Genomic DNA, 57,671 nt, shown 5'->3' with positions numbered 1-57,671 from the left:
GCCACAAAACGATGAAGAACGCGAGCGTTGCCGCCAAATGGGACTTGATGATCCTGAGCAGCTCCTGAAAATTAATGATTTGGTTTCTGGTGATGATGCCATTTTTGCCGCAACTGGAGTTTCAGACGGTGAACTATTGCAAGGGGTTAAGTTTCTAAGCAATAATATAGCTAAGACTCATTCCCTAGTCATGAGAGCAAAGACTAGAACGATTCGATTCGTAGAGGCTAGACACAGTCTAGATCATAAACCAAACTTAGTATGGAAGTAGGGTAATATAATGTCCCACGAGCCTTTCTATCTGTATGATGAAACGGAAGAAACAACGACTCGATTTGTCAGTTTTATGGGCGATTCCACACGTTTTGATCTGGCAATTATCAAAACAAGTCGTTTTTATGGCAAAAAGTTGGTTGTCAATATTCAGAACGGCCGCAGTGCGATTATCGGTCCAGATGACTTAGAAGAAGAAGGATACCTGGAGTATGCCTATCAAATCACTGAGGCAGAAGCGGAAGAATTAAAAGAGTTTTTAGTTCGAGTCATTGGGTAACAATACTGAGTCCTCTGCATTGCCAGAGGGCTTTTTTTTTTGCCTTTGGCGCCCATTTTACACACGGACATACGCCAAATGCCTATTTTCCTCGTATACTGCTTCCATAAATAGAAACTAGAAAATGTGAGGAGTGTATCGTCGATTATGGAAAGTCAATTCGAAAACCAACCAATCCAAGGTCATAGTCCCCAACAGCCTGAGCCCAGCGATCAGATTCAACATACAGAGTACAGTGTAGAAAATGCTTACAACTATGCAGATAGTTACCCTCATTATTATTCCCCAGCCAACACACCCTATGTGATTCCTGAGTATTCGCCTTATCAATACGTTCCTGTACAAAGACGCGATTGGCGTCACGATAGTTCCCATTATCATCATAGACATCACCACCACCCGCATTATTTCAGCCCATATCCATCCATTTATCCGCCCTTTTACCCACCCTTTTTTTCACCATTTTTCTACCGTAGTGTGGATGGACCAGTATATGGGGAAGAAGAACATGGATATGAGTCCGTATAACTAATCAAAAAAACACCTGCTGAGAATCCTTTTTTGTCTCATCAGGTGTTTTTTGTATCGTTATTTCTCCGTTTGAATTACTTTTTTAGTAGGTGGAGCCGCTGGTTTGACCCGTGGTCCTTTTGGAGCTTGATTGTTAGCACGCTTCTCTTTGCTTATTTGTTCGGTGCGATTGGCTTTCGGATTCCCTCGATCCTTCCCATCTTTCCCCTCTTTATTCGGACGCTCCCGATCTTGTCGAGGAAAACGAGACGGCTTATCATTCTTGTCCGATCGACGTTTAAAGGGACGTTCATAATTTCGAGGTCGGGTAGGAGTTTGGGTCGCTTGAGAAGATGATTCTTTATCTAGGCTTTCCAAATCAATCAGGGTTTGGTCTGTTTCGTCTTCTAGCTCAGATTCATTCAAACGTTTGGTGCGTTTGAGAACAAAATAAGCACAGCCGAAATTGCAATATTCCTGAAGATACTCATCTAAGGCAGCAATTTTTTGCTCAAAAGGCACTTTACGATTTGTATTTTCAAAGAATCCGCGTAAACGAAGCTGGCCATAGCCCCAGTCACCTACGATGTAATCGTATTTATCCAATACATCGCTGTAGCGTTCTTTGCAGACCTCCAGATTCCAGCCATCACGATTTTCTTCCAATAATTCATACACACCTGCTTGCAAGCGAATCAAGAGTACTTCCTCCTCTTCTTAAACCTCAAACATGACCATCTTCTCCAATCTTACCACATTTTTTACGGAAAAACATATCCTTAAAGAGGGCAATCTATTCTCAGGAGGTGTCCATCTATGCAAAAGAAATGGATTTTTGCTACTGTAGCCAGCTTAGCATTACTTACATCTGCTTGTGGAACCAACCCTGGTGGCGGAACAGCTCAAACAAAATCCTATACCAGCTCTGCATACACAAACCGTAATTATGGTACAAGCATCAATAACTATGATTACGAAGGGTTTGGTTATCGTAACAATGTTGGACGTCCATCTTTTTTCTATGGCAGTGAGCCTAATTACAATGATTACCTAAGAAATGGCGGAACCTCTGCGTATCGAACAACCCCATATGGTACAGCTACTCCGAATTCTATGTATAGAGCAAACACCTATAACAGGAGTGGTTACCCCTATTCTGGACAAACTTTGACTAAAGGAGCCAGCCTATACTCCAATGAAAGCTATGGACAAAGCTATCGGATGAATGGGGTAGGAATCTACAATGCATATGGCAGCACTAACAGTACGCATTCTTATCCGTATTACAATGCAATGAATGGAACAGGTGCACCAAGCATATATAGCACCTATAACACCTCCTATGGCCAAAATGCAAATACAACAGGATATGCTGTTGTACATCGCAATCAATTGCGCGGGTACGAAAAAACATCGCGCGTCTATATTGACCGTGATGCATTGGCACAAGCAGTAGGTCAAGTTGTTTGTAGTGTTCCAGGAATTGATAATGCTACCGTTCTAGTGACGGATGAAGAAATTTTTGTCGGTGTCAAAACATCTGATAAAGATGATCGCTCTGCTACCGTAAAGGCTCGGAATAGCGCTTTGTCCATTGCGCCACGGTATTACAAGGTGTATTTAACCGATGATCCAAATATGACTAAGGAATTGTCTCATGTAGCGAATTCCTCGGCAAAAACAGCAAGTACGCAAAGCACGACGGGGACAGCTCATACTCAAACAGTCGATCGTCTTGTGAAAAGCTTTGGGGGCATGACTGATTCCGAAAAAACCAAAAGCATGATGAACAAGACACCAAGCATGACTCGCTAAACGACAACAAAGCACCCTTTGCCATAAAGCTTATGGTATGAGGGTGCTTTTCCCATTAAAATGATAGGTTTGTAGGAAAACGTATTATTGCTTATCTAATCTATTGTCAATTATGCGTTAGCAGCCGCAATGGTACCCTTTGCTGCATTCGCTTGCTCGTGCGCGTGATAAGAGCTTCGTACCAACGGACCTGATTCTACGTGACTAAAACCACGCTTCATTCCTTCTTCTTTCATCATACGGAATTCGTCCGGATGGTAATACTTGGTTACAGCAATGTGTTTTTTCGTTGGTTGCAGGTATTGTCCTATTGTCATGATATTAACGTCAACCGCACGCAAGTCATCCATGGTTTCCAAAATATCCTCAATTTCTTCACCCACACCAATCATCAGACTTGATTTGGTTGGAATGGTTGGTTGCATCTCTTTTGCACGACGCAATAACTCCAACGTACGATCATATTTAGCACGAGCACGTACACGATCGGATAAGCGGCGCACTGCTTCAATATTATGATTCAATACATCAGGGCGCGCATCCATAACTAATTTCAATGCATCCCAGTTCCCCATAAAGTCAGGGATAAGAACCTCGATCGTAGCAAGAGGAAGTCGTTTGCGAATTGCCTTGATCGTAGCTGCAAAGATACTTGCTCCCCCATCAGCTAAATCGTCACGAGCTACAGAAGTTACAACAACATGCTTCAAGCCCATTTGTTCAGATGCTTCTGCTACACGTTCTGGCTCTGCCAAATCCAACTCGGTTGGAAGACCTGTTTTTATTGCACAAAAACGACAAGCACGTGTGCAAATATCGCCTAAAATCATAAAAGTGGCGGTTCGATTCACCCAGCATTCATGTATATTGGGACATTTTGCTTCCTCGCAAACCGTATGCAGGGTTTTCCCACGCATCATCTGCTTAATTTCACGGAAGTTGTCCAAATCTTGTCCAGATGCGAGATTTATTTTTAGCCAATCTGGTTTGCGTTGTGCCATCTACCGTCACACTCCTAACATTTTTCAGTGTCTCAATTATAATTAGAATGATTATTATCTGCAACCTATTAGGTGTTACTGTTTGCTTCTTTATTGTACCAGTTATGAAGCTGATGACGCGGATGATTTTTAATTTGTTCACTTAATAATAACATTTCTCGCTGTTGACAAGAAAATAAAAAAATTTGATGGGTCTGGGCTAATGTAAGTAAGTATGCTAATGTACTTTGCAAACGTTGTTCATCGTAATGGACAAAATGATCGTCTAAAAAAATGGGAAGCGGCTCCTTGGCCTTACTAATTTGTAAAATGAAGGCGATTCGTTGGGCAAAGTATAACTGATCCTGCATGCCATTTGACAGCTTCTCCTGAGGAAGAACTTTGTGAAAATTAGGTTCTATTACTTTTATCGAAAATTGATTGGTAGGATCAATTCGCACATCTTGATATCGCCCCTCAGTTATCTGACGGGTCACTTCTGAAGCAATCTGACTAACATCTGGGGAAACCTCTCTATGCCATACCTTCATGGCTTCCTGAAGCGTATCCCTCGCAAGCTGTAAGCTATCTCGTCGTACTTGCACCTCTTCTAATGCTAGCTCAGCTTCCTTAAAAGCCGTCTTGGCTCTGGCCAAAGAGCTTTGATTTTGCTGTCCAAGCTCTCCCCTTGCCCTCGCAATACGCTCCCTTACATGGGCAAGCTGCTGCTCCAGCTTCTTTGCCTCCTCTAGGCCTGTAGCCTGTTCATGCTCCTTTTTCTCTTTAGAGATAAGCATTGCGCTTCGTGTTTTTTCCGCCCAATTCAACAGAAGTGCTTGTCGGTCCTTTTCTTTTTGTTCTATGAATGCTGACTGTTCTGCTCGCAATCTTTCCGCCTGCAATTCTTCCTCTAATCGTTCGATCGCTTGTAATTGTCCTTGATTAGCGGATAACACATGGAGCTTTACCAATAAGGCTTCCCGTGTATCGGTAAATTCTTCCCAATTATCTACCTGATGGACAGAAAAAATAGCTGCGAGCCGCTCACTCTGAATTTGCTCCTGCTCAATTAGCTGCTGTAGTGTTTGTTGCGCTTGCTCGATTTCTTGCTGTAGCTCGCTTATTTCTACATGTAGCTTACTTAGTAGGGTAGCTTGGTCCTCATTCTCCTGCGTAAAAGTCTCCAGCTCCTGCTTGCAACGCTGTAATCTGGCATATTTCTCGCGTAACGTCCGCACTTGCTCTGCCGAGTCAATATTCATCCGAGAAATCCACTGCGAAACAGACTCAGGAATCTGTGACACTTGTGATGTCTGAATGTTGGCTTCTTTTCTTTTTCTGCTTAGCTTGTTTTTATACAGAAAATAAAAAATGAAGCTCAGTAAGCCTGCAATCATAGTTATTCCGCTGCCAATCCTCACTAAATCCCAGCGCTGTTCAATCATCATCCACATACTCCAAATGGCAGTTACCAGTGCGGTCTCACCACTTATCCAGATATGCAGGGGAATTTTGGAAGCTGCTCGTGCTGACTTTTGCTTCGATTGTTCCAGCTTTTGCTTTCTAGTCTTGGCTCTGCGACTACTCATTGAGACAAACAGCTCTACCTCATCCACCTTATTTTGCCGCAGGTAATTTTCTGCTTGCATAGCCGCAACCTCGTCATAATAAGCCAGTTGAGGTGCTTCTTGCAAAAGATGAGTAAGCTCCTTACTTGCCGCATAAACGCTTTTCTTATTTTGTAGCGCGGCCTTTAGTTGAGCCAGCAAGACCTCCTGCTGATAGCGTTGTTGGCGTGTATCCTCAAGATTCTTATTCATCGTGCGTGCTATCTGGTAATCATGGTTTACTTGCTCTAGCTCAGCATCCTTGTGTAACTCATTTTGTTTGTTCCATTCTTCAAGAGGATTTGCTGCTTCCTCTGGCTCTTCCTGTACCCCTGCTTCTTTTGGAGTTTGTCCAATGACATCGCCAGCCTCCGTATGCTGTCCTATCTCCAGTTCTAGCCGAGCAAGCTGCTGCTGAGCCGATTGGTGGCATTCGATCAGCTCTGGCACCTCACTGTAAATGACAGGAAGTGCATGTATAGCTTCGGTTAACCAGCGAGCTACATGGTCACTATGAGTGGTTTCATACGTGTAAGTCCACCAGCGCTGCCAAACCTCCATAAATTGCTGATGCTCGGTAAGCAGTTTAGCTAGCATGTCATAACTTTTCTGGATTTGTTCTTCTTCCTTTTGCCATTCCGTCAAAGATTGGTGGAGATGCTTGTTTACCAGCCAGATTTCTTCTGCTTGTTGAAGAGCCTGACGAGCCTGCTGCCATTGTCGGTTAGCTTTGCCCCACCGTGTGTTCTCAGCATTATCTTTTTTCCCTATCGCACTATACTCCTGTTCCAATGCAGCTAATACACCCTGAACAGCAGGGTCAATCACACCTTCTTGGGCAAGGTTTGGTAATAAATGCTCTGGGGCCTGTAACCCCTCTCTCTTGATCCAGGTTATATCTGTAAATAAACTGCGGTTTAGACCCAGATGCTTCTCGATAAAATTGTATTCCCGCCGACGATCCTCTTTATATAAGGCTAAAGCCTCTGTCAGCTCTGGCTCTAAAAACAACTTCATTTGCTCACGCTCTTTATCAAGAACCCGATGTAAGCGAAATTGTTGATCTGCCAATGTATACCGTACAATGGTTTCATAGGATGAATGGTGCCAAGGATAATAGCGATCGTATTCGTCTACATAACGGGATACTTTGATAAAATCCTTCTTCATCCCATACAAGCTAGCCACTAGTGCCTGTAATAAGGTAGACTTTCCAGCCTCATTTGGGGCATAAAATAGGTTTAAGCCCGGCGCGAAGGTAAAGGTTCGTTCCTGCCATTTACCAAACCCTTTAATATGTATATCCTCAATGATCAACGAAACACACTCCCAATCTGCTGTAAAGCCTCTCGTTTCGCAAGTTGGATTACTGCCTTCTCTCGTTCATTTGTTGCGGCCTGTTCCAGATCATCTAACTTTTCCAGCCATTTTCCTAAAACGCCGCCCTTTTCTTTCACCTGCTGCTCATCTATGTCTGGATAGGTTTGATCTGTAAATTGAATAAAGAAATACTCCTTGCAACGTGATTTGATTATCTCTACGGGAACCTGCAAATGGCTAGCTCGTTCTCCCTCAAACGTCACATAGAGCAGATCCTCCTTATTTACTTGAGAGAGCTCCTGCTCGACTCGCTCTACGATTGCATCAATTTTCTCCAAGCCTTTCAGTGAGATCGTCAGTTTTCTGCTGATTCTGCTTTGTACAGAAATCGGATCTACTGTTACCTCCCCATTGCCAGAAATAGTTCCTAGAATGGCATACCGCTCTCCATTCTCCTTCATTGAAAGCCCTTCAGGAGAACCTGGATATACTGCGAAAACCTGTTGAGTCTGTGGATGAAGAAATTGGATTGGCTTATGGATATGGCCAAGTGCCACATAATTTATCCCTGTATCAGCAAGTCCGCCAATCGTCATCGGGGCATAGACAGAATGCTCGGTATGCTCACCGGTAATCACTGAACCATGAATCACCATGACATGATAACGATAATCAGGTAATGTTCCTGGAAAGGAATCTAGTGGAGATGCAGTAACATGCGCTTGAGGGAACCCCCATCCATATAACACACACGATTTTTCCGGATATTCATAAACGCCCCATTCATCTGTGAAAATATGAACATGCGCAGGCCATTCCATTGTTTGATAAAAGGACCCTTCCTGCCAAGGATCATGATTGCCTGGCGAGATAAATATAGGTATGGGCGCTATGCTATCAAATAACTCTCGTAAAAATAAAGCAGTCGCCCTTGTGCCTCCATGGTATTCTAATAAATCACCAGCGATCAGCCAAAAATCGACTTGATTATCTATTGCTACATCGCGTATTCGGCGCATCGTACGTCGGAAATCTTCCTGTCTGATTTCATAGATGGAAGATAGGTTCGTCAAAGGTGCGTCCAGATGGACATCAGCAGTATGAATAAATCTGATCATGTTCGTCCTCCCCGTCTATGGCTAATTTCTTCATATTACCGCTATGTTCCTGCTAAGATTACGAACGTATCTTCCCTTTGTGAGCATCCATATAAAAAAGCACGCCTTATAAGCGTGCCTTAGCCAGCATCATTGCCTTTTGATAAATTTTCCGCAAAGGGACATCGTGATCTTCCGCTAGCCTGGAGCATATCTCAAAATCAGGAGCAATCTGCACGCAATCCCCGTGATAAAATCCCAGCTTTACTTGTACTTCCCCCCACTTTGTTTTTACATCCAAAATTTGTTCTGTTAAACGATGACAAGCAACGGGAAAATAACGTATGCCAAAGGTAGTCGTCTCCTGAAACATGATGCTTTTCATGATCTCCTGTTGGCTTTCGTAGCACATCACCTGTAGCATGAGACCCGGCCGATTCTTCTTCATCGTGAGGGAAACATAGGAAACATCTTTGGCCCCAGCCGCATACAAGCTTTGCATGGTATATCCCAGCCATTCCTGAGGGGTATCTTCTAAAGTGGCTTGTAAAAGAATCATCGGCTCATTTATATAAGAAGCATGCTTATTTTCCACAGTGTTGTCTTGAGGTTCTTTTATACCTTCCTTTTCAGGGGTGATAAATGCTATATATATGCCCTTACCACTCCACACCCTTTGGATTTTGCCAGGAGGTGGACTTGCTGCTGAAAGCACCCCCATCCTTTGTAGCCAGCTAAGAAATGAGGCGCTACAAGCTTCCCCTTCCTCTTTTTTCCTCCATTTTTTAATATATTGACCTACTGCTAGTTGGAGAAGGGAGTCCTTCATCATCTCCTCCTCAGGAAGAATCAAATGACTTACCATAACCTGACAATTCTCAGGCATTCCTAATTCAAGCAGAGAATCCCATGCCCCTGCTTCCTCTATATTCCATTCACTCGTATCAATGGACGAATCAACTACCTGTGAAAAAAACAGACCTTCCTCTCTGTGAAGCTGCTGCCAAAGTGGCAATAACGTCGTCAATTGATAAGCTCCTTCTCCCCCGATAAAAACGTATGGTTTGGTCATATATAACACCTCCTCTCCTTTTATTTCTAAAGGCTCTAAAGCCATTTTATTTTTCACCCAAAATTTGCAAGCATAGTTTATAAGCGTATGGGTCATTCTACTATAAGGAGACTAATGGCTGGAGGGAGACGTATGCGTTTTCTACGCCTTTATTCATGTTGGATTATCGCTATTATCCTAATGGCTCCATCTCAAGGATTAGCGGCATCAATATCAACTAAGGCACCATCAACTTCCCCTGCTAAGTCAGAGTGGGATGAGCGTATGGAATTATTCATTGAATACGAAGCATTATATGGAATTCCATGGAAATATGTAGCAGCTATTGATCAGTACGAACGAACCATTAAAAAGAAATCAAAAAACAAGGAAGCAGAGTCTGCGAACAAACGACTCACTGCTATCAAGGTTCCTACTGAATTGTGGTGTGGTGTTTTTAATCCTGATTCAGAAGACAATAATCTAACATCCATTACCTTCTTTCATGGAATTGGATTAGATGGTTCCGGAGATGGTGTAGCCGATCAGGATAATGATCGTGACGTATTAACTAGTCTTGTTCGTTTTTTAGGTACCTATGGTTTTAATTCCGATGATTTCAAGATTGGTCTATGGAACTATTATAAGCGTGATTCAGCAGTAAGAACCATCATGCACTTCTCACGAATCTATGAGAAATTCCAAACACTTGCATTAAATGAGCATGCTTTTCCTATTCCCAAACGCTTCTCTTATAGCTATCGCAGTACGTGGGGAGACCCACGTGGCTGGGGAGGACGGCGCATTCATGAAGGAGTCGATATTTTTGCCGGATACTCTACCCCGGTGATGAGCACAGGCTATGGCGTAGTTGAGGTATTAGGCTGGAACCGCTATGGTGGGTGGCGCGTAGGTATCCGCGATATCAACAACATTTATCATTACTTTGCTCATCTGTCCTCCTTTAAAAAGGGATTAAAAGAGGGGGATATCGTCGTCCCTGGTGAAGTAATTGGCTATGTAGGCAGCTCTGGCTATGGAAAGCCTGGCACCTCAGGCAAGTTCCCGCCTCATCTTCATTACGGAACATATCGGGACACCGGAAATAATGAATGGGCATTTGATCCCTATCCACTGTTAAAACGCTGGGAAAATCAGAAAAAGCAGCCTAAGCCTATTTACAAATAACCTTTTGTAACATCTTACGTAAAAAGAAAGCTCCTGCTTTTTGTAACATAAGCAGGAGCTTTTCTTATGGCTATTTCTTTTTCGAATTTCGTCCTAATCGAGTCAGACTTTGACCATTTTTTCCTGTCATATCAGTCCCTTGCTTCTGATCCATATTTTCCAATCGACGTTTTCTTTTCCATGAGCGTATCAGGATAATGAGAACGATCAGAACGGTTATGACAAAAACGATCACTGCCATCATTGCTGTTCTTCCATTGTGCAAGTAATAATCTTCTGCCCCATTTCTGACCGTACAAGGTTTCAAATTGATCATAGTGAACAATCTCAATTAGCATAATGATCAATTGTTCGTCCTGCGGGGTTGTCTCTGGGTCTTGTTCCTTCCAGGTCCCCACGACTAAGCCCGCTCGCTGTCTCCGAATAAAATGACGATATTCTCATTGAATTTCTTCCTCCAAATCAAAGAAAAAGCGTTTTTCCGTAGCTAATCCTGTAATAGGATCTACCATCATCAGTTCATCCATGGACTGCTAAATATGCCGATATTCCTCATACAACTGCGAACTCTTTCCCCTAAAACGCCCCCTGTGTAAGCTGCGAAAGGAAATAACACAAACCAACCTAACTCTAATAAAGAGAAGCTGGTGTTTTCCTTAGACACAAAAAAAAGACCAGATGGAGTGTTCCAAAGGTGAAAATCACACCTAGACTCAGTATTAGACCCAATATCCGATTTTTTATATAACTAATAACTAATAGAAGGACCGTACATCCAAACCAAACATAAGTGGCAGAATCATCAGATTGCACTGCTTTTTTCCTAATGTCACTCGGTGCATCATGATAGGATTGGCTGGATACTTGTAGCTCTTCTAAACGTCTAAGACATTGATTTGCAAGACTCCTTTGATCACTTTCTATGAACAGCATGGCAGCCAAAGCATATACAGCAGGCGATTCGATATCTGCTTTCATGTCCCCGCTTTGTTTATCTACCGCAGCAAATAACCTGCCTGTTTTCTGCAAGCTCTCCGCTAGACGCTTGCGCATATGAATCGTAGAAATACCGGCCTTCTCTGCATATAAAGCCGTAATAAGCTGTTCGCTCATATTAGCGGAGACAGCAGTTGTCTGTAATACAGGATCTTGAACATAGGTACCCTCGTTAGGCAAATACGCGAGTGCATACAGCCCATTTGTTTGCTCAGCTTGCTCCAACAGCTTTTTCATTTGTTCATAAATAGGTACATATTCTAAAATCTCGTCCGCCAGCTTCCTTAAAGCAGGCAAATTAGCATACCGAATTTGCACAGTAGGAGCCGCTTGCCGCCTTTTCTTATCAGCGTAATCAAACAACCATTTCCCGTCACTATTAGTAGCAAGCAGTCCTTTGGCAAGGCGTATCCCTAAATCATAGGCTTGTTCATTGTTAAATAGCTGCGCCCCAACTAGCATAGCCTCTATGATGTGTAAATCATCTACACTGCTATTCACAATGTTATGACCTGTCCGTGGATAGATCCAGACAATGAAATCATCTTCCACGAATCGATGCTGCAAGAGCTTCAGTTGTTGCTCGAATAAAGCTTGATTCCGAGAAGCAACAGCATATTTTAGCAGTAATCCTACTGATTCTGAGATAACAGTATGCCCCTTCGTTTCATCAGAGCTCACTAAATAATTGGTATAGATTCCACCTTCTGGACTTGCCATATGCTTTTGGGTGAGGTAAAACAATTTTTGTTCTGCTACACTGCCAAAAGTCGTGGGCTTATCAAGTATTCCCATACTTTTTCTCGACCACTTTCTGATTTAACCATCCCTTTTTTGTTTATATATGAATCATTCAAATCCACGTTCTTTAATTGAAAAATTTTCCTGGAATTTATCTGTTAAAAACGCTATAAAAACATAACAATCTTACTGTGGGAAAATAGCCTCTGTAAGCGATTTTAACCTATTTGGTTAAGAGTAAATGTTGGTAATAAATTTAGTAAATCAAGGTTATCTAACATACGGGATATACTAGTGGTATCTGTGAGAATAGAAGATCGAGGAGGGGTATACGTTGAAAATCTATTTAATTGAGAATGGAACCATGACACCAGTTGAAGACATAGAAATAACAATACGCCCACCTGCTAACGGTTTCTATTGGATACAAGCAGGTTTATTTGATTTGGACATCTTGCAGCATTTGTTTCATTTGCATCCATTAGCTATTGAGGATTGCATTGATGAAGAGGAACAGCGCCCTAAACTTGAGGTCTACCATGACCATTACTTTATCGTAAGCAATAGCATTCAGTTTCAGAATGAGGATATATTTCTGCGAGAAGTGAATATCTTTCTCGGAGGGCATTATGTCATTACGGTCAGTAAATTTGAAATAGATGAGATTCGTATATTTCCCTCCATTATTCGTGAAGAAGAAATTCATTCGTCCGACTTCTTCCTGTATTTTTTTATGGATCAGCTCATTGAAAGCTACTTTGATGTGATGGAAGAAATTCAAGACCTGATTGAAAATTTAGAGGAGCAGGTTTTACTAAAAGCAAAAAACACTCATCTTTCTCAAATTATTGGGTTACGCCGAGAAATTCTGTATGCCAAAAAGATGATGGCTCCACAGCGCGATCTCATTCATGCGCTTCAAACGAAGGAGCTATCTCTGATTTCTCTTAACCTACGTAAATATTTCATTGATATTCATGAGAATGCCGTGAAGATTGTGGAGAATTTTGAAACATTTCGAGAGCTAATTGGCAACGTCCGCGAAGCCTATCAGTCTTCGGTTTCCAATCGAACCAATGAGATTATGCGCATTTTTACAGCACTGACCACCATTTTCATGCCTTTAACGGTTGTGACAGGCATTTATGGAATGAACTTTGATGTAATGCCAGAACTACATACCAACTACGGCTATTTTATTGTCTTGATTATCATGTTCACATTGGCAACTACAATGTATGTTATTTTTAAAAAAAGGGATTGGTTATGAATGGAAAAAAGTCTATAATTTAGAATAAGAGGTATCTTTAACAAAATATGCTACTTGCATATCTCCTAGTAAATGAAAGGGTTTTCCTTTCTTTTTGACATTTTTTTTCTTCATCTTACTTACGATTGGTAGTCTTTATATGGCTGAAAGGGGAATGGAGATGTCAAATATCCGCAAGTTTTGTGTTGCCATTGTAGGTGGAGGTAGCGCCGGCATTATGGTTGCGGCTCGATTATTGCGCGCACGCCCCTCTCTTCGCGGAAGTATTGCAATCATTGACCCTGCTGATAAACACTACTATCAGCCCTTGTGGACGCTGGTAGGAGCAGGTGTTGTATCAAAGGAAAAAACAGAACGTGAGGAAGCCTCCCTAATTCCTAAGGGAGCGACTTGGATCAAGGAGTCTATCGAATCCTTTTTTCCAGAAATGAATCAAGTCTGTACAGCACAAGGTGAAAAGATTCAATACGACTATTTGGTCGTATCCGCCGGGATTGAGATAGGCTGGGACAAAATTAAAGGGCTTCCAGAGGCAATTGGAAAAGGCGGAGTATGTAGTAATTATTCTTATGAGCATGTTTCGTATACGTGGGAATGTCTGCGTACTTTTTCAGGAGGAACTGCCATTTTTACTCACCCAAATACACCGATTAAATGCGGGGGTGCTCCCCAAAAAATCATGTATTTAGCGGATGATCATATGCGGAAGGCAAAGGTGCGCTCCCATTCCCAGATTATTTTTGCTTCAGCTAATGCGAGTATTTTTGCCGTCAAAAAATATGCAGATTCCTTACAGAATGTTATTAACAGAAAAAATATTCACACCAACTTCAGATGGAACTTGATAGAGATTCTTTCAGAAAAGAAAGAAGCTTTATTTGTTCATCTTGATACAAAAGAGTTACATACCCTTTCCTATGACATGCTGCACGTGGTGCCCCCTATGTTTCCCCCCCGTTTTATTCGAGAAAGCCCTTTAGCAGACGAAGCTGGCTGGGTAGAAATTGATGCAGCTACACTACAGCATAGACGCTACCCAAACATTTTTTCTCTAGGAGATTGTAGCAACCTTCCTACTTCCAAGACTGGGGCTGCCATTCGAAAACAAGCGCCTGTGCTCGTGGCCAATCTATTGGCTGTCATGGATCAGCAAACCTTATCCGCTCGATATGATGGATATACGTCTTGCCCATTAGTAACAGGCTATAATCGCTTGATCCTAGCAGAATTTGATTACAAGCTAGAACCCCGCGAAACGTTTCCCTTTGATCAAGCAAAGGAAAGGTATAGCATGTATCGAGTAAAAAAGGATTTGCTTCCTCTCCTTTACTGGCGAGCAATGATGAAAGGGCGAATGTAACCCTTGTTCCATCCATATTTCATATTAAAAAATAAAAGGAGGAACGATCATTCATGTTATTACGTTACTTTTATCATGAACCATTAGCTCAAGCTTCTTATCTTGTAGGTTGTCAACGAACTGGTGAAGCCGTCGTCATTGATCCGCAAAGGGACATTACAGCTTATTTGCGTATTGCCCAACAGGAGGGTCTTCGTATCGTAGGAGCATTGGAAACGCATATCCATGCCGACTTTGTATCCGGAGCCAGAGAGCTCGCTCATCGGACCCAGGCTACTCTTTATCTTTCAGGAGAAGGGGGACCTGACTGGCAATATGAAGGACTCGATGGTGTTGTCCATCAAATTATCCATGAGGGAGATACCTTGTCCGTAGGCAATCTCCGTTTAGAAGTTATGCACACGCCAGGACATACACCGGAGAGTCTGTCCTTTTTATTAAAGGACTATGGTTTAGCCGGGTCACAGCCCATCGGAGTATTCACAGGAGATTTTGTGTTTGTTGGTGACGTAGGACGACCTGACCTGCTCGAAAAGGCCGCTGGTCAAACAGGTACTGCTGAGGTCGGAGCGCGTCAAATGTATCAATCTCTTCAACGTTTTAAAGAATGGGAGGACTATCTGCAAATCTGGCCGGGTCATGGAGCGGGAAGTGCCTGCGGAAAGGCATTAGGTGCCGTCCCCTCTTCTACGGTAGGCTATGAAAAGCGCTATAACCCTGCCCTATCCTTCACAGAAGAAGAAAAATTCGTCACATGGCTGTTAGACGGTCAGCCAGAGCCCCCCCGCTACTTCTCTCGAATGAAACAGGTTAATAAACAAGGAGCAGCCTTGATAGCTGATATCCCTCTCCCCAAAGAATTACAGATGGAGCGGGAAGTGCTACAGGATATTCTAGCTAGTGAGGCCATCCTGCTGGACACACGTCTTGCCTCAGTATTTGCCCAAAGCCATTTGAATGGCTCTCTATCTATCCCCCATCAGCGCAGCTTCTGTACCTGGGCTGGTTGGTTAATTGATGAGCAAAGTCCCTTATATGTCCTTGGAAATAAAGAAGATCACCAACAAATTTTATCCGATTTAAGAGCGGTTGGAATTGACCATATCTTAGCGATGGGTGATAGTAATGAAATTCAAAAAAACATCGACCTGTCCCCCCTGCTTAAAGACATGAAGGAAATGGATGTTATGACAGCCACTTCCCTTGTCTATCAGCAGGACGTCACCTTGATCGATGTTCGCAATTCATCTGAATGGCTTGAGGGCCATCTTCCACATGCTGTTCATATTCCGCTCGGCTCTCTACACAAGCGACTGGATGAGATTCCTAAAGATAAACCTATACTTGTCCAGTGTCGTTCAGGCGCTCGCTCTGCCATAGCAGTCAGCCTTTTAGAATCGAAAGGCTTTGAGAATTTGATTAATTTAGAAGGTGGTATCCTCGCCTGGAATCAGGCTGGACTCGAAACAATAAGCAATCCAGCTAATGTCACCATCTAAGCTTGCTTTCTCAAAAATAAACCGATTAGCTAAGCGGCTCACAATCAGAAATAACTAAACTTAACTCGGCAGTTAAATCAATTTCAAATGGCTTTACCTTTTCATGAGCCTCATTTTCTAAAATTCGTACAACCGGTCTGGAGGGAAATCCCGGATTATTTTTAATAATAACGCCGGAGATACCAGAGCTTAAGGTGACCCCCAAACCAACTGGATAAATAGAGATCGCATTGCGAAATTTTTCTAAAACATTATTACAAAATTGCGTCCCTGATCCTGCAAACAGCAGCTCCGTAGCATCATGCGGCAGCATCGGCCGACGATAAACCCGATGACTTGTTAAAGCATCAAACACATCACATACGGCTAAAATTTTTGCATATGGATGAATTTCCGCTTCTTTTAATTGACGGGGGTAGCCGCTCCCGTCAATTCTTTCATGATGCTGAAATGCGCAATGTGCAGCTAGTAACGGAACTCCTATTTGTTTTCGTAATAATTCAAATCCGATTACGGTATGCTGCTTGACAATTTCATACTCCTCATCAGTCAAACGCCCCGGCTTATTCAATATTTCAGGCGGTATCATCATTTTACCTACATCATGTAAAATAGCCCCTAAGGCTAAATCAGCAATTTCCTTATCATTTAACCCCATTTTTAATCCGACTGATACAGTATAAATTGTTACGTTAAAGGAATGGACAAACACGTAGGAATCGACACCACACACCGTTCCTAGTAAATTCATCGCTGAATGATTGTTTTTTAATTCATGAATAAGATTCATGAGCACGCCGCGAACACGCAGTCCCATTTTTTCTGCCGCAAACACTTGTCTAAATTTTTTAGGATCTTCACGAAACGTTTCAAACGACTTATGGATAAATCCCATCGCTTCCCGTCGCGTCTCATCGGAGATAATATCATCTATAAGAATGTCAGCTGTATCATCATCCTCAATATAAATGGAATGAATATTCATTTCTGCTAAACGTGCGATCATTCTCTGGGTAAGTGTAACGCCGTTTCCCACTAAGATTGTACCATTACTATTGTAGATACTTCGTGCAAGCTTCATGCCTGTTTCACAGCGGGTGATGGACAATAATCGCATTAATTTTTCCAAGCCTTTCCTAGTACTAGTACCATTATACCTATTAGTAATTTCGTCAAAAAGAAGAATTGATTTTACTATTGTTGTCTAATAAAGAGAAGTTTGGCTAAGGCTTTTGAGCTTGTCCACCATCGCAAACCTCCTAGTCCGTGAGGTATTAGGAGGCTTTTACGCTTTATGTTCGTTGTTCGTGAGAGAGCATGAATTCAATAGCATCGCTACCTTTTGTACCTATCTCTATCCCCAAAGCCGCTGAGCCAAAAGTCACTGATTCTAAAGGAGCATCCAGCAGTTCTTGTATCGTTTTTACGCCTGTTGCACGACCTGCAATAATTTCTCGATGAGCTAACTTCTCATTTAATAATCCAACATCAAGCGCACCACACATGATATATCCGATTTCCGTGGCTACAACCAGCAGCGTAGTTTTCGGCAAATGCACGGTAATGGCCTGTGCTACACCCGCGTTAAAATAAAGCGGCTTCATTTCAATCATCTGTACCCCTCCTTTCTTTTTACGATATGAGCAAAAGAGAGAAGGGGTGTTTTTTCTAATGAAAATACGGCATGCTAAGTAACAAAAGCTTTACAAATCATTTGAACGGCAATCGCTAAGATCATGATTCTCAGCAGGAGTATTAAGGTCTTACCTTTTAATTTATTAGCCACAATAGCTCCTATTGCTCCACCAATCCATGCCCCTGGCGCTAGACCAAGCACATAGAACCATTGGATATGGTCGTTTATAATATTCGTTGTGGAACCGACAACAGCCGACAAAAAGATAATGCACATAGAGGTAGCCGTAGCCATATGGGCAGGGAAACGATATAGGACGATCAGTGCCGGCACCATCAGAATCCCTCCACCAACTCCAAACAAAGAAGAAATGATACCGACAAAAAAAGCAATGATGATAGCAGAGGTGCGGTTATAGCCATAAACTTGCTGCTCCCCCTGCTCATCCAGATAGGTTTTAACAATCTTCCATTGGTTCGTTCTTGGCTTGAATTTATCTTTAATCATTAGCAAGATAAACATGGAGATTTGAAATAAACCAAATAAAAGATAAAACGAGTCGCTATTTAACCATTTATTTACATAAACTCCAACGACTGCTCCCGGAGCACTACCGATAAAAAATAGGACAGCCGCTTGCACATCCACTTTTTTCTGTTTCCAAAAGCTAATGCTTGAGGAGAGAGCTGTTATCGCAATGACTAATAAGGAGGTACCGCTCGCTATTTGCGGCGTAATGCTACCTGGCTCATACATATTCCCGAAATAAAGTAAGGCAGGAACGAAAAACATTCCTCCGCCAATACCGACCAGACTCCCCATTACACCTGCGAATAGTCCAATAAACATAAACAATAAAATAAAGAGTGCAATTAACATGATTAAGCCTCTTCCTAGGCGTACAACGCCAAAATGTTGTTAGAAAAGCTCGAGTTGCCGAGGATTCAATCCATCCGGATCAATATCCAATAGTTGCATCATTCGCTTGGCGTTTGCTACAGCATCGCCCCCTGAATTATTATTGAATAGCACAATGACACGTTCCGTTTGCCGACTTAATTCGAGCAGTCTAGGCTTCCATTCTTGTAATTCTTCCTCACTATATCTGTACAAATACCTAACATCTCGCCAATTTGGGGCGCCAGTGTCACGCCATCCCGCCCTATTTCTCCCATGAAAGCGAACCAATGCCTGTTTCACAGAGCTAACCGCTGTAACAATGGGAACAGAGCCAGACCCTACCTGCGGCTCATCACAGACAACATGAACAGCGCCCAGCTTTTGCAGAAAAGCTAATGTCTTTTCTCTCCAAGCAGACTCAAACCAGCTTTGGTGTCGAAATTCGACAGAGACAGAGTAACGGGAAAAATACTGTACACAGTACTGAACGTATTGAACATGCTCACGCTTACAGTCAAACCAAGGTGGGAATTGAAACAATAATGTCTCCAATTTCCCTGCGTCAACAAGTGGCTGAATGCTCTCTTCAAAACTCTTAAATAATTCTAGCTTTTCATCGCGTTCCATGTTACGTTGATGACCGGTCAGCCCTTGATGCGGTTTGACAATAAAACGGAATGCATCTGGGGTTTCCTTTGCCCACGTCACATAATTTTTTTGTGGTAAAATAGCGTAAAAAGAGCTGTCCAGCTCTACAATAGGAAAATGACTGGCATAAACAGACAACTTATCTTTGGCTTTCACACCCTGCGTGTATAAATCATCATGATCTCCCCAGCCGCATACGCCAATTTGAATGTTTTGGTTTTTGCTCAAGAGAAAACCTTCTTTCACTTTAAACTCAAAGGAGAAATAGTAGCTATGAACCACACCCTATTGGGTTCTCCCTTTTCTCATGCGGATCAGCCGATCCTTATCTCAAAAACACTAGTTTCTCAGCTACTCGCAGCAGCAAAACAGCAATTGCCATACGAATTTACTGCATTATTAGGCGGTCATCAAAACATGATTACTTCATTCTATCCTGCTTCTTCGGAAGTTGCCTCAACAGACACTTTTTTGGTAAGTCCGTCTATTTTTTTTCAAAGAATAGCCCAGATGAAAAAACAACAAGAAAGCTGGCTTGGCGTTTTGCACACTCACCCGCTCTCTCCTGCCGTTCCCTCTTCTCTAGATATACGTGGATGGCATTATCCCCAGCTTTGCTACTGGATTTTGTCATTTGCAACTGAGATACCTGATTTAGCTTTGTATCAAATCAGCCAGGGACATGTGCAACGGCATTCATACGAGATAATCTAACCGCTTCTGACCTGCCGCCCAGCTTTTTCCTTTTGTGTAAGCTACATTCATTTTCCCCGTTGTTCTTGCCCATCAGAAATCAGCAGAAAATCTTTCCATAATTAGTTTACTCCTTTTTTCGACAATCCTCAAATGCCGGGACATTACATAACCCTGCTTGTAAATGAGCAGAATATCATTAGAATTTTGAAGCTGGCTTCATTACGTAAATAATCTAACAATTGACGTTTGTTTATTTGTCTGATAGAATTTCATCGTTTGCCCAATTTAAACAAAACGTAGCAGAGACAAAAGGGAGGATTTTTCATCATGAAAAAGCTTTATTCGATCCTCGGTGCTGGTCTTTTGACCTTCTCACTCGCTCTAAGCGGCTGTGGAACAAAAGCTCCTGAAACCGGGAACGCATCTGGAGAAGCAAAAAAACACGTAAAAGTAGGAATGGTTACTGCTACTGGTAACGTTAACGATAATTCCTTTAACCAGATGACATGGGAAAGCTTGCAAAAGTTTGGAAAAGACACTGGTGCAGAGACTCAATACCTGCAATCTGCAAGTGATAGTGATATCATTCCAAACTTGAATCAATTTATTAAAGAGAAATGGGATCTAACTTTTGGTGTCGGCTTCTTAATGTCCGAACATGTACAAAAAGTAGCGAAAGACAATCCAGAAGCTAAAATTGCTATCATTGACTCTGTTGTTGACGCACCAAACGTAACATCCATCGTGTTCAAAGAGCATGAAGGGGCTTACCTTGCTGGTGTAGCAGCTGCACTAAGTAGTAAAACGGGCAAAATTGGTTTCCTTGGCGGTATTGAAATGCCTGTAATCAAACGTTTTGAAGCAGGCTTCACAGCAGGCGCAAAGGCAGCTAAACCAGATATTACAATCGTTTCCCTTTACACAGGTGCATTTGACAAACCTGATCTTGGTAAATCTACTGCTTCCACTATGTTTAACCGCGGTGTTGACATTGTGTTCCATGCGGCAAGCTCTACAGGTGATGGTTTGTTTAACGAAGCAAAAGACCGTCGCGCTAAAGGTGAAAACGTATGGGTTATCGGCGTAGATATGGATCAATCCAAAGTATTTGGCGAAGATATCACAATGACATCTATGATCAAACGTGTTGATGAAGCTGCATACCGAGTATCTACTGATCTTTTAAATGGTAAATTTGAAGGTGGTAAATCGGTATCTCTTGGTTTGAAAGAGAACGGTGTTGGGCTAGCTGAATCCACAAAGAAAAACATCTCCGAGGATGTTTGGAAAAAGATCGAAGAGTTTAAACAAAAAATCATTAGTGGTGAAATTACAGTACCAGACAAGATGTAACACCTTTTTATAAAAACGGCATTTCTGTTAGCTTTTGAGCTACGGCAATGCCGTTCTTTACTCATTTTCTTTGGAGGTACAAACAACATGAAAAAAATGATTAGCCGTGCGCTGCCACTTCTATTAGTACTACCTTTAGCACTAAGTGGATGTGGCAATCAAAAACAAGCAGCACCTGCCGGAGATGTTAAAAGCAGTGTAAAAATCGGGATGGTAACCTCTGTAGGTACCGTGAATGATAACTCCTTTAACCAAGGTACATGGGAAGGCTTGCAAAAGGTAAAGAACGATAAAGGTGCTGAGGTACAATACCTGCAATCCAGCTCAGATGCAGATATTATTCCAAACTTGAATCAATTTGTGAAAGAAAAATGGGACTTAACCTTTGGAATCGGCTTCCCAATCATGGAGCACGTACAAAAGGTAGCAAAGGAAAATCCTGAAGCAAAGCTTGCTGTTATTGATACAGTCGTTGAGGCTCCAAATGTTACTTCGGTTGTATTTAAAGAAGAGGAAGGCTCCTTCCTAGCTGGGGTCGTAGCCGCATTAACATCAAAAACAAAGAAAGTCGGCTTTGTTGGTGGTATTGAGATCCCTGTTACAAAACGCTTTGAAAAAGGCTTCCTGGCAGGGGTAAAAGCGGCTGATCCTTCTGTACAAGTAAACACCATTTATACTGGTGCCTTTGATAAACCTGATGCTGGTAAATCCGCTGCATCCTCACTCTACAACCAAGGTGCTGATATTTTATATCACGCAGCAGGTGCGTCTGGAGACGGTGTCTTTAATGAAGCAAAAGCCCGTAAAGGCAAAGGTGAAAACGTGTGGGTTATTGGCGTAGACATGGATCAATCTCTTGTATTCGGGGATGACGTGACACTTACATCCATGATGAAACGTGTAGACGAAGCAGCTTATCTAGTAGCTACCAATTACATGACTGGTAAATTTGAAGGTGGTAAAACACTTTCCCTTGGTTTAAAAGAAAATGGTGTCGGCTTATCTGAATCTTCCCGTAAAAATATCTCTGAGGATGTTTGGAAAAAAGTAGAGGAATTCCGCAACAAGATTATTAGCGGTGAAATTAAGATTCAATAGCATAGGCTGATTATTCTTATACAACAGATTACTCGTTATACTCATTACTGACAAAAAGCTCTCTTTTTCGTGTTCATATACACACAAAAGAGAGCTTTTCTTTAATTAGCAGGCTATAATCCATACATTTTATTTCATTAGCTTTGCCACTGTTTTTAGCAACTCATCAATTACTTCCTGATCGCCTTCCTGAATGCGTTCCACTACACAGCTTTTCATATGACCTTCCAATAGAATCTTCCCTACGGAATTGAGCGCTGATTGAACAGCAGCTATCTGATTTAGTACATCATCACAATAGACGTCCTTTTCAATCATACCCTTGATGCCGCGAACCTGTCCCTCAATTCGATTCAATCGGGATTGCAAATTCCCCTTTAGCTTTTCGGAATGATGACTGGTTCGCTCCTGACAACATCCTTTTTCCTTTTCATCAGGTAAAAGCTGTTGATAATCTCCCTCCATTTCATTCCCCCCTTTTTCTCATATTCTCTATATAGTGTATACGTTATTCTCTCTTATTCTACATCATATCCTTGGTCATCAATCGTTTCTTTAATTGCTTCTACTGTTACTTTCGTAGAATCATAAGCTACTTCCACCTCTGCCTCAGACAATCTAACTTTGACTGAAGCAACTCCTTCTAAGTTGCCTACAGCTTTTTCAATCGCTTGCACACAATGATTGCACGACATACCTTGTACTTGTAATACGACGTTTTCCATCTTGTTCAAACTCCTTTCAATTTATCATTTACATTATCATTCTCTTATACTACTATACCCCCCTAGTGTATGTAAAGGGTATTGACTCTTGCTACAAATTATTATTCATAAAAAACCCTCCTACCTCAATAAACCTCGGTAGAAGGGTTCGTACGACCAATTGATCTTAAAAAAACTATGGTCGAGTCAGTAATAAATGTTCTATTTTTCTTGTTGAATCTGCTCAGTTAGCTTACTAATCTCGGAAGCTTCTTCCAGAACTTCAGCTTTAGCATGATTGATCTCTGGTGCGGATACCTGCCCCTTTTTCATGAAACCCTCAATCATCTCATTCATATCTAAGCCAGATACATCCTTTAGCATTTCTGGCAACTGAGTCATTAATTTAGTGACATTCGTACTTAAACGATTTACACCGTCTCCTTGCCCGCCACCAGTATCAATAATTGTTACTTTGTCGATTGCTTTCATTGGTTCAGCAACCTTCTCGGCCAACTCAGGCAACATCTTGACCACAATATCTAATACAGCCGCCTGACCAAACTTTTCGTATGCTTCAGCCAGTTTACGCTTCCCTTCTGCTTCTGCTTCCAGTTTGAGCTGAGTTACCTCCGCTTCGGCTGTACCGCGTGCCCTTTCTGCATCAGCATAAGCAAGACCCTCTAAGCGCTTTTGCTCTGCTTGCGCCTTCGCTTCTGCCTCGATACTATATTTTTTAGCATCCGCTTCACGCATTTTCTTCGCTTTCTCCGCTTCAGCCGCCTGCTCTACAGCATAGCGATCGGCATCCGCTTTTTTCTTTACTTCCGCATCGTACTGACGCTCTCTACGCAGAATTTCTTTTTCCTCTAGCTCAATCTCTTTCTCACGGCGTACGATGTCTACTTTCATTTCCTCTTGGGTAACCTGTTGTTTCATCTTCGCTTGTTGTAATGAATATGCCTGGTCGGCTGAAGCACGCGCTCTGTCTTGCTCCTGCTTAAACTCTGAAATTTTGAGTTCCTTTTCTTTTTCTGCTTCAGCAATGTTGGTTTCTTTCAATAATTCAGCCTTCTTAGCGTGCTCTTCGGCTTGAGCCTGCTTGATGCGAGACTCTTTATCAGCCTCTGCTTGGGAAATGCTAGCATCCCTTTTCACCGCAGCAATTTGCGGAATACCTAACGCAGCCAAATAGCCATTTTTATCTCGAACGTCTTTGATGGTAAAGCTTACAACAGACAGCCCCATCTTTTTCAAATCTTTGGCAGCTACTGCCTGCACTTCCTGGGCAAAGCGCTCCCGATTCTTATAAATTTCCTCTACTGTCATGCTTCCAAGGATGGCACGTAGATACCCCTCCAGAACCTCCTGAGCTTCAGAACGTAGCGACTCATCTGGTTTCCCCATAAATTGTTCCGCCGCTGTAGCAATGTCTTCTATAGAACCGCCAACTTTAATAATTGCCACACCGTCAGCCATCACAGGCACACCATGCTCTGTGTAAACCTCTGGGGTAGATACATCCAATTTATGTGATAATAAGCTTAAAAAGTTCGCTTGCTGGAAAATTGGTAGAACAAACGTACCTCCACCTCGTACAATCTTAATTTTGTTGCCTGATTCGTCAGTCAATACGTTCTTGCTACCAAGTGCACTCCCTGTTACAATCATTGCTTCATCAGCACCTACTGTTTTGTACCTTGCCCAAAACGCAATACCAAGGATTACAAAAACAGCGATTACAGCAATAATAGGTCCAAGCACAATGATGTCAAAATCCATTAGCAAACATCCTTCCTTTATGTATTCATCTAGCATTTATTCAAAGGGAATCACTTGTAGAACATGATCCTCTACTTTGACAACTATGACACGAGAACCCTGAGGAATCATAACCTGATCTTGGCTAGATGCAATTTGGTTACTAGTCCCACTCAGCATTGTAATGATAATTTCTCCATATCCCTTGGCAGGGATGGTGGTAACAACTTCCCCAATTTGCCCTTCCAATTGGGTAAGCGAATAGCCTGTTGAATTTTCAGCGTTTTTCATGGGTCGAATCCAGATAAAATACCCCGCTGCAGCAAGCAGTAGACCACTACCAGCCGAAAGTAACACGACACTTGTGATGGAAAGTAATGTGAACCGATTCAGAAGAAATCCGCAAGCACCAAAGGCTGTAATAGCACTCACCACACAAACAGGTTGTAATACAGGGCTTTCTACACCACCTGTAAGGGCATGACTATGATCAACAAACATCAACACAATAGCAAACAAGAATCCAAGTCCTATGCAGCTAAGAAAAATAATATCCCATGTCCCCATGCAAACACCTCATCCTAGAATTAAGTCAAGTGCATAAAAGGGTGCAATCATTTTATCTTGCACTTGTTTATACGTTTCGATTAGCATACGGTTTCATAATTTCCAGATAATTTCCATCATTTTTTTTGTCCTTTCCGTATTCTTTCAACAGGAGTGTCTTTATGCTTTGATGATATCAATTTTATTCTATACTTTATCCCCATATAAAAGAAACCTCCGAATCATCTAATTTAGATGACAGAGGCTCGATTCCATTCTAAAGTATTTACATCATTTTCTATGAAGATAGCTTCTAATTCAGACCAACCATTTTGTTTTACAAACTCAGCCTCTGTGGGCCATAAAGGAACTAGCATGTATATGCTCACAAGTTCTTTTCCATCGGTGAAATGAGCAAATCCTTCTGGTTCAAAAACAGGAGGCAGGCAAATGACATGTGTAAAACCATGATGTGTCCCAAATGGTTGACCGCTCGAAAAGAGCTGCTCATTAGTAGAACTGTCTATTTCTACAGCCTGTTGTATAATGTGTTCAATCAGTATAGGCAATTCCTGATGTTTTTCATAAGTGCTAATGATATATTCTGAGCCATTCTTTATTGCGCAGCCACAAGTCGCATACGTAAACCATCCTCGACTGCGGTTACACGGATACAGAAGCACCGCTATCTCCTCTGTATCCTGCTGGATCGAAACCTGATCAACTGGTTGGTCATGAAAGAATGCTTGATAATGCGACTTGATCCACTTTTGCCAAGTCACATCTGTTTCCTTATTTTTCGGTTCATTATGATAAATATCTGGGGACCCTTGTTTCTGAGAATGCTGTATAGAGCGAGGTCCTGCTTCAGTAACCGCCTGCTCGACGACACCCAGCCAGACCTTTAGCATTTCCGGCTGTTTCGTACACTCCTTCTTCTTAGATATGAGATAGAGAAAGAAAAGCAGGAAAAGAAACGCGATCATCAGTAGCATTATTTTAAGCAGAAACATCTGTCTCCCCCTCTCTTGAAAATTCTCCTTATATAAGCCTATGCTACATCATACATACGGTTCCATCAAATACCCGAATTCATCAAAAAACCCCTTGTCTTCAAGTCTCCTTGAACAACAAAGGGGTTTTAATCGTAGCAGTTATATGTCTTTAAAATAAGATGGGGCGATCGATGGGAATCGAACCCACGAGTGTCGGAGCCACAATCCGATGCGTTAACCACTTCGCCACGACCGCCATGTATGAAAATAAAAGATAAAGTAAAATGGCGGACAGAGTGGGATTTGAACCCACGAGACGGGTCGACCCCGCCTACACGATTTCCAATCGTGCTCCTTCGGCCACTCGGACACCTGTCCATACGTTTCATACAAGAAATAATATAGCAGATTTATTTTAAAAATACAAGGGTTTTTATTCAATTTCTAAAAAAAATAGTGTAAGCGGTTACCGAATCGACTGTAACCGCTATTTTTTCAATCTATTCTGATCTTTCTTTCTGAAAAGCCAGTTTAATTACCTGATATATCAGCAATTGCGGAAAAGCGTACAGCCCGGAAAGAATTAATGCGACCAGCTCTGCTGTCAATGGCTCAAAGTAAGCATCGCTTCCACCCATAAAATAGTGTGCAAGAGCTATGGTTAGAACCATTGAAATAGCAATGCCCCCCAGCATATATCTGAATTGATTCACACACAAGGGCAATAAGATCATGGACAATAAATACATCCATGCGCTACCTTGTTTGTAGTCCATATACATGGTGAGAAATAGTAACGGAGAACAAAGAATGATTGCCAGTAAATTCCACGCGGAAGATTGGATGAATTTCATGTTAACCAACACCTTGCCATTAACACTTTTTCAATATTCTACCATATTCTTCCGGATTTCACTAGCAGATTAACAGTTCAAATATGTTTACATGTCTGCTTGACCGTTCTCCAAGGTCTGACGCTTCGTATATACGGCTAGCGCTTCCTGAATATATAGTCCCTCTGTTTCCGTATACGGCATGGGTAAAGGTGATTTTGTATGAGCAGTATGCAAGCTCTGATACATATCCGCATCTCCTTTGGTAAAAGCATAGATAAGGCTTTGCCACTCCTGAGCTAACATCTGCACCTCCTCGCTTTCCACCGCTTTGTTCTGAGCAAAGGCCTTTTTAAACCCTTCTACGACAATATTCCAGCGTAGCGTATCATGCTTTTGCTCCATCTCTGTATACATTTCCTGACGTTGATCAAGCAGGCTTAGCTGTTCCTCTGTGTAATATTTTTTCCACCAATGTTTATCCTCCAGATGAATCACCTTAATCAGGTCAATAATGGCATCCCATTTCACGCTTTGCTCCTGCTTCACTAGCAGACAGGCATAATCTAACGCGGAAATAACTTGATCGAGCTTCTCCCGTTTTTCCTCCATCAATTTCTTTTGCATCTGTAATGATTCCTCTAAATCGACTGGCTGGATTTGCTGAAGAGCTTTAATTTCCTCCAATGAAAAGCCTAAATATTTTAGTGTCAAAATTTGTTGTAGTTTAGCTAAATTATTACTCGTGTAAATTCTAAAGCCGTTTTCTGTATGCTTAGCAGGGGAAAGCAGCCCTACCTTGTCATAATAACGAAGTGTTCGAATGCTAACCCCTGCTACTTTAGCAAATTCACCTGTACGGTACTCTTTGTATTCCACAGTAGCATCTCCTTTGCATCAATCTAGCTGCTGATTGCTCTCTAAAATGAAAATAGTTGCATAGCTTATCTGAATTTATAAAGATGCTTGTATCGACATTTATTCAAAAAAACAAGACTCTGCTATTATTTGATTTGCGGGTGTTAAGGTTGCTTCCATAATGCTTCTCCCTGTTTTCTTAAGATATGCTTGGACAAGGTGATAACCAACAGCATAACCCGCATACGACGATAATCCAACCTTTTGATACCCCATTTTATCAGCTAGATCATCACCGAACAGATAGCTTCTTACTTCGCTAAACCCTTTTACATGTAAGGAATCCCGAATAACTCTCGCAGAATACGCAAGCTCATCCCCCACCAAATGGGTAACCCAGGGGCCAATTCGTTCCTCACCATACATATGAACAGCGAAGGATTCTGCCAACCCTTCTATCACAACGTACTCCCCCACACTTATATCTCCATATCGAAATGGTTCATAGCAAAAACGCACCTGATGGTTAAACTCGTGAGCAATTACATGCGGCAGTCTTGGTAGCGTATCGTCATTTGGACAAATATAGATCTGAATATACCCCGGGATACCAGCAAAACCTGAATAACCTTGAACAAGCTGCATTTCATCACTCATGCTGTTTCCAATAAGCAGGGCGTAGTGTATCTTTTCTAATGGGAGGTTATAACCTATTTTCGAGAACTCTTCCACTACTTCTTCCAGGACCCTTTCAGCCAAATGATTTGCATGTATTTGTTCTAGTTTACGCACTTCTTCTTTTAATGCCGATAAATCTGAACTACTTGGAACCCACAAGCCTAGCATTTGTGAAGCCATAATGACATCATAGCCATTTTCCGCAGTAGCCTTCAGTGGAACACCGATTGTTTTCCACATTGCTTCAAATGGTTTCATAAGCTTATATCGAAACATCTCGGTTTGCTTCTCAACAGATAAATTCAGCATCTGTTTATAAATAGATACTGTATCATGTAAGACAAATGACGTCTTAGACATTTTTAGCCTCTCCCTTCAATGAACAAATCCTCGTTAAGCTTTTCCTTCTTTTCTTCTTTCATTACCAATAAAAAAAGACTTTCCTTAGCAGAAAGTCTTCTTCTTACTCTCTTGCTTTTTCCCATCTTACAGGGTGACGTAGCGTCATAGGCAAGAGTTTTTAGCTTTATTGTCGATTTAGTGTAAGCAATGAATCAAGTGCCTTTTCTTTTTGGTACAAGCATCACGTATAGCCAAAAGAAAACGGGAAAAGCAAAAGCTACGATATAAGAAAAAGGAGCTAAAAGGATATTAAACAAGTTTATGTTAGTAAAGTACGGCTGATAAAACAGATAGCTCACTATAAAAATCCCTAAAATAATATATAGCTGTGACCGTTCTCTTCTTTTCGTAAGTTCAGAGATACCTTCTGTAACAAAAAATAGATACGGGATAACGGATGATAAAAAAATGAGAATGTAAAAAGAGACGTAGACAATTTCAAAGCGCTCCAAAAATGCGAAACGTATCGGCTTGACCAATGTTAGGGTAGGCCAGATATACTTTGTAATCTCATCAGGACTAAAAACCATATAACATATAATAGTGATTTCCAAATAGATCAGCAACGTGATTGAATTGGCAATAATAATGCCCTTTGCGGCATGCTTTTTATTCTTTATGTATGGATAAAAAAGATAGGCCAATTCAAAGCCTAGGAAGGGAAACACGGCGATCCGTACACCTTGAATAACAGGCTCCCAGCCCTCCTTTAGAATTGGCAGCAGAAACACGAAATGACTTTGATCTAAAGGGAAAAGGAGGACTAGTAATAACCATAAAGTTGAAAAAAACACAACAACCTGAAATCCGCTAAGCACTCGAATGCTACCGCGTATTGCTATATAGATAGGAACAATAAATAGAACACCAATAAAATAATTGGGCGTATTTGGCAGTATCCATTCATTAATAATGAAGATGCTCGAAACAAAAATAGAGAATGCACTAATAAAGCCATATATAATCCAGATAACCATCATTACATTTCCTATTATAGAGGAGAAATAAAGATGGAGGATTTGTAGCATTGTCTTTCCTGGATGCTTTGACATGACCTTTATAATGCATAAGCTAACTACGGTGGACAGGGCATATCCAATGATAATGGAAATCCAGCCATCCGTTCCAGATACCTGTGCAAGCTCTGCAGGAAGTGTCAAAATGCTTGTTCCAAGTTCAATGCTAGTAATGACTAAAATAAAATGTAGGAGAGAAATCTCTTTCTTCATGAATGTAGACATTACCTTGTCCCCCCTATTCCTATACATCTTCTTATTTTTTACTAGCAGGGAAGTCGGGAGTATAATCTGTATATAAAAGTAATATCCGCCAAAAAAGGACAGGATATTCCTATCGGCTAGACAAGAAATATGCTTATTTCCTCAATCCTTGTTAAGACTATGAATATAATTGGCTAAGGGACAATAATCTTTTTGTAACCTCCTCAGGCAATGGTTCTTGCAGTAATCGTTTACAAACATCTAGATTGGGACCGTTCTTTTCAAGATATCCATATATTCTATCTGCTTTTTGCCTACGGTCTATTAGCTGATAAGCTACAGCCCATACCTCAGGAGCGCAGACTGGGATGCCTCTCCATTCGTAAGCTGGCAGGCAGGGAAGGTGACATATACCCGTTTTTGTCTTCACGGAAAAATTCCCCATAAAATCAATCTCTTTTCCATGTAGCTCCACCGATAAGCGATAATGAGTGTTGTATATGCCATCACCGGAAATCCCTACTGTCACAGGATATTCCGTAAATGCTTCGCATAGCTTGTCTAATGATGCATCTGTGGTGATATCTATATCACGAAAGTTACTTTCTAATCCTAAGCTGTATAATAGAGTGCTGCCACCTAGGGCAAACGTTATATTTTTTTGATGAAGCCGCTTTCCTAGTCTTGCTACCTGGTCTAAAATATCTTCCATCGCTTACAATCCTCTCTTTTTATGCTTATCCCAAATACATCCTGATTGAAAAACTGACAAACTGACCGATTGTAGCCATTGTATGCTCTTCAAAATTTTTAATCAATGCAAGCGATGTTTTCCTCCCTGTATTCTCCATGCCGTTCCAACTTTGGAACTCAAGCACAAATGTAAAAAACGTGTCCGAGAGACTCGGACACGCAATGTAAAAGTTACCGCCGACATAATCTTCACGTGACCAGAAGATTGAGGATGACACTTTGATCAGTACGAACGGTATGTTCAATTTTAAAATTCCGGGCAAATTCCGGACAAACCGTAATTCCGAAGCCGAAAACCCTTGATACAACAAGGTTATCCAATAGACCCTTCCATCTCGAACTTAATCAGACGGTTCATTTCAACGGCATATTCCATTGGCAATTCTTTTGTGAATGGCTCAATAAAGCCCATTACGATCATTTCTGTAGCTTCCGCTTCACTTAAGCCGCGGCTCATCAAATAGAACAATTGATCTTCAGATACTTTAGATACAGTCGCTTCATGCTCAAGCGTCACGTAGTCATTCATGATCTCATTGTATGGGATCGTATCTGAAGTAGACAATTTATCCAAAATCAATGTATCACACTTGATGTTAGATTTAGCACCCTCTGCTTTACGACCAAATTGAGCTAGACCACGATATGTTACTTTACCGCCATCGCGGGAAATAGACTTAGATACGATCGTGGAAGTACAATCAGGCGCTAGATGGATCATCTTCGCACCAGCATCCTGATGCTGACCTTTACCCGCTACTGCGATAGAAAGAACTGTACCTTTAGCACGTGGTCCTTTCATGATAACGGCAGGATATTTCATCGTTAACTTAGAACCGATGTTTCCATCAATCCATTCCATGTTTGCATCAGCATACGCTACAGCACGTTTGGTTACTAGGTTATATACGTTATTAGACCAGTTCTGGATCGTTGTATAACGGCAACGAGCGCGTTCTTTAATAATGATTTCAACTACAGCAGAATGCAAAGAATCTGTGCTGTAGATTGGCGCCGTACAGCCTTCTACGTAATGAACAAAGCTATCCTCGTCCGCAATGATTAGTGTACGCTCGAATTGACCCATGTTCTCTGAGTTAATGCGGAAGTATGCTTGGAGTGGAGTTTCTACTTTTACACCTTTTGGCACGTAAATGAAGGATCCACCAGACCATACAGCAGAGTTAAGCGCCGCGAATTTATTATCTGCTGGCGGAATAACTGTCGCAAAATACTCCTTCACGATATCAGGGTATAAACGTACAGCCGAGTCCATGTCCGTAAATAAAACACCTAGAGACTCTAAATCCTCTTGCATGTTATGGTAAACAACCTCAGATTCATACTGTGCAGATACACCAGCTAAGAACTTTTGCTCAGCTTCTGGGATACCTAGCTTGTCAAAGGTAGCCTTGATTTCTTCTGGTACCTCATCCCAGCTACGACCAGCTTTTTCAGATGGCTTCACATAGTAAGTGATGTTGTCGAAATCCAATTCATCGAGGTCGCCGCCCCATTTAGGCATTGGCATTTTATAGAAAATGTCTAGTGCTTTTAAACGGAATTCTAACATCCATTCTGGTTCTTCTTTGATTTTAGAAATCTCTTCTACGATTTCACGAGTTAAACCTTTTTTCGTACGGAAAATCGAAACGTCTTTATCGTGGAATCCATATTGATACTCTTGGATTTCAGGGGCTTTCTTCGCCATATCGTTCACTCCTTTTGCCTCACAATTCAATTGGAGGGTATATTACTTCGCGTCCGTCTGGTTAATACCTTGCTCCAATGCCTTCCAGGCGAGCGTTGCACATTTAATGCGCGCTGGAAACTTGCAGACACCTTGCAGAGCTTCAATATCGCCTAAATCAATAGAGTCATCCGGCTCTTTTCCCTGCATCATATCAGAGAAAATTTGAATCAAGCGCAACGCATCCTCTTCGGTTTTTCCTTTTACAGCTTCCGTCATCATAGAAGCAGAGGACATAGAAATGGAGCATCCTTCCCCTAGAAATTTTGCGTCCATAACTACACCGTTCTCTACTTGCAGCGATAACGAAATGCTGTCTCCACAGGTTGGATTATTTAGATTGATAACCAATCCATTTTCATCCTCTAGCTTTCCTTTATTCCGTGGCTTTTGATAATGATCCATTATGACACGTCTATAGAGATCATCAAGAGAAGACATTTCCAAAATACTCCTTCGCTTTTTTCAACCCAGCGATTAAGGCATCCACATCCTCTTCTGTGTTATACAGATAGAAGCTGGCACGAGCAGTAGCGGTAGCTTTCAACCATCTCATCAACGGCTGTGCACAATGATGGCCCGCACGTACAGCAATACCTTCTGCATCTAAAACCGTTGCCAAATCATGCGGATGAACGTCCGCCAGGTTAAAAGTAATTAAACTGCTTCTATGTTCGACAGGACCGTAAATCGTAAGTCCATCCAATTCTTTCATGCGTTCCATTGCATAGCTAATCAGTTTCTTTTCATGTGCTTCAATTTCGTCCATGCCCAGATCATTTAGGAAATCAATCGCCGCCCCAAGTCCGATGGCCCCAGCGATAATCGGCGTTCCCCCTTCAAATTTCCAAGGGAGCTCCTTCCATGTAGAATCCTGTTCATATACAAAATCGATCATTTCGCCGCCAAATTCGACTGGCTCCATTTTTTCCAAGAGTGCGCGTTTTCCATACAAGACGCCGATCCCTGTAGGCCCGCACATCTTATGACTGGAAAAGACATAGAAATCACAGTCCAGGTCCTGTACATCGACTTTTTTATGTGGAGCGCTTTGGGCACCATCCACAACCAAAATAGCGCCATTTTCATGTGCAATTTTAGCAATTTCCTTGATAGGAGTTGTATCACCTAGAACGTTAGAGATGTGATGGATTGCGACCACTTTGGTCTGTGGTGTGATTGTTGCTTTCACTGCCTCAAGGGTAATCGTACCATCTTCAGCTAACGGGATGAACTTGAAAGTTGCTCCAGTTGCCTTTGCCGCTTGTTGCCAAGGAATAAAATTGCTGTGATGCTCAACTAGCGTGGTTACAATCTCGTCCCCTTCAGTAAGGAACGTGCGAGCATACCCGATTGCAATCGTATTTAGTGCAGTCGTAGTCCCGCGCGTGAAGATTACCTCAGCTGTTTCTTTGGCATTGATGAACGCACGTACCTTTTCACGCGCTCCTTCATAAGCGTCCGTCGCGTACGTACCAAGCGTGTGGACGCCGCGATGAACGTTAGAGTTATAGCTACGGTAATATTTATCTACTGCTTCAAGAACTTGAATCGGCTTTTGAGAAGTAGCGGCGCTATCCAAATACACCAATGGATGCCCATTTACTTCTTGATGCAAGATAGGAAACAATTTACGGACTTCATGTGCGTTCATCGTCCTAACTTCCTTTCCAATGCTTGGCGTAGCTTGCTTTTCACTCCTTCAATCGGAATCTCGGCAACCACTGGGTCCAAGAATCCAATAATGACAAGACGCTCAGCCTCTTTGCGTTCAATACCGCGAGACATAAGATAGTACAAGCTTTCTTCACTCACGCGACCAACAGAAGCAGCGTGACCAGCTTTTACATCGTCTTCATCAATCAAAAGGATTGGGTTTGCATCACCACGAGCTTTTTCAGATAGCATCAAAATGTTTTCTGCTTGCACACCGTTTGCTTTTTCTGCGCCTTTTTCAATCTTGGTAATTCCGTTTAGGATGGCAACCGCTTCATCTGTCATTACTGCTTTACTCAACATATTGGATTCAGTATGCGTTCCGATATGCTGCACTTGAGAAGTCAGATTTTGACGTTGTTTAGCTGTTCCTACAGTGATGGATTTGGTATCAGCATTTCCGCCTTTACCTTCTAAAATGGAGGTATTGTTCGCTACTGTGTTACCATCATTCATCTCGCCCAAAATCCATTCCATATTAGCATCCTGGCCGATCAAGGCACGTCGGTATGCATAGTCGTGAACCTCAGTAGAGAAGGAACGAACAGACGCTACTTGTACGTGTGCGTTAGCGCCTAAGTGTACTTCTACAACGCTGTTTGCTACCATATTGGTTCCCTCTGCAGATACAAAAGAATCTACATAAGTTACACGGGCATTAGCTTCTGCTACGATAACAACATGAGGTGCTAGCAGGGATTCTTCGCCTGCTACTTCATAAATAGCTTGCAATGGCATTTTCACTTCTACGTTTTTTGGAACGTACAGGAATACCCCGCCATTTACCACTGCTGCATGCAAAGCAGCTACACGGTGCTCGTCTTCTTTGACAATTGAATAGATATATTGTTTCACAAGTTCACCATGTTCACGAAGCGCTGCAGCAAGGTCAGTAAAAATAACGCCTTGGCTTTTCAACTCTTCATCCACCTTATGGTAGACTACAGACGCATTTTTCTGTACGAGCAGGCTGGTTATATCTTTATCATCCAGTTGTTCTTTTACGACTTCATCCAATTGTTCGATGTTGTCTACACGCGCTTCTAGTTGGAACGGGTGAAATTGATCGAAGTTCCATTTATCAATCTTGGTTTTCTCCAACACAGGGAGAGCTAGCGTCTGTGCTTGTTCGAATGCAGCTAGACGCTTTTCTAAAAACCAGGTTGGTTCTTGATTCGCTTGGGAAAATTGCTTGATCGCTTCTTTACCAAAGCGAAGTTGTGTTTCTGTACTCATGATAGTCTCGACCTCCTTCGCCTCTTATTCTGCGTTAACGGTCTCGTCTTCGATACCGAGCTCAGCTTTAATCCAATCATAACCTTCTGCTTCTAGACGTTCTGCCAATTCTGGGCCACCTGATTTTACGATACGACCTTGCATCATAACATGTACGAAATCAGGCTTCACATAGTCTAGTAGACGTTGATAGTGAGTAATGATTAAGAAACCGCGATCCTCGGAGCGCATCTCATTAACACCTTTTGCTACGATTTTAAGAGCATCGATATCTAAACCAGAGTCGATCTCATCTAAAATACAGAGACTAGGCTGAAGCATCATCATTTGGAGAATTTCATTACGTTTTTTCTCCCCGCCAGAGAAACCTTCGTTTAAGTAGCGATGAGCAAACGCTTCGTCCATTTCTAATGTACTCATTTTGCTATCCATCTCACGGATGAATTTCATTAAGGAAATTTCATTTCCTTCGCTACGAGTAGCATTCATAGCAGAACGTAAGAAATCGGAGTTCGTTACACCTGTGATTTCAGATGGATATTGCATAGCTAGAAACAGGCCTGCACGAGCGCGTTCGTCTACAGCCATGTCCAATAGATCTTCACCATCTAGGATAACTTCACCATCAGTTACTTCATATTTAGGATGTCCCATTAGCGTAGATGCCAATGTAGATTTACCTGTTCCGTTTGGTCCCATGATCGCGTGGATTTCCCCACCTTTGATCTCTAGGTTCAAGCCTTTTAGGATTTCTTTCTCCTCAATCTTTGCGCGTAAATTCTTAATCTGTAGATGTACAGCAGCCATCTTGCATTCCTCCATATATTATGATCAAACAGTCTTCACGATGTTGTAGACAAGCACTATACTATCCTATCGAAAAACCTGTGCATTCTCAATCCATTCTCAATCCATTTTATAATAATAATTCTAAGAAAGCAAGGAAAGAACTATTGCCATATTTATAAAACATGAATGTTTCTTAAATCCGGATAAGCCTGTTATGGAGCGGTAAAATCCATTGCTTATCATGGTGTTTTTCCTATTTATAGAACACTATTTTTAACTGTTGATCCATTTTTTACATAACTGTTTTCTCATAAGACGAAAAGAGCCCACTACTAGCATAGTGGGGATTTTCCTCCTGTTACAGCCAAAGAGAGATGCTATTCTTCCTTCGTTAGTACATCCATAATGACTTGGCGGGTACGTGCATATTCCTCGTCGCTTAGTACTGGTGTATAACCATTTTGCGGGATGCTGGACAAAAGGTTATGCCAAGATTTACAGCCTTTATATTCTTCAGCAATCTCGATCGTTACTGGCTTGTCTAATTTATAAACTCGGGCAAATAGAATATGCAATGGTTTCTTCTTTTTCCAGTGCAGACGAACATCAGCGAAGTCGTCCGTCCAGATATGGTAAGGGTTCAAAGCACGAAGTTTTGCTTCATCTAGAATCTCTATATCATCTGTAATATGAGCAAAGTATTCGATATCTACAGTTGGTTTATCAAGGCTCCAGCCTACAAGAGTAGCTTCCAAATCAGCTTGATTCTCAGGTTTGATCATCTCTGCTTTTTGGTGCTCATAGGTTGGGTACAAATAAAATGTATCGTTTTCTAGCTTAAAATCTCTTGTTTCTTCATATAAACCGCCTTTACGGACAGTAATAATTTGTTTTCCTTCACCTAATGCTTTAATCGCTACAGCCCACTCTTTTAAAGAAAGTGTGGATTCAGGTTGTTTTTTATCGTTACTCATGTACAGTTGCCCCTTCCCTTTTAGGTAATCCATCCTCTTTTGCTACTTACTCTTATCTTTTATATCTAGGTGTATGTATCCATTGATGCAGACTTGAGAAATTTTCTCTATTAGTCACTCCCCACAGTGTAGCAGAATTCCCTAACCTAGCAAAGTTTACGAGTTTGATTTGTCATGGACTCGACACAAAAGCCAGATAACAAACAAAAAGACCCGGAGAAACAACCGGGTCTTCTACTACGTTCTCTTTATTTAATGACAGGGCCAGCCTGTGAAATATCAGTTGCCTTCGGGAACTTTTTAGCAAAGTTAGCCTGGAACAGCTTAGCTAATTCGTTTGCCTGCTGATCATAGGCATCCTTATCTGCCCATGTCTGACGTGGTTGTAGCACTTCACTAGGTACACCCGGGCAAGTAGTTGGCACTTGTACCCCAAACACAGGATCAGTAGCGTATTCTGCCTTTTCCAGTTCTCCATGTAGAGCAGCCGTTACCATCGCACGTGTAAATGCCAATTTCATCCGGCTTCCAACTCCTACAGGTCCACCTGTCCAGCCCGTATTCACCAAATATACAAGCGCATTAGACTCATCAATCTTTTTCCCTAGCATTTCTGCATAAACGATAGGACGCAATGGTAAGAAAGGAGAGCCAAAGCATGTGGAGAATTCACTTAGAGGCTGGGTTACACCTCGTTCTGTTCCAGCCATTTTACTCGTATAGCCAGATAAGAAATGATACATTGCCTGTTCCTTGTTTAATTTAGAGATTGGAGGAATTACCCCAAACGAATCCGCTGTTAGGAAAAGAATCACATTTGGATGACCGCCCACACCAGGTATAACAGCTCCTGGAATCGATTCTACAGGATAGGCCGCACGTGTATTTTCTGTGTAGCGATCATCATCATAATTAGCGATACCACTAGCATGATCAACCACTACATTTTCTAGCACGGCACCAAAATTGATTGCATTCCAGATTTGTGGCTCCCCTTGTTCAGAAAGACGAATGCATTTTGCGTAGCATCCTCCTTCAATATTAAAAACTCCTTGATCAGACCATCCATGTTCATCATCGCCAATCAAACGGCGGTCTGAATCAGCAGATAGGGTGGTTTTCCCTGTGCCTGACAAGCCAAAGAATAAAGCCACATCTCCATCACGTCCAACATTAGCTGAACAATGCATAGATAATACATTGCGTTCAGGTAACAGCATATTCATCACGCTGAAAATGGATTTCTTCATTTCACCGGCATATTCTGTTCCGCCTATTAAAACTACCTTCTGTTCAAAACTAATAATAATGAATGTATCAGAATTGGTTCCATGAACCTCCGGATTTGCTTTGAAGTTCGGAGCATAAATAACTGTAAAATCGGCTTGATGCCCTTTTAATTCTTCCACTGTTGGACGGATAAACAATTGATGAGCAAACAGATTATGCCAAGCAAATTCACTTACTACACGAATCGGTAAACGAAAGCTACGATCCGCTCCAGCAAATCCGTCAAAAACATAAAGCTCTTTGTTTTCTAGGTAAGCTAGAACTTCCGCATGTAATTGCTCAAATTTTTCGATTTGAATGGGTTTGTTATTAGCCCAATCAATTTTGTCATGGACAGAGGGTTCATCGACTATGAATTTATCTTTCGGAGAGCGCCCTGTGAATTTGCCAGTTAGCGCGTTTAAAGCGCCTTTATCTGTCAGAACTCCTTCGCCACGTTTAACTGCTTCTTCAATCAACTTGGGTACAGCCAAATTATAATGAGCATTGGCACCAGCAAGAACTTCGGATAGACGCTTAACCGTTTTGGCTTCCATGTGAATGTATCTCCTTCCCCAACCGTAAAAAATGTGGGCTATATCATGTTTTATTTTGTAATTAGTATATCACATTAGATCAATTAAGCTACAAGATTTTGCGTTTTTTTTGAAAAAGATGTGAATAACTAGAGATGATTCATTGAAATCTAGGTATGAGCCTAGTAAATGGATTCTATCTTCAGTTTCATCAGCAAAAACAAACAGCCCCTTTTTAAAAAGTGGCAGGGATAATTTATATACTATTGATATCTACGAGTAAATGCAATATTAAAACTAGGCTAACTTTTGTTCATGCTCCAAAGACAATCGCAGCAGTGAATCCAATTTTAATTGATCTCGGACGTGTCCCCTCATCTCAATGTTTTCTTTAGCATAGCGATAGGAGAGCTCATCACCGGTCAAAAGCATCTGTAAGCGCTGGACATCCCCTTTTACAACAACCTCCGCCTTATGCCCCTTATTCCACTCCGTTACGATTATTTCTCCATTAGCAAAGACTAAACAGCTATCAAGTGTTCCATCTTCTAATTTAAAACCAATATGGCGATTCCAATCCTTCATCAAACTTTGTAAGTATCTTTTTCGTTCCAAGCGTTTTTGTACTTCAAACAATATTGCTCTTAATTGAGAAGCCATTGTCATCCCTCCACTCACATCACGATCCATTCACTACCTACATATTCGTAAATTTGTGAGTCGAAACCTTTGGCGAGGAATTGGAGCCTTTGTCGTTCTCTGTCTACCGCAGACAGTTTTTATCGTCATATTTCTCGCTCTTTATCACGGAATAAATATCACGAAAAAATTTCGTAAGATCATTTGTTGAATATGCGGAAACTGATTTAACTTTTTAAAAAAATATTAAAAATTGATTGAAATTTTCCGAAAAATAATGCATAATAGGTAATAATTAGTAGATAGGTAAATTACCTACTACTCACCCATTAGTACCCCCTTTTTCATTATAAACTCCTTTCTTGTCTGCCTTTTCCAATTGAAGGCAGACCTTTTTTTTGTAGAAGTTTATCGAATGTGCACAAAGAAAAAAGACGCCCTCTTAGGCGTCATCCGTTTCATCCTCTTCATCCTTGTCCAAACGTATCTCCAAGTGGTGACCGTCTGGCGTTTCAAAATAAAGATTATAACTTCCTGGGCGTTCAATCGGCCCACGGTAACATATATTTTCCGCTTCCAACTTATCAACAAGATAGTCTAATTCATCACGTGTTGCCACTGCAAAAGCAATGTGATCCACGTGACCGGAATTTATATTTAGCTCTTTGGTAGTTGGATGTAGACCAATTCGTGTATAAGGCCCAATGTTGAAATAAACTGGCTCATCTTCTCCCGATTGATCAAGAGAAATCGGTACTTCTAAAATCTCTTGAAAAAATTGAGCTACGCCCATCACATTGCGACAGCTAAGAGCAATATGATGAACACCTTGAAGTTGAAGCATCGAATACAATCCTCCTAAACGGCTGACCTCCATCAACTGTTCACTGGTTAGCCCCTATTAAAAGGCTTTTTTTGTCTTTCGCTCATTGGCGTGATGTTGTCGTAACCGATGGCTTAAATTTGTTAATCTGTTTGTTAAAGCTTCTCGCCATTCCAAATCGTTCATTTGTTTGGCTACACCTAGCAAATCAAGGGCGATGTCAATTTGTCGTTTCAGACTCTCATCATAAGAACCTTGATCTGTCATTGAACAGTTCTCAAACAGCTCGGACAGCTTATCCAAATCTACAAACTCTGCGAAATCCACTTCTGCAGCGTGATCTCCCTGAGCATATTCAACAAGAATTTCATACTCACCTTCAACGGTCGGATGAACTCTCGTACGATTACAAACCGGACAATACATGATTGGTACATTGTGCACCAGAATTTCCAAGTGACGAAGTGTTCCAAAAGAGCCAATCATCCCTGCTCCACAGCAAAAACCCATAAGCTCTCCCTTCTATGTACATGTGGTCGAACTCTTATTTGTTTTTATCTGAACAGACACACAAGTACAAAATCGTTATTGTCCCTTGATTGTATCTTACAAGCTTCCGATATGCTAGGTTTAAAATGCTACCAGTTTCACCAATGATAATTCTACCAATCCCGTATTTGATTATAGCCGTTTCTGATGATTTTTCAATGAAATCCTGATATTCATCTTCACTCCTCTTATTGTTCATATATAGGTAAACGGACCTGAATCGTTGTACCTACGCCAACTTTGCTCATTACATGAAGTGTGCCCTGATGTAATTTTACAATTTCTAAACACAGCGATAATCCGATACCGCTACCTGATTGCTTATGCTTACCTTTATAAAATTTATCTGTAATTCTAGGCAATTCCTCTTCCGATATTCCGGCTCCCTGATCTATGACTTCTATAATAACTAACTCATCTTCTCGATAGCTACGAATTGTGATAGTAGTGTGCTCCTCACTAAACTTCATTGAATTATGAAGCAGATTTATGACCACTTGCTTTAAGCGATTCTCGTCTCCTAATACGCGCAAGGGTTCATCTGGAGTTTCTGTCAGCAATTTAATCTCCTTTTGGAAGGCACGAGCAGAAAACTGCTGCTGGACATCCAATAAAAGCTGATTCACCTCTAGCTCTGTCTTATGGATCTCCATTCCTCCTGCCTGCAAGCGGGAAAAGTCTAGCAATTGTTCTACTAATCCAGTTAGTCGATCCGTTTCCTTCACAATGATCTGCATGGCTAGGCGTGTCTCTTCCTTGTCTTCCATGTCACCCGTCAAAACCACCTCAGACCAGCCTTTAATAGAGGTCAAGGGAGTTCGCAGTTCATGGGAGACAGAAGAAATAAAGTCGTTCTTGATTTCCTCAGCCTTCTCTAATTCGCTCGCCATATAGTTAAAGGTTTCGGCCAACGTTCCAATCTCATCATCTCCTACCTGCCTAGCCCGTTGACTAAAATCACCTTTTGCCATTGACTTAGCCGCACCCGTAAGCTCAACGATAGGACTTATAATTCGCTTAGATAAAATCAAATTTAAGACTAGAGATAAAAGAACCAGACCAGCGCCGATGCTCCACACAAGCAGTGTAATCTGGTTCACAACCTTGTCGATCTCTTCAACAGAGGTCACATAACGCAGGACTCCTGCTGTTGAATCATAAAAGGTGAGCGGCTTAGATACTGCAAGAATATGTTCTCCTGTATCTTCACTTTTTCCCAACCAAATCCCTGTGTCACCTTTTAATGCATCCTGTACATCCTGCGTAAGTACACTTTTGCGTTTGGTGAAACCGTTAAAGTCTAAAATCACATTGCCATCTAAATCAATGACTTCAACATGTGCGAGATCATCCTGTGACGTATGCTCGAAAATATATTTTGCTTTACTTTGCAAATTATAATATTGAATGTATTTGTTATAAAAGTTCGTAGACACATTTATACGGCTAAGAAGCGCCTGTTCTGCACCACCATAATAAAAACTACGCACTCCTATAACAAACGAGCTTCCTAGTACTAGAATTACCATTAATACGACAAAGGTAAAATTCATGACTAGACGTTTTTTTATTCCATACATATTTTACGTTCCTTCTTTCCACTGATAACCAAATCCCCAGACTGTCTCCAAATATTTCGGTTTTGAGGGGTCATCCTCGATTTTCTGGCGGATGCGTCTTACGTTGACATCTACTACCTTTAAATCCCCAATGTAATGTTTTCCCCAAACTTCATTTAGGATGTCATCGCGACTGACTGCACGATCCTTTTGTTCCATTAATAAGTGGATAATTGCAAATTCCTTGGGCGTGCAATCTATTTCTTGCCCATTTTTGATCATTTTTCGATCCGTCAATCGCAGGGTAAATGGGCCAGAAGTAATCAATTCACCTGGTTTTACAGTGGAAGGTATCGTTTCTACCCGTCGTTTCAGCGAATTCATTCGGGCAATCAGCTCGGCGGCACTAAAGGGCTTTGTAATGTAATCGTCTGCTCCTAAGTTTAATCCTTCTATCTTATTTACTTCTTGAGCTTTAGCAGTAAGCATAATAATCCCCAATTGCGGGTACATCTTCCGTAATTCCTGACAAACCTCCAGACCACTGATGCCCGGAAGCATTACATCTAATACAGCTATAGCGATATCAGGCTCCTTTTTAGCAATTTCCAACGCCTTTTCGCCAGTCTCCGCCTCTAATACTTCAAACCCATTTCGTTTAAATTGAATTCGCACAAATCCTCGGATGGATTCCTCATCCTCTAGCAATAGTACTTTCATCTCTCCTTGCTCCTTTCTGCCTTGTACCTAGATGCCCTGCTATTCATCTATATTTTTCGAAATACCTCTTGGATCTGCTGCAAATTAAATAGCATTTTTCGATAAATAGGTTGTTCCTTTGCTGGAACACTGCTCATATCAGTCGGAAATCGAGCAATAAAGATGTTTTCACCGTTTTCATCTATAACGCTATACTCTTTTCTTTGTTGTTTCAACTCCTTCTCTTTACTCGCCCACTCTGTTTTTTTAATCGGATCAATGGTAAACAACTCGGCTGATGGCTTTCCCTGAGAATCTAGGTATAAAAAGGTGATCGCTCCTGCTTCCTTTGTAGTTACCAGCTTGATCGTGTAATGTCCGAACCAGTAGTTTGGTATATTTATTTGAAATCCATTGCTAACGTCATCATAGGATTCTTTTACTTTGATCAGGTTTTTTTGACCGTTCCATTGGTACCACTCTGTAATCCAAGGCGTATCAACCATGGCCAAATCTTCTGTTCCCACCGGCTGTACTAATGTCGAGATTTCGATAATTCCATCATTATTAATATCCTTGCTAAAAGTAGAATAAGGCTTAAACATTACGTTATCATAATTCGTCAGGTCTACCTGTGTCAGCTTCCCCTTGTTACTGACCAATAGTGCCGTTTGCCCTGAATGAGCCCCGACACCTGAATCTAAAAATATCCCATTTTGCTCTTTATGTGCCTTGCCTAATAAAATATTTTCATACCCATTAATCGACCAATCTAATCCCAACTGCTGAATCATTTTCATTTTCGAAGTCGCTTTGTCATACTGGTACACTTCCGCAGGGGCTTTCATTTTGTCATGATCCAGCTTGAACACATAGGCCTTTGATACCCCTGTCTTGTCTAAATCCCCTACGATAGCTTCCTTGCAGGATGTTTTTAAAATTTGACTCATTTGTCCATCTTTCCACTTGTATCCGCCAAACTCTTTGTCTACATCCTCATTTGCCATCCAGTTAACGAAAATCTCTTTTTCCTTATCTCCTGAAACATCCTCAAAGGCCACATAATCGACATCCTGACCCGTCTCCTCGATCTGTCCAACCTTTTGCCAGCTATTCTCTGTTTTTTGCATCACAATAAATCCCACGTTATATTCGCCTTGCTTATAAAAAGCTACGACTTCATTACTTCCATCGCCATTTAAGTCTTTTTCGATAATGGCTCCATTTTCACCAGAATTATTGCGTGGAATCATAAGCGAGCTTCCTTGCGGCAAATTAGCTAGTACCGCCTTTTTTACTTCTTCTTGATTTTTATTTAAAGTGGGAGCCTTCAATAATTCATTCGGGGAAGCAACAGGTGTACACCCTGCCAATAAGCCTAACAACAGTACACCAGCACTCCACTGTCTCAAATTCATAACCATATGTTAGAAAACCTCCAACTAAACTACATACCTTTTCTTCATTATAAAAGAGTATCACTCTGTAATGTTTGCAAAAAGGTTACGAAAGCAAAAAAAGATCGGTTTCCTATAACCGATCTTTTTGTTCATAACGTTAGTAAGCACTATTGATTATTCTTTTACCATTGCCTCGTATTTATCCGCATCCATAAGCTTATCCAACTCGCTGGAATCAGACAACTCAACCACGATCATCCAAGCTTTGTCATAGGAAGATGTGTTTACCAATTCAGGCTCGTCTTCTAGAGCACCGTTAATTTCTAAAACTTTACCAGTAACTGGAGCATATAGTTCAGATACGGTTTTAACAGATTCTACACTACCGAATGGTTCATCACGTTGGATGGTAGAGCCTACTTCTGGCAATTCAACAAATACGATGTCACCTAGTTCGGACTGAGCGAAAGAAGTAATACCGATATAAGCCTTGTTGCCTTCTACACGTACCCATTCATGCTCTTCGCTGTAACGTAACTCTTTTGGAAATTCCATCTAACTTCCTCCTTTTTTCGTAGAACGCTCGGATGTTTATCCAAGACTTCTGGTGACGGCAATGCCGACATTGCTCCTCTTCTCTGGAGTTTATGAGCAACGGGGGTCTTCTTAGAGTTTCCCCTCTACATAATTGGACACGTAAGGACCCTAATCCTCTTCAATACCCAAAATTCGATGCAAACGTTTTTTGACCATATTTAGGCCCTTTTCGCCTGCTTGGAAATGACGAAGTGCCATTGTCTCATCAAACAGATAGTAGGCAGGAACGTATTCGTTTTGGAACGCATCAGTTGTTGTCATTTCGTTATCAATCGCTACTGGATGAGTAAGCTCATATTGAGCGATGGTTTCTTTAATTTTCGCAATATCTGTATCAGATTCGGAACGCGGCATATGAATACCAATCACTTTTAAGCCCTGATCTGCATATTTTTCACGCCACTCGTTTATTTGTGGTAGAGATTCTTTGCACATATAACAACTAACGGACCAGAAATGTACAAGAACTGCTCTTTCGCCCTGCAAATCAGCCTTAGAAACTTGACCGTTTACCCATTCTGTGATGCCTGGAAAATCTGGAAGTTCTTCACGTAAACGCATGGTTCATGCCTCCTTTAATATAGAAAAGGGCCTAACACTGTAAAGTTAGACCCTTTTGTTTGTGTACACGATACCCAATCTAAATCAGAAATTATCCTTTTAGATGAGCTTGGCCAGGACGCCAGTTAGCTGCGCAAAGTCCGCCGGATTGTAGAGCTTGAAGAACACGTAGAGTTTCGTCGTTAGAACGTCCTACGTTCATGTCAGTAACTACTTGGTATTTAACAACGCCTTCTGGATCGATGATAAATAGACCGCGGTAAGCTGCACCGGATTCTTCATCCAACACGCCGAAAGAACGAGCAACTGTTTTGTTGAAGTCAGCAGCAAGCGGGTAGTTCAAACCACCAAGACCGTTTTGGTCGCGTGGAGTGTTGATCCAAGCTTTGTGAGAGTGTACAGAGTCAACAGATACACCTAGTACCTCTGCATCCAAATCTTTGAAATCTTCATATGCATCGCTCAAAGCGATAATTTCAGTTGGACATACAAAAGTGAAATCTAGTGGATAGAAGAACAATACCAACCATTTACCTTTATAGTCAGAAAGAGAAACGCGACCGAATTCTTTTCCGTCACCGGATACTGTTTCCATTGAAAAATCAGGAGCTTGAAGACCAATAATACGTTGTGCCATATATATTACCTCCTTAAGGAATAGTAAATGTTATCTACAAGAGTTATGATATCAAAACCAATAGATTATAGTCAATATTAATTTGTAATAATTTTTATTAAACAGTGGTTTTTGTTTGACAATGATCCTCAATCTCTATGTATGCTGCCCGATTGTAATGAAAATCGGTATCTGACTCTTCCATTTTTGACTAGAAAATTGGGTTATTTGCCCCACATTTCTTCTAAGGTTTGTTCTTTAAAACCGAGTGTTGTCTTTGACCCATTTGTGATAAGAGGCCGCTTAATTAGCTTACCATTGGATGCGAGCAGCTCTAGCATTTCATCCTCTGACATTGTTGGCAGCTTCTCCTTCAGGTTCAGCTCACGATAGAATTGACCGCTAGTATTAAAAAATTTACGAATATCCAACCCGCTATTTTGCCAGATTTGATGCAATTCCTCTTTCGATGGCGGAGTATCAACAATTGGGATTTCTGTATATGTAACCTCATTGGTATCCAGCCATTGTTTAGCTTTGCGACATGTGCCGCACTTTGCGTAACTATACAAACGAATATTTGGTGCGTTTGTCAAAAGTCCTCACCTCTTCTATTACATCATGGAATAATACTTTTAAGGCTCCTAAATCCTCTAAATCTATAGCCTTCATACTTTCAATTACATCTTTAACCTTAGGAGACATTTTTATCATGGTTTTCTGACTCAAATTATTTGTCTCTTAGTTCTAATGTTTGGATTTTCTGCTTCAGCCCCAGTAATATTTCTGGGCTTCCCTCATCATCAAATAAATCCATATTCATTACAATCTAAACCCGCTTCTTTTTTAGCTGTTCTCTTTCCTTATTCAGCTTCTCTACTCTCTCTTTATGCGATCTAACCTCAATTTCGTTGTCAATAACATATTTTCCTTCTTTCATTTTTATAAATTCTTCGAGTAAATCGTCATATATAGTTTTTTCAAGTTTCTCAGCATTTATTCCATTTTGAGTACACTTTCTATCACCATCGTTTTGAGTAGATGAGCATCTATAGTATCTAGACGTATATCTTTTCCCTCGCCATTCGGATGTTTTCTTTTGACAAACCATCGCACCTCCACATTCTGCACAGAAGGATATCCCGGTTAGTGGATATTTTGCCCTATTACTACAGTCTATTGTTTATTGCGTTTTTCGACACATTATATTCCCCTTTACTGGTATGTGATTAATACCACGTTCCATCACTGACAAAAATAACATTTCGTACTTTATTGATAAGACGATAAAAACATAAAATAAACAAAAAACAACATAGCTTTCTTTTAAATGTTTCATCATCTTTAGGTGAAAATATTTTTTATCCATTACCTTCAACACTTAGTTTACGTATCTAATTTCCATTGTGTCTATATGCTAAGAAAAAAACAGTTGATATACTATAAAGTAGAAGATATGAAAACTTGTAATCTTTTATTTATAAAAGGAATACCTCCTAAAAGATATTCAATATGAATATTATACCATTTTTTATCCTTTTAATATAAAGTACCAGAACAGTTCTTACTCAACCGCAAACAAGTCAACAGAAAAAATTTATCAACATCAATTTTAAATTATTCTTCGATGCTTTCTTAAAACAATGATTTTCTACTATATAAGCATATCAAAAACGCCCGAATTTGAGTTCGGACGCTTGTTTACATAATGACTATTATCAAGACCCACATAAAGCCCTTTTGCTTAGTTGCTTTTTCTTACACTCTTAGTTAGTTTTGCTATTTGAAGGCAAGCAGCGATTGTTAGTAAAGATACAGCTAAAGGTTTAATTGCTGTTTGATCGTTTAAAAACATGTATACGTCAAACCCAATTAAGAAAACAAGAAACAGTACCTCTACGTATATATTTTTTTTGGTGTCGGTTTTTTTTCTGAAAAACATGATGCCTAATAGTAGCACAATCAACAGGATACCTACTGTGTTAACGATATTGAAAAATGAAACAATGCCCATTGTATCATCCCCTTTTTTATCCTTTTAATATAAAGTACCAGACCCTTACTCAACCACAAATCAAGTCAACAGAAAGAATTTATCAACATTATTTTAAATTATTCTTCGATGCTTTCTTAAAACAATGATTTTGTACTATATAAACATATCAAAAACGCCCGAATTTGAGATCGGACATTAAGACGTATAAGATATGTTTAACAGGACTCCATATAAATAGTAAGTAACGCCAAAATCTTGCTTTACTCTTTGCTATGATTTTTTTTAAGTAATTCAATTACAGTTTTAATTTGTTTGTTCAGTTCCTTAATCCCAAAAGCAATAGCAATTAACAAACCAGCATACAACACTTGAAAAAAATACTCAGCCAACTTTATCGCCTCCTATAAGTTAATAAAATATAAACTATCTATTAATAAAAAACCGCCCATAAAAAGGCAGTTCTGTAATTTTACGATGCTTCACTTACTTCTTGGATTGGTAGAAAATTTTGTAGATTCTTAGGAGATTTTGATTTGATTTTTTGAAAAGCTCGTTCAGCTTTTTTGCAGGCGCAATCATGTCCTCCATTATATCTTGTTGTTTCATACGTAACCCAAACTCTCCAACAATAGCTGTCAAGATTCCCATTGTGGAAAGTGACTGGTATTAACGGTAATGTGGACATGAACTGTATGGAAAAAGATTTTTGGAATGCAATGATGAAGGAGGAAACAACGATGGATAGAATGCTTGCAGATAAGATCATTTTAATATTGAAAACACAATGGAAAGTTAGTGACACAATGGGAATGAAGGGGTAAGCTAAATATCTTGGGAAACTTGCTGATCGGGTAAGGGTTGCAAGTGGACAGGAGCCGCAGAATAAGTAATTTATAAGAAAAAAGGATAAATAATAGCTAATACCGGCAAAACGTCCGAATATTAGAATTCGGACGTTTGATAATCAGGAACAAATTATTTCAAGTAATTGTTTCTTAATGCTCTTATAATTAGATGGAGGTGATATAAGATAACCAGAATATAAAAAATAGGTATAACAATAGAACCAGCTCCACTAGGGGTGTTGTAGAAATAGTTACCTAATACAACACACAGAATAATAATGTTGACTATGTAGATTATAACATATGATTTTTTGGGAATTTTTTTATTTTTTATAAATAAAGAAATTAAAAATATTACAATGGCTAGAAACAAACCAATATTCATCACGGTTACATTCATCCTAACAACCTCCTAAAATGAACTAAAGCCGCAAGTATGCGGCTTTTAATGCAGTTAAATTAACGTCCGTAAATATTAGTTGTTAATCCATCCCAACCAAAATCCATATAAACACCTTTTTTGGTCTTGTTTTTATCTATCTTCTTAGCTATGCTACTAGCGCGTTTACTAAGTAGTTCTGTTGTAAGAGAGAGAAGTTTCGTGTAATACATTTCGGGAATAATAATTAAAGCAATAGTATAATAATCATATGTGTCTACCGCATTCTCTAATGATTCTTGCATGTTATCAGCTTGTTTTCTATTTAGAACATAATGCGTACCCCACCAATAATATTCAAACTCTTCATAAGCATCTTCGGAAGCTTTTACTTTCGATTTGCTAGCGTTTTTAATAATCTGACCATCTTCATCAACTTTAATGATCCCATCTTTAATAAGTTGATTAATTTTTTCGTTGGATTTTACAAAGAATTCATACTCTTCTCCACCCAGTAGCTCTTTTAACTCAGGTTTTAGGTGATAAAAACCATCCTCATCCAAAAATACATTCTCTCTAACAGTTTTCAAATTTTTAGTAACGATTGAAAGAGCTTCAGTATCTACCTCTAAGGTTTGAAACTTCAAACCTTGTTCATTAACGTAGGTTGTAGCATCTTCTTGTGCAAATACTGCTGATGGAGTGAGGGAAGTTGCTAAGAATCCTGTTAAGCATAGAGCAGTTACAAATTTGCATGTTTTTTTCATTTTAATTCCTCTCTTTACATCATATTGTATTTACCTTATTTTTACAATCCAATTTTCTTTAGGGATATTCAACCCCCTTTTATTTCCTCTTATTCTCTGGATTTTACAGCATTAGGGTTGTAGTAGCGATATCCGAGTAGCATCTTTTTAGCTAGCATCGCCTATACTTGATCGAAACGTAAATCTTATCTGATGGTGGTTCTTGATTATAAGCAATGTCTGATATTGATTTCTTTTCGTTTTCTTTAGAGATTTCAATTTCAACTAAAGGAAATGAATTGTCTCATATTAACATGTTGTAAACCTCCTAGGAGGTCTTTAGTGAATAGCTAAAAAACGGCTATATAATTATTCCCCCTACTGGGCGTTGTAAAGTTTCCCGTACAGCATATTCATATCGACCAACTAGCGTCTAATCTTCTTAAACAAAACGATGTACTTATCTAGTTGTTGGCTCAGCTGTAGTACGGTTAGGTGTACGAATGAGCCTTCTTTGTAATACAGCATCTCTAACCTACAACGGAGGAGTTCAATAAGCTTCTGTAGATCATCTTTCGATTTGAAATTTTCTGTTTTCATATTCTGTAAGTGAGTGGTAAAATGAACTTGAGTAACATTTATTGTTGCTCAAGGTGGGGGCGTTCCGATGGTCAGCAAACTAACGGGAACGCTCCTTTTAGTTGTAAAGTTATATATCTTGAAGATGACACCTCCTTTTTCCTCCTGAGCATTATTTTACCAATCGTATTGTTTTTTCTGCAAAATAAAAAAGATCGAAACGTTCAACAAAATTTGACAAATTATTACATAATTCACACTTTGTTATAAATAAAAAGAACACCACTCTGTAAAAAAGTGTGGTGTCCACTAGAAAAATTTCAAATGATTAATGTCCGGGGTCTTCGTTATAAACTTTTGAAGCTGAATACTTCTCTGGATAAACTTCCGTAAATTTATCACATGCAAGAAATGTAAGTGATAAGAAGGTTGAAAAGATAATAGTAGAAATTACAATTTTCTTCATCATTATTCCCTCTTTTCTCCCATGGTAACTTCATTATACAATTCGTTTAACCTACCTGCAATTTCAATTTTAGTATGTTTCTTGAAAAGGGCATGATAATAAAATATCTCCTTCGAACATTCAATAATATCCTTATAAGAGCCTATCATAGCATAATAGGATATGCTCTGAAGAAGTTGTTCTATACCCAAATCGAATTGCCCATTTTCAATAAGAAAATTTCCTGTAAATTTATAGTACATACCTATCTGGGCATATTGATGTGGTGTCACTGGATTAAATGAAAAATGGTTTTCCTCAGACTGTATTATTTCTCTGATTAGTTCGATATTTCTTACTTTAGATAGAGCTTCTAACAGCCTGTTTAATCGATACAAGCGTCTAATGCCTTTAACCTCTTCTAAACATTCCTGCAACAAAGGAATGGCTTTTTCATAATCACCTCTTTGTGAAAGAATAATTGCTCGATAATAATTTATACATTCAATAATAAAACGATATTCCTTTTTTTCACATTCATCTAAATGTAGATGGAGACTGGCATGGTCTTTGAATTCTACAAAAGAATTACACATTGCCAATGCTACACTTTCTTTAAGATCATTTTTTGTTTCATCTTCTTGTATCCCCATTTTCCCTAACTCTACACATTTGTAGTATTTTTTAATATTATGTGCATGAAGTGCCATTCTATAGTAGAGAGTGATTTTTTCTTCTTGGGAAAGAAAATCCACATAATGCAGAACCTCTTCCCCAACTTTGAAAGATTCCTCTAAATGTTTAAGCTCTCCTCTCTCGATCATATACTTTTGATATAACCCTTTGGCTATGTACTGCGACTCTCCATGCGCTCTAGCATACTTAATAATTGTATTGTAAAGTGATACTCTCACTTCATTGTTTTTAAGAGAAGCTGTTAGGTTATATAATTCTTCTAATAAGGTATACGTATCTTTCTTTGGGTTTTCAAGGAATTTTTTAGCTACCTTTGTGAGCAATGAAATATTTGCAATTTCAATAGCTTCTGCTAAAAAACCCTCTAAGACATCATCACGTAATTGCATATCAACATAAAGATCAATAATTTCTTCATAAGTAATTTCTAAAACATCTGCGATTGGTTTTAAAGTTCGTAGCTCTGGGCGCTTAGTCTCACCACTTTCTATTTTGGAAATAACCCCCTTACTAACCCCAGTCACTCTTCCTAAATCTGATAGGCTCATTTCTAAAGATAACCTTTTCTCCTTTATCAGTTCCCCCAATGTTGTGAAAGTCAGATTTACACTCATGTTAATCCCCTTCCATAATTTATAAATAATCCCATTGATTCCTTTATCAATCTTAACTTGATTCTAACTTTATTGTATATATTTGTAATTAACAACAAAAAATAATAGATTGATTTACTTTCTTTTATGAAAGGGACATTGAAAGCCGAGGATTATTAATATCTCTAATAAAATATATCTTTCATCAAAGAGTCTCAAAAAAGAAAAGTATCAACGACGTTATGATGACATCTGTTAACGTATCATAAAATCAACCATCTAGGGTGGATTAAGTGTTCACCCCCATATTCGAATATGCACATGCTGAATAAATGTAAAGTACCACCCTTTCGAAAATATCCAGTCATCATGGAACAAAAAAGCCATCCATATCGGCTCTGTTACTTTTTCATATGTTTTCTTGGCTTAGGATTTATTGATGCTAATAAATTACGTACGGAGACGATTTTATTTTGTTTGGTATAAACGCGCGGTAATCGATAATTAAGCATGCAGGCGATTTCGTAATTAATCGTTCCTATTAGTTCGGCTACTTCTTCAAGTGTGATCTCTTCCTTGCCAGATCGACCGTAAATAACAACCTCATCTCCTACTTTTGCCTTGATTTTATTTACACTTACCATACATTGATCCATCGTTATCCTGCCTACCACGCTAAATCGCTTTCCTTGTAACAGGACGCTTCCCTTATTCGAAAGCAAACGCGAAAAACCGTCTCCATAACCGATCGGGAGAGTAATAATCTGTTCCCCTGGTGAAGCGATATAGGTAACACCATAGCTTATGCCAAACGGCTTTTGCATAAACTTCACATTTGAAACACGGGTTTTTACTTGAAGAGCAGGTTTTAGATTAAGTATATGTAATGATTTTATATAGACAGATGGATATAATCCATACATTCCAATTCCTAGTCGAATATAATTAAATCCCCACTCAGGATGAGTCATCGCAGCAGCAGTATTGCAGCAGTGAATAGCAGGTAGTTCAAATCCTTTTTTCCTTAAAAATTCTAAATAGTCTTGGAATCTTTCGAATTGCTGATTCAAATAAGTGACATCCTGTGAATCTGCCGTGGCAAAATGAGTATAAATGCCATCCCATTGAAACACATCACTTTTATAGACACCTTTCGCCACAGAAAGAAGTACTTTTTTTGTCCTTACACCAATCCGTCCCATACCTGTATCGATGTTGATATGTACAGACAAGCGTTTACGCTCCTGTGCGGCTATGTCCTGCTTATCTTGAGCGTTCTTTGCTTTTGATTTGTCTTCATTTTTATCTGCATGGTTATCTCCATGCTTATTGGCTTTCTTCCTTCCCTGTTTCTTGCTTAAGATTTTTTCCGCTTTTTTTATCCAATTCGTTTGGAACACAGTGCATGAGATGTTCCATTCAAATGCTTTTTGCACTGCTCTTATAGGTGTATAGCCTAAGATCAGTATGGGACACTTGATGCCTGCCTTTCTAAGGACAATGCCTTCATCTAGAAACGCAACGGCTAGAGCGGTAGCACCTGCCGCTAGGGCTTCTCTTGCGACTGCTACGGAACCATGTCCGTATGCGTCTGCTTTCACTACTGCCATGATTTGAGTTTTTTCAGGTATATGCTGTCGAAAGGTCCCTATATTGGTCCGTATATCGTCCAAATTGACCTCTACCCACGTATCACGATAGAATTTGTCCATTTGAAAACACCTCTTATCTTTTTCAGAAAGTATATGAGTCTCCATTTCACAATATCCATTGGATACGCCTTACATCCTGTGTGATATTTCAATGAACATTAGAAGTAGCGTGCCTGAGTAGAAGCGGCCTTTACACAGCAAAAAAAACCATGATCCTGTTCGACCATGGTTTTTGCCGTTGCTTGGGTTTATCCAGTTTTCACCGTTACATGGTAACCGGCATGTTTTCTTACCTGGAAAACTCCAATATCCATAATTAAATATTGACCTTTTACACCAAGTAGCTTTCCAGAAACGCATTCGAGCTTGTCCAAGGATAAAGAATTAATTTTGGACAAGGTTTCTAAGATTGGATAGGCAATATCGATCCACTCGTCTTCACGCAATTGGAATGGCTTAAACTCTTCCGGAAATTTCTCATAAGCTTCTTCCCGAAGTTGAATTAGATCAGCTTCTTTTACCTCACCTTTTAACATTTTGCGCCAGTTGGTTTTGTCTGGCATGAATTGGCTGAGATGCACCTCAAGCTCTCCTGCCATTCGACGTGTTGGAAGCTCTGCAATCGGTATAGCCCGAATGGCTCCTTGATCTACCCAACGTTTTAACTCATTGTTCTTACGGGTAAGTCCCACTTTGACATCGCTAGAGAGCGCCAGATATACATAATGCGGAATCATGCAATGTGATTCTCCAAAGCTCTCATCTCTACAGGTTCCTTGGTCAAAATGACATTCATGCGGTTTGACAATACAAAGATCGTTCTCTGGTAGTTTCGTAAAACAAGGATAACAGTAACCACTATTAAAGGTTTTATTGGTTTTGCGTCCACAAGCAATACAATTTTTTTGTCCATCATACTGAATCGAAATTTGTTGTCCAATCCACTCATTCAGGCTTATTTTTTCTTCATTTATATGAAGATAATAATCGACAGGTTGTTCTTTTCCTTGATAGGTATGTGCTAGTCCATGCAGCAATCCGCTTTTTTCCAACGTCATGTCACTCCTCTCGCCCTTAACTTTTTCCCTCCATGATATCATATCCGACAAACTTTGCGCTTTTCTTCCAGCATGTTCTTATCCCTGTTCGGTCAACCTAAGGAAGTAAATGACTGAAGAAAGGAGTGATTTCACCGTGAAGAAGCGATTGGCAAGAAGCTTTACATGCTGCCTTACCCTCATAGGTTTAGCATGGTTAGGGGTAACTTCATCAGGTTCTGTTGGTCTTTTTGCCAATCGAATGGTCTATGAGCCTATCCACCGAATTGAAACGCAAAAAAAGGTGGTGGCTTTAACCTTTGATGATGGTCCAGATCCAATCTATACACCTCGTATTCTAGAAACCCTGCATAAGAACGGTATTCTTGGCACCTTCTTTGTCTTGGGCTCCCAGTCTGATAAACATCCTGTCATTATGCAATGGATAAAAAAAGCTGGCCATGAAATCGGAAACCATGGGTATCATCATTACGATCTAAACAAATTAACCGAGCAAGAGATCTATGATGAAATTAAACAAGCTGAAAAATCCATATACAAGGCTACAGGTGTCCTCCCCCAATACTATCGTCCGCCAGGGGGTGTGATTACCACTGATGTGATGAATGCTGTGCAATTGTCGGGTTATGATATCATCTATTGGTCGGTTGATCCGCGAGACTGGTCCTTAGCTCGCACCTCATCTGTTATTGTGAACAGTGTTAAAAAGCATACCTCCCGAGGGGATATCATCCTCTTCCACGATGGCGGGATGAATCAAAAGCAAACCTTAAAAGCCTTACAGGAGCTCATTACTGATTTACGTTCTAAAGGATATAAGTTTGTTACTGTTAGTCAATTGCTGGATGAGGGAAACAAAGTTCATTGATACTGAGCAGGCAGATGTTGACTGCGAGGGATAACCTGACCGTAGCACTATCCCTTGTACAGCTTCCATCTGCTCTTTTTACAATCCAACAAATTTATTTATAGATTGAAGCTTTCCTGTATCAGTAGCATGCCCGGCTGATGAATGTGCTCCATGATGCGGAGAAGATGGACGCGAATTTTTAGGTGTAGATAAAAAACCGATGAGTCTGGCAGAGTTTAATACCACCAATACCGAAGTAATATTGTGAACGAAAGCACCAAATACCGGACCCAACACGCCTAATAAAGCAAGGAGGATAGCAGCGCTGTTAATCGCTGTAGAAATGATTAGGTTTTCCCGGATCACTTGTACTGCCTTTTGACCTAACCGCATAACATCGGCAATTTTGCGCAGATCATTTGACATTAATACCACATCAGACGCTTGCGCAGCAATTTGGGTACCGTGTACGCCCATCGAAATCCCTACATCGGCTAGTGTTAGCGCTGGGGCATCATTAATCCCATCACCAATCATCGCTACCTTACGACCTGCTTTAAGCTGGCGCTCTACCTGTATATATTTCATGTCCGGCATTTGTTCCGCATACACCTGTGTAATTCCCAGTTGCTCCGCCATAAACCGTGCCGCACCCTTGTTATCTCCAGTAACGACCGCTACCTCAACACCTGCCTCTGTTAATGTTTCAACCGTTTCCCTAGCTTCAGGTCGAAGCTGATCTGATACTGAAATGAGTCCTAGCAGCTGGTGCTCGGAAGCAATAAGAACATTCGTCTTTCCTTCCTTTTCTTTCGTTGTAAGCAAGCCTTGCACCTGCTCAAGACCTATTCCGAGTCCCTTAATAAAGGATGGATTTCCCACATAGATGCGCTTCCCTTCAACAACCCCCTCAATTCCACTGCCAGCATGCATGATAAAGGATTCTACAGCAGGAAGTTCTAATTCCCATTTTTTAGCTTGATGTAAAATAGCTGTAGCAATAGGATGCTCCGAATGCTGTTCCAAGGCCGCTGCCCAACGCATCACCTCT

At 40.5% G+C, this 57,671-nt stretch carries 59 protein-coding genes and 2 tRNA genes (1 of these 61 running past the window's edge); 12 read left to right on the top strand and 49 right to left on the bottom strand.

The genetic code is table 11. The features are described 5' to 3' along the window. The 3 genes from glpX to AYJ08_RS21420 all read left to right on the top strand — a co-directional run. On the top strand, positions 1-271 hold the 3' portion of the coding sequence (gene glpX / locus AYJ08_RS21430) for a class II fructose-bisphosphatase (RefSeq protein WP_064019398.1). The gene continues 707 nt to the left of window position 1, outside the view; only the last 271 of its 978 coding nucleotides appear in the window; its start codon lies beyond the left edge, outside the window; its stop codon occupies positions 269-271. 9 nt (positions 272-280) lie between these two features. Next, complete coding sequence (locus tag AYJ08_RS21425; protein ID WP_003334622.1) at positions 281-553, top strand: DUF3055 domain-containing protein; 273 nt, start codon at positions 281-283, stop codon at positions 551-553. A 147-nt stretch (positions 554-700) separates the two neighbouring features. Then, positions 701-1,081 (top strand): hypothetical protein, encoded by a 381-nt coding sequence (locus AYJ08_RS21420; protein WP_064019397.1) that lies wholly within the window; start codon positions 701-703, stop codon positions 1,079-1,081. Between the two features lie 60 nt (positions 1,082-1,141). On the opposite strand, the gene AYJ08_RS21415 is transcribed toward AYJ08_RS21420, so the two are convergent. Then, the gene (locus AYJ08_RS21415; protein ID WP_064019396.1) at positions 1,142-1,762 is read right to left on the bottom strand and encodes a YutD family protein; all 621 of its coding nucleotides are present in this window, start codon (positions 1,760-1,762) and stop codon (positions 1,142-1,144) included. Between the two features lie 117 nt (positions 1,763-1,879). Here AYJ08_RS21415 and AYJ08_RS21410 point away from each other — a divergent pair, with 117 nt between their 5' ends. Then, entirely contained in the window at positions 1,880-2,878 is a 999-nt protein-coding gene (locus AYJ08_RS21410; RefSeq protein WP_064019395.1) for a YhcN/YlaJ family sporulation lipoprotein, read from the top strand. A 110-nt stretch (positions 2,879-2,988) separates the two neighbouring features. Here the strand turns inward: AYJ08_RS21410 and lipA are convergent, their stop codons facing one another. From lipA to larC2, 4 genes are all read right to left on the bottom strand, one after another. Further along, positions 2,989-3,879, bottom strand: a complete 891-nt coding sequence (gene lipA / locus AYJ08_RS21405) for a lipoyl synthase (protein WP_064019394.1) — start codon at positions 3,877-3,879, stop codon at positions 2,989-2,991. 68 nt (positions 3,880-3,947) lie between these two features. After that, positions 3,948-6,782: an AAA family ATPase gene (locus AYJ08_RS21400; RefSeq protein WP_064019393.1), complete on the bottom strand. Its 2,835-nt coding sequence runs from the start codon at positions 6,780-6,782 to the stop codon at positions 3,948-3,950. After that, on the bottom strand, positions 6,779-7,903 hold the full coding sequence (locus AYJ08_RS21395) for a metallophosphoesterase family protein (RefSeq protein WP_064019392.1): 1,125 nt from the start codon (positions 7,901-7,903) through the stop codon (positions 6,779-6,781). Before AYJ08_RS21395 ends, AYJ08_RS21400 begins: the two co-directional genes overlap by 4 nt. 106 nt (positions 7,904-8,009) lie before the next feature. After that, the gene (gene larC2 / locus AYJ08_RS21390) at positions 8,010-8,954 is read right to left on the bottom strand and encodes a nickel pincer cofactor biosynthesis protein LarC2 (protein ID WP_064019465.1); all 945 of its coding nucleotides are present in this window, start codon (positions 8,952-8,954) and stop codon (positions 8,010-8,012) included. A 132-nt stretch (positions 8,955-9,086) separates the two neighbouring features. On the opposite strand from larC2, the gene AYJ08_RS21385 reads away from it, so the two are divergent. Beyond that, positions 9,087-10,121 carry a M23 family metallopeptidase gene (locus AYJ08_RS21385; protein WP_064019391.1) on the top strand — a complete coding sequence of 345 codons (1,035 nt, stop codon included), beginning with the start codon at positions 9,087-9,089 and terminating at the stop codon, positions 10,119-10,121. 131 nt (positions 10,122-10,252) lie between these two features. Here the strand turns inward: AYJ08_RS21385 and AYJ08_RS21380 are convergent, their stop codons facing one another. Next, the gene (locus AYJ08_RS21380; RefSeq protein WP_064019390.1) at positions 10,253-10,519 is read right to left on the bottom strand and encodes a hypothetical protein; all 267 of its coding nucleotides are present in this window, start codon (positions 10,517-10,519) and stop codon (positions 10,253-10,255) included. A 232-nt stretch (positions 10,520-10,751) separates the two neighbouring features. Beyond that, complete coding sequence (locus tag AYJ08_RS21375; RefSeq protein WP_064019389.1) at positions 10,752-11,912, bottom strand: hypothetical protein; 1,161 nt, start codon at positions 11,910-11,912, stop codon at positions 10,752-10,754. A gap of 280 nt (positions 11,913-12,192) precedes the next feature. Between AYJ08_RS21375 and corA the strand changes: the two genes are divergently transcribed. From corA to AYJ08_RS21360, 3 genes are all read left to right on the top strand, one after another. Beyond that, positions 12,193-13,128: a magnesium/cobalt transporter CorA gene (gene corA / locus AYJ08_RS21370; RefSeq protein WP_064019388.1), complete on the top strand. Its 936-nt coding sequence runs from the start codon at positions 12,193-12,195 to the stop codon at positions 13,126-13,128. 160 nt (positions 13,129-13,288) lie between these two features. Continuing rightward, positions 13,289-14,488 carry an FAD/NAD(P)-binding oxidoreductase gene (locus AYJ08_RS21365; protein WP_003340901.1) on the top strand — a complete coding sequence of 400 codons (1,200 nt, stop codon included), beginning with the start codon at positions 13,289-13,291 and terminating at the stop codon, positions 14,486-14,488. Positions 14,489-14,541: 53 nt separating this feature from the next. Beyond that, positions 14,542-15,987 carry an MBL fold metallo-hydrolase gene (locus tag AYJ08_RS21360; protein WP_064019387.1) on the top strand — a complete coding sequence of 482 codons (1,446 nt, stop codon included), beginning with the start codon at positions 14,542-14,544 and terminating at the stop codon, positions 15,985-15,987. Between the two features lie 25 nt (positions 15,988-16,012). Here AYJ08_RS21360 and AYJ08_RS21355 read toward each other — a convergent pair whose 3' ends face one another. The 4 genes from AYJ08_RS21355 to AYJ08_RS21340 all read right to left on the bottom strand — a co-directional run bounded on the left by AYJ08_RS21355 (position 16,013) and on the right by AYJ08_RS21340 (position 19,399). Continuing rightward, on the bottom strand, positions 16,013-17,104 hold the full coding sequence (locus tag AYJ08_RS21355) for an HD-GYP domain-containing protein (protein ID WP_064019386.1): 1,092 nt from the start codon (positions 17,102-17,104) through the stop codon (positions 16,013-16,015). A 175-nt stretch (positions 17,105-17,279) separates the two neighbouring features. After that, complete coding sequence (locus tag AYJ08_RS21350; RefSeq protein ID WP_064019385.1) at positions 17,280-17,600, bottom strand: YunC family protein; 321 nt, start codon at positions 17,598-17,600, stop codon at positions 17,280-17,282. Between the two features lie 74 nt (positions 17,601-17,674). Next, positions 17,675-18,502: a sulfite exporter TauE/SafE family protein gene (locus AYJ08_RS21345; RefSeq protein WP_064019384.1), complete on the bottom strand. Its 828-nt coding sequence runs from the start codon at positions 18,500-18,502 to the stop codon at positions 17,675-17,677. Positions 18,503-18,541: 39 nt separating this feature from the next. Next, positions 18,542-19,399 (bottom strand): DUF72 domain-containing protein, encoded by an 858-nt coding sequence (locus AYJ08_RS21340; RefSeq protein ID WP_031411538.1) that lies wholly within the window; start codon positions 19,397-19,399, stop codon positions 18,542-18,544. 45 nt (positions 19,400-19,444) lie between these two features. Between AYJ08_RS21340 and AYJ08_RS21335 the strand changes: the two genes are divergently transcribed. The 3 genes from AYJ08_RS21335 to AYJ08_RS21325 all read left to right on the top strand — a co-directional run bounded on the left by AYJ08_RS21335 (position 19,445) and on the right by AYJ08_RS21325 (position 22,318). After that, entirely contained in the window at positions 19,445-19,885 is a 441-nt protein-coding gene (locus AYJ08_RS21335; protein WP_064019383.1) for a M67 family metallopeptidase, read from the top strand. A 309-nt stretch (positions 19,886-20,194) separates the two neighbouring features. Continuing rightward, positions 20,195-21,220 (top strand): BMP family lipoprotein, encoded by a 1,026-nt coding sequence (locus AYJ08_RS21330; protein ID WP_064019382.1) that lies wholly within the window; start codon positions 20,195-20,197, stop codon positions 21,218-21,220. 87 nt (positions 21,221-21,307) lie between these two features. Next, positions 21,308-22,318 (top strand): BMP family lipoprotein, encoded by a 1,011-nt coding sequence (locus AYJ08_RS21325; RefSeq protein ID WP_064019381.1) that lies wholly within the window; start codon positions 21,308-21,310, stop codon positions 22,316-22,318. Positions 22,319-22,447: 129 nt separating this feature from the next. Here AYJ08_RS21325 and AYJ08_RS21320 read toward each other — a convergent pair whose 3' ends face one another. From AYJ08_RS21320 to AYJ08_RS21145, 37 genes are all read right to left on the bottom strand, one after another. Then, entirely contained in the window at positions 22,448-22,783 is a 336-nt protein-coding gene (locus tag AYJ08_RS21320) for a metal-sensitive transcriptional regulator (RefSeq protein WP_031411543.1), read from the bottom strand. 53 nt (positions 22,784-22,836) lie between these two features. Beyond that, positions 22,837-23,043, bottom strand: coding sequence for a copper chaperone CopZ (gene copZ, locus AYJ08_RS21315; protein WP_064019380.1), 207 nt, complete (start codon positions 23,041-23,043; stop codon positions 22,837-22,839). A 201-nt stretch (positions 23,044-23,244) separates the two neighbouring features. Continuing rightward, positions 23,245-24,804 carry a flotillin lipid rafts scaffold protein FloT gene (locus AYJ08_RS21310; protein ID WP_064019379.1) on the bottom strand — a complete coding sequence of 520 codons (1,560 nt, stop codon included), beginning with the start codon at positions 24,802-24,804 and terminating at the stop codon, positions 23,245-23,247. A gap of 36 nt (positions 24,805-24,840) precedes the next feature. Then, positions 24,841-25,350, bottom strand: coding sequence for an NfeD family membrane protein (locus AYJ08_RS21305; protein WP_031411546.1), 510 nt, complete (start codon positions 25,348-25,350; stop codon positions 24,841-24,843). Between the two features lie 230 nt (positions 25,351-25,580). After that, positions 25,581-26,342, bottom strand: a complete 762-nt coding sequence (locus AYJ08_RS21300) for a suppressor of fused domain protein (protein ID WP_064019378.1) — start codon at positions 26,340-26,342, stop codon at positions 25,581-25,583. A gap of 162 nt (positions 26,343-26,504) precedes the next feature. Then, a tRNA-His gene (locus AYJ08_RS21295) sits at positions 26,505-26,580 on the bottom strand. 29 nt (positions 26,581-26,609) lie between these two features. Then, positions 26,610-26,702 (bottom strand) — tRNA-Ser (locus AYJ08_RS21290). 122 nt (positions 26,703-26,824) lie between these two features. After that, positions 26,825-27,178 carry a hypothetical protein gene (locus AYJ08_RS21285; RefSeq protein WP_064019377.1) on the bottom strand — a complete coding sequence of 118 codons (354 nt, stop codon included), beginning with the start codon at positions 27,176-27,178 and terminating at the stop codon, positions 26,825-26,827. Positions 27,179-27,265: 87 nt separating this feature from the next. Next, a complete protein-coding gene (locus AYJ08_RS21280) occupies positions 27,266-28,036 on the bottom strand; it encodes a MerR family transcriptional regulator (RefSeq protein WP_064019376.1) in 771 nt (256 codons plus the stop codon). A gap of 99 nt (positions 28,037-28,135) precedes the next feature. Next, positions 28,136-29,053 carry a DUF2268 domain-containing putative Zn-dependent protease gene (locus AYJ08_RS21275; protein ID WP_064019375.1) on the bottom strand — a complete coding sequence of 306 codons (918 nt, stop codon included), beginning with the start codon at positions 29,051-29,053 and terminating at the stop codon, positions 28,136-28,138. A gap of 194 nt (positions 29,054-29,247) precedes the next feature. Beyond that, a complete protein-coding gene (locus tag AYJ08_RS21270) occupies positions 29,248-30,336 on the bottom strand; it encodes a GerAB/ArcD/ProY family transporter (RefSeq protein ID WP_064019374.1) in 1,089 nt (362 codons plus the stop codon). Between the two features lie 157 nt (positions 30,337-30,493). Beyond that, a complete protein-coding gene (locus AYJ08_RS21265) occupies positions 30,494-31,027 on the bottom strand; it encodes a hypothetical protein (protein WP_064019373.1) in 534 nt (177 codons plus the stop codon). Positions 31,028-31,381: 354 nt separating this feature from the next. Continuing rightward, positions 31,382-32,779, bottom strand: coding sequence for a Fe-S cluster assembly protein SufB (gene sufB / locus AYJ08_RS21260; protein ID WP_003334570.1), 1,398 nt, complete (start codon positions 32,777-32,779; stop codon positions 31,382-31,384). A 42-nt stretch (positions 32,780-32,821) separates the two neighbouring features. Further along, entirely contained in the window at positions 32,822-33,259 is a 438-nt protein-coding gene (sufU, locus tag AYJ08_RS21255; protein WP_064019372.1) for a Fe-S cluster assembly sulfur transfer protein SufU, read from the bottom strand. Beyond that, positions 33,246-34,472, bottom strand: coding sequence for a cysteine desulfurase (locus tag AYJ08_RS21250; RefSeq protein WP_031411555.1), 1,227 nt, complete (start codon positions 34,470-34,472; stop codon positions 33,246-33,248). Before AYJ08_RS21250 ends, sufU begins: the two co-directional genes overlap by 14 nt. After that, positions 34,469-35,770: a Fe-S cluster assembly protein SufD gene (gene sufD, locus AYJ08_RS21245; RefSeq protein WP_064019371.1), complete on the bottom strand. Its 1,302-nt coding sequence runs from the start codon at positions 35,768-35,770 to the stop codon at positions 34,469-34,471. Before sufD ends, AYJ08_RS21250 begins: the two co-directional genes overlap by 4 nt. A gap of 24 nt (positions 35,771-35,794) precedes the next feature. Next, positions 35,795-36,577 (bottom strand): Fe-S cluster assembly ATPase SufC, encoded by a 783-nt coding sequence (gene sufC / locus AYJ08_RS21240; protein WP_064019370.1) that lies wholly within the window; start codon positions 36,575-36,577, stop codon positions 35,795-35,797. A gap of 359 nt (positions 36,578-36,936) precedes the next feature. Then, positions 36,937-37,533, bottom strand: a complete 597-nt coding sequence (locus AYJ08_RS21235; protein WP_064019369.1) for a DUF1802 family protein — start codon at positions 37,531-37,533, stop codon at positions 36,937-36,939. Positions 37,534-37,781: 248 nt separating this feature from the next. Then, a complete protein-coding gene (gene pckA / locus AYJ08_RS21230) occupies positions 37,782-39,359 on the bottom strand; it encodes a phosphoenolpyruvate carboxykinase (ATP) (RefSeq protein ID WP_064019368.1) in 1,578 nt (525 codons plus the stop codon). Positions 39,360-39,635: 276 nt separating this feature from the next. Continuing rightward, a complete protein-coding gene (locus AYJ08_RS21225; protein WP_231929225.1) occupies positions 39,636-39,998 on the bottom strand; it encodes an SCP2 sterol-binding domain-containing protein in 363 nt (120 codons plus the stop codon). Between the two features lie 421 nt (positions 39,999-40,419). Further along, positions 40,420-40,821: a VOC family protein gene (locus AYJ08_RS21220; RefSeq protein ID WP_003334561.1), complete on the bottom strand. Its 402-nt coding sequence runs from the start codon at positions 40,819-40,821 to the stop codon at positions 40,420-40,422. A 57-nt stretch (positions 40,822-40,878) separates the two neighbouring features. After that, positions 40,879-41,310 carry a hypothetical protein gene (locus AYJ08_RS21215; RefSeq protein ID WP_064019366.1) on the bottom strand — a complete coding sequence of 144 codons (432 nt, stop codon included), beginning with the start codon at positions 41,308-41,310 and terminating at the stop codon, positions 40,879-40,881. A gap of 227 nt (positions 41,311-41,537) precedes the next feature. Beyond that, positions 41,538-42,929 carry a HAMP domain-containing sensor histidine kinase gene (locus AYJ08_RS21210; protein WP_064019365.1) on the bottom strand — a complete coding sequence of 464 codons (1,392 nt, stop codon included), beginning with the start codon at positions 42,927-42,929 and terminating at the stop codon, positions 41,538-41,540. 3 nt (positions 42,930-42,932) lie between these two features. Then, a complete protein-coding gene (locus AYJ08_RS21205) occupies positions 42,933-43,628 on the bottom strand; it encodes a response regulator transcription factor (protein WP_031411563.1) in 696 nt (231 codons plus the stop codon). Between the two features lie 47 nt (positions 43,629-43,675). Continuing rightward, complete coding sequence (locus AYJ08_RS21200) at positions 43,676-45,031, bottom strand: hypothetical protein (protein WP_064019364.1); 1,356 nt, start codon at positions 45,029-45,031, stop codon at positions 43,676-43,678. A 150-nt stretch (positions 45,032-45,181) separates the two neighbouring features. Continuing rightward, positions 45,182-45,562: a glycine cleavage system protein GcvH gene (gene gcvH, locus AYJ08_RS21195; RefSeq protein ID WP_031411566.1), complete on the bottom strand. Its 381-nt coding sequence runs from the start codon at positions 45,560-45,562 to the stop codon at positions 45,182-45,184. Between the two features lie 150 nt (positions 45,563-45,712). Continuing rightward, positions 45,713-46,165, bottom strand: coding sequence for a redoxin domain-containing protein (locus AYJ08_RS21190; protein ID WP_064019363.1), 453 nt, complete (start codon positions 46,163-46,165; stop codon positions 45,713-45,715). Between the two features lie 91 nt (positions 46,166-46,256). Continuing rightward, on the bottom strand, positions 46,257-46,802 hold the full coding sequence (locus AYJ08_RS21185; protein ID WP_003334553.1) for a peroxiredoxin: 546 nt from the start codon (positions 46,800-46,802) through the stop codon (positions 46,257-46,259). 203 nt (positions 46,803-47,005) lie between these two features. Then, positions 47,006-47,377: an arsenate reductase family protein gene (locus AYJ08_RS21180; RefSeq protein ID WP_031411568.1), complete on the bottom strand. Its 372-nt coding sequence runs from the start codon at positions 47,375-47,377 to the stop codon at positions 47,006-47,008. A 233-nt stretch (positions 47,378-47,610) separates the two neighbouring features. Further along, positions 47,611-47,922, bottom strand: coding sequence for a recombinase zinc ribbon domain-containing protein (locus AYJ08_RS21175; protein WP_255365475.1), 312 nt, complete (start codon positions 47,920-47,922; stop codon positions 47,611-47,613). 603 nt (positions 47,923-48,525) lie between these two features. After that, positions 48,526-48,795 (bottom strand): hypothetical protein, encoded by a 270-nt coding sequence (locus AYJ08_RS21170; protein ID WP_064019361.1) that lies wholly within the window; start codon positions 48,793-48,795, stop codon positions 48,526-48,528. Positions 48,796-49,037: 242 nt separating this feature from the next. Beyond that, complete coding sequence (locus AYJ08_RS24790) at positions 49,038-49,166, bottom strand: hypothetical protein (RefSeq protein ID WP_255365474.1); 129 nt, start codon at positions 49,164-49,166, stop codon at positions 49,038-49,040. Between the two features lie 915 nt (positions 49,167-50,081). Continuing rightward, on the bottom strand, positions 50,082-50,768 hold the full coding sequence (locus AYJ08_RS21160) for a hypothetical protein (protein ID WP_064019359.1): 687 nt from the start codon (positions 50,766-50,768) through the stop codon (positions 50,082-50,084). 405 nt (positions 50,769-51,173) lie between these two features. Beyond that, positions 51,174-51,347: an aspartyl-phosphate phosphatase Spo0E family protein gene (locus AYJ08_RS23195; protein WP_082891051.1), complete on the bottom strand. Its 174-nt coding sequence runs from the start codon at positions 51,345-51,347 to the stop codon at positions 51,174-51,176. 447 nt (positions 51,348-51,794) lie between these two features. Beyond that, complete coding sequence (locus tag AYJ08_RS21155) at positions 51,795-53,087, bottom strand: helix-turn-helix domain-containing protein (protein ID WP_369799697.1); 1,293 nt, start codon at positions 53,085-53,087, stop codon at positions 51,795-51,797. A gap of 374 nt (positions 53,088-53,461) precedes the next feature. Then, positions 53,462-54,772: an alanine racemase gene (alr, locus tag AYJ08_RS21150; protein ID WP_064019357.1), complete on the bottom strand. Its 1,311-nt coding sequence runs from the start codon at positions 54,770-54,772 to the stop codon at positions 53,462-53,464. 188 nt (positions 54,773-54,960) lie between these two features. Continuing rightward, complete coding sequence (locus AYJ08_RS21145) at positions 54,961-55,770, bottom strand: DUF2797 domain-containing protein (protein WP_064019356.1); 810 nt, start codon at positions 55,768-55,770, stop codon at positions 54,961-54,963. A 136-nt stretch (positions 55,771-55,906) separates the two neighbouring features. On the opposite strand from AYJ08_RS21145, the gene AYJ08_RS21140 reads away from it, so the two are divergent. Beyond that, on the top strand, positions 55,907-56,638 hold the full coding sequence (locus AYJ08_RS21140; protein WP_197490779.1) for a polysaccharide deacetylase family protein: 732 nt from the start codon (positions 55,907-55,909) through the stop codon (positions 56,636-56,638). 78 nt (positions 56,639-56,716) lie between these two features. On the opposite strand, the gene AYJ08_RS21135 is transcribed toward AYJ08_RS21140, so the two are convergent. Beyond that, positions 56,717-57,671: heavy metal translocating P-type ATPase (locus AYJ08_RS21135; protein ID WP_157452911.1), on the bottom strand; the 955-nt coding region annotated here is incomplete at its 5' end.

The sequence above is a fragment of the Brevibacillus sp. SKDU10 genome (assembly GCF_001645205.1).
Classification (GTDB): Bacteria; Bacillota; Bacilli; order Brevibacillales; family Brevibacillaceae; genus Brevibacillus_B; species Brevibacillus_B halotolerans.
Note: the sequence above shows the minus strand (reverse complement) of the source record. Positions and strands in the feature narration are given on the sequence as shown.

Bases quoted from the DNA above. Each gene is read 5' to 3' on its own strand.
- AYJ08_RS21425 (WP_003334622.1), top strand. From the start codon at position 281: ATGTCCCACGAGCCTTTCTATCTGTATGATGAAACGGAAGAAACAACG.
- AYJ08_RS21420 (WP_064019397.1), top strand. From the start codon at position 701: ATGGAAAGTCAATTCGAAAACCAACCAATCCAAGGTCATAGTCCCCAA.
- AYJ08_RS21410 (WP_064019395.1), top strand. From the start codon at position 1,880: ATGCAAAAGAAATGGATTTTTGCTACTGTAGCCAGCTTAGCATTACTT.
- lipA (WP_064019394.1), bottom strand. From the start codon at position 3,879: ATGGCACAACGCAAACCAGATTGGCTAAAAATAAATCTCGCATCTGGA.
- AYJ08_RS21395 (WP_064019392.1), bottom strand. From the start codon at position 7,903: ATGATCAGATTTATTCATACTGCTGATGTCCATCTGGACGCACCTTTG.
- larC2 (WP_064019465.1), bottom strand. From the start codon at position 8,954: ATGACCAAACCATACGTTTTTATCGGGGGAGAAGGAGCTTATCAATTG.
- AYJ08_RS21385 (WP_064019391.1), top strand. From the start codon at position 9,087: ATGCGTTTTCTACGCCTTTATTCATGTTGGATTATCGCTATTATCCTA.
- AYJ08_RS21375 (WP_064019389.1), bottom strand. From the start codon at position 11,912: ATGGGAATACTTGATAAGCCCACGACTTTTGGCAGTGTAGCAGAACAA.
- AYJ08_RS21365 (WP_003340901.1), top strand. From the start codon at position 13,289: ATGTCAAATATCCGCAAGTTTTGTGTTGCCATTGTAGGTGGAGGTAGC.
- AYJ08_RS21360 (WP_064019387.1), top strand. From the start codon at position 14,542: ATGTTATTACGTTACTTTTATCATGAACCATTAGCTCAAGCTTCTTAT.
- AYJ08_RS21355 (WP_064019386.1), bottom strand. From the start codon at position 17,104: ATGCGATTATTGTCCATCACCCGCTGTGAAACAGGCATGAAGCTTGCA.
- AYJ08_RS21350 (WP_064019385.1), bottom strand. From the start codon at position 17,600: ATGATTGAAATGAAGCCGCTTTATTTTAACGCGGGTGTAGCACAGGCC.
- AYJ08_RS21345 (WP_064019384.1), bottom strand. From the start codon at position 18,502: ATGTTAATTGCACTCTTTATTTTATTGTTTATGTTTATTGGACTATTC.
- AYJ08_RS21335 (WP_064019383.1), top strand. From the start codon at position 19,445: ATGAACCACACCCTATTGGGTTCTCCCTTTTCTCATGCGGATCAGCCG.
- AYJ08_RS21330 (WP_064019382.1), top strand. From the start codon at position 20,195: ATGAAAAAGCTTTATTCGATCCTCGGTGCTGGTCTTTTGACCTTCTCA.
- AYJ08_RS21325 (WP_064019381.1), top strand. From the start codon at position 21,308: ATGAAAAAAATGATTAGCCGTGCGCTGCCACTTCTATTAGTACTACCT.
- AYJ08_RS21320 (WP_031411543.1), bottom strand. From the start codon at position 22,783: ATGGAGGGAGATTATCAACAGCTTTTACCTGATGAAAAGGAAAAAGGA.
- copZ (WP_064019380.1), bottom strand. From the start codon at position 23,043: ATGGAAAACGTCGTATTACAAGTACAAGGTATGTCGTGCAATCATTGT.
- AYJ08_RS21310 (WP_064019379.1), bottom strand. From the start codon at position 24,804: ATGGATTTTGACATCATTGTGCTTGGACCTATTATTGCTGTAATCGCT.
- AYJ08_RS21305 (WP_031411546.1), bottom strand. From the start codon at position 25,350: ATGGGGACATGGGATATTATTTTTCTTAGCTGCATAGGACTTGGATTC.
- AYJ08_RS21300 (WP_064019378.1), bottom strand. From the start codon at position 26,342: ATGTTTCTGCTTAAAATAATGCTACTGATGATCGCGTTTCTTTTCCTG.
- AYJ08_RS21285 (WP_064019377.1), bottom strand. From the start codon at position 27,178: ATGAAATTCATCCAATCTTCCGCGTGGAATTTACTGGCAATCATTCTT.
- AYJ08_RS21275 (WP_064019375.1), bottom strand. From the start codon at position 29,053: ATGTCTAAGACGTCATTTGTCTTACATGATACAGTATCTATTTATAAA.
- AYJ08_RS21270 (WP_064019374.1), bottom strand. From the start codon at position 30,336: ATGTCTACATTCATGAAGAAAGAGATTTCTCTCCTACATTTTATTTTA.
- AYJ08_RS21265 (WP_064019373.1), bottom strand. From the start codon at position 31,027: ATGGAAGATATTTTAGACCAGGTAGCAAGACTAGGAAAGCGGCTTCAT.
- sufB (WP_003334570.1), bottom strand. From the start codon at position 32,779: ATGGCGAAGAAAGCCCCTGAAATCCAAGAGTATCAATATGGATTCCAC.
- sufU (WP_064019372.1), bottom strand. From the start codon at position 33,259: ATGTCTTCTCTTGATGATCTCTATAGACGTGTCATAATGGATCATTAT.
- AYJ08_RS21250 (WP_031411555.1), bottom strand. From the start codon at position 34,472: ATGAACGCACATGAAGTCCGTAAATTGTTTCCTATCTTGCATCAAGAA.
- sufD (WP_064019371.1), bottom strand. From the start codon at position 35,770: ATGAGTACAGAAACACAACTTCGCTTTGGTAAAGAAGCGATCAAGCAA.
- sufC (WP_064019370.1), bottom strand. From the start codon at position 36,577: ATGGCTGCTGTACATCTACAGATTAAGAATTTACGCGCAAAGATTGAG.
- AYJ08_RS21235 (WP_064019369.1), bottom strand. From the start codon at position 37,533: ATGAGTAACGATAAAAAACAACCTGAATCCACACTTTCTTTAAAAGAG.
- pckA (WP_064019368.1), bottom strand. From the start codon at position 39,359: ATGGAAGCCAAAACGGTTAAGCGTCTATCCGAAGTTCTTGCTGGTGCC.
- AYJ08_RS21225 (WP_231929225.1), bottom strand. From the start codon at position 39,998: ATGGCTTCTCAATTAAGAGCAATATTGTTTGAAGTACAAAAACGCTTG.
- AYJ08_RS21220 (WP_003334561.1), bottom strand. From the start codon at position 40,821: ATGCTTCAACTTCAAGGTGTTCATCATATTGCTCTTAGCTGTCGCAAT.
- AYJ08_RS21215 (WP_064019366.1), bottom strand. From the start codon at position 41,310: ATGGGTTTTTGCTGTGGAGCAGGGATGATTGGCTCTTTTGGAACACTT.
- AYJ08_RS21210 (WP_064019365.1), bottom strand. From the start codon at position 42,929: ATGTATGGAATAAAAAAACGTCTAGTCATGAATTTTACCTTTGTCGTA.
- AYJ08_RS21205 (WP_031411563.1), bottom strand. From the start codon at position 43,628: ATGAAAGTACTATTGCTAGAGGATGAGGAATCCATCCGAGGATTTGTG.
- AYJ08_RS21200 (WP_064019364.1), bottom strand. From the start codon at position 45,031: ATGGTTATGAATTTGAGACAGTGGAGTGCTGGTGTACTGTTGTTAGGC.
- gcvH (WP_031411566.1), bottom strand. From the start codon at position 45,562: ATGGAATTTCCAAAAGAGTTACGTTACAGCGAAGAGCATGAATGGGTA.
- AYJ08_RS21190 (WP_064019363.1), bottom strand. From the start codon at position 46,165: ATGCGTTTACGTGAAGAACTTCCAGATTTTCCAGGCATCACAGAATGG.
- AYJ08_RS21185 (WP_003334553.1), bottom strand. From the start codon at position 46,802: ATGGCACAACGTATTATTGGTCTTCAAGCTCCTGATTTTTCAATGGAA.
- AYJ08_RS21170 (WP_064019361.1), bottom strand. From the start codon at position 48,795: ATGGGCATTGTTTCATTTTTCAATATCGTTAACACAGTAGGTATCCTG.
- AYJ08_RS21160 (WP_064019359.1), bottom strand. From the start codon at position 50,768: ATGAAAAAAACATGCAAATTTGTAACTGCTCTATGCTTAACAGGATTC.
- AYJ08_RS23195 (WP_082891051.1), bottom strand. From the start codon at position 51,347: ATGAAAACAGAAAATTTCAAATCGAAAGATGATCTACAGAAGCTTATT.
- alr (WP_064019357.1), bottom strand. From the start codon at position 54,772: ATGGACAAATTCTATCGTGATACGTGGGTAGAGGTCAATTTGGACGAT.
- AYJ08_RS21145 (WP_064019356.1), bottom strand. From the start codon at position 55,770: ATGACGTTGGAAAAAAGCGGATTGCTGCATGGACTAGCACATACCTAT.